Annotated in this window: 53 protein-coding genes; 17 read left to right on the forward strand and 36 right to left on the reverse strand. The window is 59.8% G+C overall.

The genetic code is table 11. The features are described 5' to 3' along the window. Positions 1–210 precede the first annotated feature (210 nt). From SFU85_13565 to SFU85_13575, 3 genes are read left to right on the forward strand one after another with little or no spacing between them, the layout of a single operon-like run. Positions 211–1,239, forward strand: a complete 1,029-nt coding sequence (locus SFU85_13565) for a serine/threonine protein kinase (protein ID MDX6767804.1) — start codon at positions 211–213, stop codon at positions 1,237–1,239. Further along, the gene (locus SFU85_13570) at positions 1,236–1,586 is read left to right on the forward strand and encodes a ferredoxin (protein MDX6767805.1); all 351 of its coding nucleotides are present in this window, start codon (positions 1,236–1,238) and stop codon (positions 1,584–1,586) included. Before SFU85_13565 ends, SFU85_13570 begins: the two co-directional genes overlap by 4 nt. Next, positions 1,583–1,966: a hypothetical protein gene (locus SFU85_13575; protein ID MDX6767806.1), complete on the forward strand. Its 384-nt coding sequence runs from the start codon at positions 1,583–1,585 to the stop codon at positions 1,964–1,966. The genes SFU85_13570 and SFU85_13575 overlap by 4 nt, the downstream gene beginning before the upstream one ends. Positions 1,967–1,982: 16 nt before the next feature. On the opposite strand, the gene cysN is transcribed toward SFU85_13575, so the two are convergent. Beyond that, the gene (gene cysN / locus SFU85_13580) at positions 1,983–3,932 is read right to left on the reverse strand and encodes a sulfate adenylyltransferase subunit CysN (GenBank protein MDX6767807.1); all 1,950 of its coding nucleotides are present in this window, start codon (positions 3,930–3,932) and stop codon (positions 1,983–1,985) included. Between the two features lie 41 nt (positions 3,933–3,973). Beyond that, complete coding sequence (cysD, locus tag SFU85_13585) at positions 3,974–4,882, reverse strand: sulfate adenylyltransferase subunit CysD (GenBank protein MDX6767808.1); 909 nt, start codon at positions 4,880–4,882, stop codon at positions 3,974–3,976. 149 nt (positions 4,883–5,031) lie between these two features. Between cysD and SFU85_13590 the strand changes: the two genes are divergently transcribed. Continuing rightward, positions 5,032–5,751: a phosphoadenylyl-sulfate reductase gene (locus SFU85_13590; protein MDX6767809.1), complete on the forward strand. Its 720-nt coding sequence runs from the start codon at positions 5,032–5,034 to the stop codon at positions 5,749–5,751. A gap of 102 nt (positions 5,752–5,853) precedes the next feature. After that, a complete protein-coding gene (recO, locus tag SFU85_13595; protein MDX6767810.1) occupies positions 5,854–6,393 on the forward strand; it encodes a DNA repair protein RecO in 540 nt (179 codons plus the stop codon). 24 nt (positions 6,394–6,417) lie between these two features. On the opposite strand, the gene ispG is transcribed toward recO, so the two are convergent. The 10 genes from ispG to ileS form a co-directional block, all read right to left on the reverse strand. Further along, positions 6,418–8,196, reverse strand: a complete 1,779-nt coding sequence (ispG, locus tag SFU85_13600) for a (E)-4-hydroxy-3-methylbut-2-enyl-diphosphate synthase (protein MDX6767811.1) — start codon at positions 8,194–8,196, stop codon at positions 6,418–6,420. A gap of 19 nt (positions 8,197–8,215) precedes the next feature. Beyond that, positions 8,216–9,631, reverse strand: a complete 1,416-nt coding sequence (gene rseP / locus SFU85_13605) for an RIP metalloprotease RseP (GenBank protein MDX6767812.1) — start codon at positions 9,629–9,631, stop codon at positions 8,216–8,218. Further along, entirely contained in the window at positions 9,628–10,776 is a 1,149-nt protein-coding gene (gene dxr, locus SFU85_13610; protein ID MDX6767813.1) for a 1-deoxy-D-xylulose-5-phosphate reductoisomerase, read from the reverse strand. The genes rseP and dxr overlap by 4 nt, the downstream gene beginning before the upstream one ends. Beyond that, positions 10,773–11,627, reverse strand: coding sequence for a phosphatidate cytidylyltransferase (locus SFU85_13615; GenBank protein ID MDX6767814.1), 855 nt, complete (start codon positions 11,625–11,627; stop codon positions 10,773–10,775). The genes dxr and SFU85_13615 overlap by 4 nt, the downstream gene beginning before the upstream one ends. Next, entirely contained in the window at positions 11,627–12,364 is a 738-nt protein-coding gene (locus SFU85_13620; GenBank protein ID MDX6767815.1) for an isoprenyl transferase, read from the reverse strand. Before SFU85_13620 ends, SFU85_13615 begins: the two co-directional genes overlap by 1 nt. Before the next feature lie 76 nt (positions 12,365–12,440). Further along, positions 12,441–13,733, reverse strand: a complete 1,293-nt coding sequence (locus tag SFU85_13625) for a UDP-glucose/GDP-mannose dehydrogenase family protein (GenBank protein ID MDX6767816.1) — start codon at positions 13,731–13,733, stop codon at positions 12,441–12,443. A gap of 9 nt (positions 13,734–13,742) precedes the next feature. Next, positions 13,743–15,962 carry a hypothetical protein gene (locus SFU85_13630; protein MDX6767817.1) on the reverse strand — a complete coding sequence of 740 codons (2,220 nt, stop codon included), beginning with the start codon at positions 15,960–15,962 and terminating at the stop codon, positions 13,743–13,745. 148 nt (positions 15,963–16,110) lie between these two features. Next, on the reverse strand, positions 16,111–17,031 hold the full coding sequence (gene nadA, locus SFU85_13635; protein ID MDX6767818.1) for a quinolinate synthase NadA: 921 nt from the start codon (positions 17,029–17,031) through the stop codon (positions 16,111–16,113). A 30-nt stretch (positions 17,032–17,061) separates the two neighbouring features. Next, a complete protein-coding gene (gene lspA / locus SFU85_13640; protein MDX6767819.1) occupies positions 17,062–17,553 on the reverse strand; it encodes a signal peptidase II in 492 nt (163 codons plus the stop codon). A gap of 3 nt (positions 17,554–17,556) precedes the next feature. After that, the gene (gene ileS, locus SFU85_13645; GenBank protein ID MDX6767820.1) at positions 17,557–20,304 is read right to left on the reverse strand and encodes an isoleucine--tRNA ligase; all 2,748 of its coding nucleotides are present in this window, start codon (positions 20,302–20,304) and stop codon (positions 17,557–17,559) included. Between the two features lie 97 nt (positions 20,305–20,401). Between ileS and SFU85_13650 the strand changes: the two genes are divergently transcribed. Further along, on the forward strand, positions 20,402–20,680 hold the full coding sequence (locus SFU85_13650) for a hypothetical protein (GenBank protein MDX6767821.1): 279 nt from the start codon (positions 20,402–20,404) through the stop codon (positions 20,678–20,680). A gap of 103 nt (positions 20,681–20,783) precedes the next feature. Here the strand turns inward: SFU85_13650 and SFU85_13655 are convergent, their stop codons facing one another. After that, positions 20,784–21,305 carry a hypothetical protein gene (locus SFU85_13655; GenBank protein ID MDX6767822.1) on the reverse strand — a complete coding sequence of 174 codons (522 nt, stop codon included), beginning with the start codon at positions 21,303–21,305 and terminating at the stop codon, positions 20,784–20,786. A 103-nt stretch (positions 21,306–21,408) separates the two neighbouring features. On the opposite strand from SFU85_13655, the gene SFU85_13660 reads away from it, so the two are divergent. Then, positions 21,409–23,139 (forward strand): DEAD/DEAH box helicase, encoded by a 1,731-nt coding sequence (locus SFU85_13660; GenBank protein ID MDX6767823.1) that lies wholly within the window; start codon positions 21,409–21,411, stop codon positions 23,137–23,139. A gap of 130 nt (positions 23,140–23,269) precedes the next feature. Here the strand turns inward: SFU85_13660 and SFU85_13665 are convergent, their stop codons facing one another. Further along, complete coding sequence (locus SFU85_13665) at positions 23,270–24,106, reverse strand: AraC family transcriptional regulator (GenBank protein MDX6767824.1); 837 nt, start codon at positions 24,104–24,106, stop codon at positions 23,270–23,272. A gap of 62 nt (positions 24,107–24,168) precedes the next feature. Between SFU85_13665 and SFU85_13670 the strand changes: the two genes are divergently transcribed. Then, positions 24,169–24,807 carry a ThuA domain-containing protein gene (locus SFU85_13670; GenBank protein ID MDX6767825.1) on the forward strand — a complete coding sequence of 213 codons (639 nt, stop codon included), beginning with the start codon at positions 24,169–24,171 and terminating at the stop codon, positions 24,805–24,807. A gap of 216 nt (positions 24,808–25,023) precedes the next feature. After that, positions 25,024–26,058 (forward strand): Gfo/Idh/MocA family oxidoreductase, encoded by a 1,035-nt coding sequence (locus SFU85_13675; protein MDX6767826.1) that lies wholly within the window; start codon positions 25,024–25,026, stop codon positions 26,056–26,058. Between the two features lie 71 nt (positions 26,059–26,129). Here the strand turns inward: SFU85_13675 and SFU85_13680 are convergent, their stop codons facing one another. Next, positions 26,130–26,900, reverse strand: a complete 771-nt coding sequence (locus SFU85_13680; GenBank protein ID MDX6767827.1) for an SDR family oxidoreductase — start codon at positions 26,898–26,900, stop codon at positions 26,130–26,132. A gap of 71 nt (positions 26,901–26,971) precedes the next feature. On the opposite strand from SFU85_13680, the gene ispF reads away from it, so the two are divergent. From ispF to thiE, 6 genes are all read left to right on the forward strand, one after another. Then, on the forward strand, positions 26,972–27,454 hold the full coding sequence (ispF, locus tag SFU85_13685) for a 2-C-methyl-D-erythritol 2,4-cyclodiphosphate synthase (GenBank protein ID MDX6767828.1): 483 nt from the start codon (positions 26,972–26,974) through the stop codon (positions 27,452–27,454). A 14-nt stretch (positions 27,455–27,468) separates the two neighbouring features. Continuing rightward, positions 27,469–28,110: a dTMP kinase gene (gene tmk, locus SFU85_13690; GenBank protein MDX6767829.1), complete on the forward strand. Its 642-nt coding sequence runs from the start codon at positions 27,469–27,471 to the stop codon at positions 28,108–28,110. Next, complete coding sequence (locus tag SFU85_13695) at positions 28,085–28,954, forward strand: hypothetical protein (protein ID MDX6767830.1); 870 nt, start codon at positions 28,085–28,087, stop codon at positions 28,952–28,954. Before tmk ends, SFU85_13695 begins: the two co-directional genes overlap by 26 nt. A gap of 97 nt (positions 28,955–29,051) precedes the next feature. After that, positions 29,052–29,516, forward strand: a complete 465-nt coding sequence (gene accB / locus SFU85_13700; protein MDX6767831.1) for an acetyl-CoA carboxylase biotin carboxyl carrier protein — start codon at positions 29,052–29,054, stop codon at positions 29,514–29,516. Between the two features lie 7 nt (positions 29,517–29,523). Further along, entirely contained in the window at positions 29,524–30,897 is a 1,374-nt protein-coding gene (accC, locus tag SFU85_13705; protein ID MDX6767832.1) for an acetyl-CoA carboxylase biotin carboxylase subunit, read from the forward strand. Between the two features lie 69 nt (positions 30,898–30,966). Beyond that, a complete protein-coding gene (thiE, locus tag SFU85_13710) occupies positions 30,967–31,614 on the forward strand; it encodes a thiamine phosphate synthase (protein MDX6767833.1) in 648 nt (215 codons plus the stop codon). A 237-nt stretch (positions 31,615–31,851) separates the two neighbouring features. On the opposite strand, the gene SFU85_13715 is transcribed toward thiE, so the two are convergent. The 13 genes from SFU85_13715 to cpaB all read right to left on the reverse strand — a co-directional run bounded on the left by SFU85_13715 (position 31,852) and on the right by cpaB (position 46,647). Then, on the reverse strand, positions 31,852–33,234 hold the full coding sequence (locus tag SFU85_13715) for a hypothetical protein (protein ID MDX6767834.1): 1,383 nt from the start codon (positions 33,232–33,234) through the stop codon (positions 31,852–31,854). Between the two features lie 77 nt (positions 33,235–33,311). Further along, positions 33,312–33,713 carry a DUF192 domain-containing protein gene (locus SFU85_13720; GenBank protein MDX6767835.1) on the reverse strand — a complete coding sequence of 134 codons (402 nt, stop codon included), beginning with the start codon at positions 33,711–33,713 and terminating at the stop codon, positions 33,312–33,314. A 26-nt stretch (positions 33,714–33,739) separates the two neighbouring features. After that, positions 33,740–36,265, reverse strand: a complete 2,526-nt coding sequence (locus tag SFU85_13725; protein MDX6767836.1) for a pilus assembly protein — start codon at positions 36,263–36,265, stop codon at positions 33,740–33,742. Positions 36,266–36,294: 29 nt separating this feature from the next. Continuing rightward, complete coding sequence (locus SFU85_13730; GenBank protein ID MDX6767837.1) at positions 36,295–36,954, reverse strand: TadE/TadG family type IV pilus assembly protein; 660 nt, start codon at positions 36,952–36,954, stop codon at positions 36,295–36,297. Beyond that, positions 36,951–37,439, reverse strand: a complete 489-nt coding sequence (locus SFU85_13735) for a TadE/TadG family type IV pilus assembly protein (GenBank protein ID MDX6767838.1) — start codon at positions 37,437–37,439, stop codon at positions 36,951–36,953. The genes SFU85_13730 and SFU85_13735 overlap by 4 nt, the downstream gene beginning before the upstream one ends. 67 nt (positions 37,440–37,506) lie before the next feature. Then, positions 37,507–38,196, reverse strand: a complete 690-nt coding sequence (locus SFU85_13740; GenBank protein MDX6767839.1) for a response regulator transcription factor — start codon at positions 38,194–38,196, stop codon at positions 37,507–37,509. Then, the gene (locus SFU85_13745) at positions 38,193–39,290 is read right to left on the reverse strand and encodes a histidine kinase (GenBank protein ID MDX6767840.1); all 1,098 of its coding nucleotides are present in this window, start codon (positions 39,288–39,290) and stop codon (positions 38,193–38,195) included. The genes SFU85_13740 and SFU85_13745 overlap by 4 nt, the downstream gene beginning before the upstream one ends. 9 nt (positions 39,291–39,299) lie before the next feature. Next, positions 39,300–40,253, reverse strand: coding sequence for a type II secretion system F family protein (locus SFU85_13750; GenBank protein ID MDX6767841.1), 954 nt, complete (start codon positions 40,251–40,253; stop codon positions 39,300–39,302). Further along, a complete protein-coding gene (locus SFU85_13755) occupies positions 40,250–41,251 on the reverse strand; it encodes a type II secretion system F family protein (protein ID MDX6767842.1) in 1,002 nt (333 codons plus the stop codon). Before SFU85_13755 ends, SFU85_13750 begins: the two co-directional genes overlap by 4 nt. Next, complete coding sequence (locus SFU85_13760; protein ID MDX6767843.1) at positions 41,248–42,714, reverse strand: CpaF family protein; 1,467 nt, start codon at positions 42,712–42,714, stop codon at positions 41,248–41,250. Before SFU85_13760 ends, SFU85_13755 begins: the two co-directional genes overlap by 4 nt. A gap of 50 nt (positions 42,715–42,764) precedes the next feature. After that, the gene (locus SFU85_13765; GenBank protein MDX6767844.1) at positions 42,765–43,919 is read right to left on the reverse strand and encodes a hypothetical protein; all 1,155 of its coding nucleotides are present in this window, start codon (positions 43,917–43,919) and stop codon (positions 42,765–42,767) included. A gap of 25 nt (positions 43,920–43,944) precedes the next feature. Next, the gene (locus SFU85_13770) at positions 43,945–45,792 is read right to left on the reverse strand and encodes a type II and III secretion system protein (GenBank protein ID MDX6767845.1); all 1,848 of its coding nucleotides are present in this window, start codon (positions 45,790–45,792) and stop codon (positions 43,945–43,947) included. A 3-nt stretch (positions 45,793–45,795) separates the two neighbouring features. Next, positions 45,796–46,647 (reverse strand): Flp pilus assembly protein CpaB, encoded by an 852-nt coding sequence (cpaB, locus tag SFU85_13775; protein MDX6767846.1) that lies wholly within the window; start codon positions 46,645–46,647, stop codon positions 45,796–45,798. A gap of 145 nt (positions 46,648–46,792) precedes the next feature. On the opposite strand from cpaB, the gene SFU85_13780 reads away from it, so the two are divergent. Then, positions 46,793–48,022, forward strand: coding sequence for a C39 family peptidase (locus tag SFU85_13780; protein MDX6767847.1), 1,230 nt, complete (start codon positions 46,793–46,795; stop codon positions 48,020–48,022). A 25-nt stretch (positions 48,023–48,047) separates the two neighbouring features. Here the strand turns inward: SFU85_13780 and SFU85_13785 are convergent, their stop codons facing one another. The 8 genes from SFU85_13785 to SFU85_13820 form a co-directional block, all read right to left on the reverse strand. Next, positions 48,048–48,989, reverse strand: coding sequence for a hypothetical protein (locus SFU85_13785; GenBank protein MDX6767848.1), 942 nt, complete (start codon positions 48,987–48,989; stop codon positions 48,048–48,050). 29 nt (positions 48,990–49,018) lie between these two features. Further along, positions 49,019–50,239 (reverse strand): argininosuccinate synthase, encoded by a 1,221-nt coding sequence (locus SFU85_13790; protein MDX6767849.1) that lies wholly within the window; start codon positions 50,237–50,239, stop codon positions 49,019–49,021. A gap of 109 nt (positions 50,240–50,348) precedes the next feature. After that, positions 50,349–52,253 carry a 1-deoxy-D-xylulose-5-phosphate synthase gene (gene dxs, locus SFU85_13795; protein ID MDX6767850.1) on the reverse strand — a complete coding sequence of 635 codons (1,905 nt, stop codon included), beginning with the start codon at positions 52,251–52,253 and terminating at the stop codon, positions 50,349–50,351. A 36-nt stretch (positions 52,254–52,289) separates the two neighbouring features. Continuing rightward, positions 52,290–52,607 (reverse strand): exodeoxyribonuclease VII small subunit, encoded by a 318-nt coding sequence (gene xseB, locus SFU85_13800; GenBank protein MDX6767851.1) that lies wholly within the window; start codon positions 52,605–52,607, stop codon positions 52,290–52,292. A 61-nt stretch (positions 52,608–52,668) separates the two neighbouring features. Continuing rightward, complete coding sequence (locus tag SFU85_13805; protein ID MDX6767852.1) at positions 52,669–53,529, reverse strand: metal ABC transporter permease; 861 nt, start codon at positions 53,527–53,529, stop codon at positions 52,669–52,671. Next, on the reverse strand, positions 53,526–54,362 hold the full coding sequence (locus SFU85_13810) for a metal ABC transporter permease (GenBank protein MDX6767853.1): 837 nt from the start codon (positions 54,360–54,362) through the stop codon (positions 53,526–53,528). The genes SFU85_13805 and SFU85_13810 overlap by 4 nt, the downstream gene beginning before the upstream one ends. Beyond that, entirely contained in the window at positions 54,359–55,192 is an 834-nt protein-coding gene (locus SFU85_13815; GenBank protein MDX6767854.1) for a manganese/iron ABC transporter ATP-binding protein, read from the reverse strand. The genes SFU85_13810 and SFU85_13815 overlap by 4 nt, the downstream gene beginning before the upstream one ends. Next, a complete protein-coding gene (locus tag SFU85_13820; GenBank protein MDX6767855.1) occupies positions 55,189–56,091 on the reverse strand; it encodes a metal ABC transporter substrate-binding protein in 903 nt (300 codons plus the stop codon). Before SFU85_13820 ends, SFU85_13815 begins: the two co-directional genes overlap by 4 nt. Before the next feature lie 94 nt (positions 56,092–56,185). On the opposite strand from SFU85_13820, the gene mntR reads away from it, so the two are divergent. Continuing rightward, positions 56,186–56,626 (forward strand): transcriptional regulator MntR, encoded by a 441-nt coding sequence (mntR, locus tag SFU85_13825; protein ID MDX6767856.1) that lies wholly within the window; start codon positions 56,186–56,188, stop codon positions 56,624–56,626. Positions 56,627–56,769: the final 143 nt, after the last annotated feature.

Raw genomic sequence — 56,769 nt, forward strand, 5'->3', positions numbered from 1 at the left:
AGGGTTGCGGCGGCACCGACCCGCTCCCTTCGTCGTCACTTCCTCACGTATATACTTCATATATGCTCGGTCGTTCCTCCTCGGGTTCGGGCCGGTGGCACTCGCAACGCGGACTTGCCCTATTTTTGAGATGACTTCTAAGGCAAGTCCGGCGGGGATTGGGATGTATTAACCCTGTCCGCCGGGCCCGCGCCAGACTATAAATACCGGGTGGCCCGCCGCACTCCATCCCATGGTTCCTCCCCCGCCTGGGGCAAGGACACCCAATTTTTCTACGACTTGACCCCGGAAAGGACTCTGGCTGCGATCGAATCCACCGGTCTGCATTGTACCGGCCGGGTCCACTTCCTCAACAGCATGGAAAACCGGGTCGTCGCCGCCGAATTGGAGTCGCCCCTGCCCGGGACCTCCATCACCTACGTGGTGGCCAAGTTTTATCGCCCAGGCCGCTGGACGCGGGAACAGATCCTGGAGGAACACGATTTCCTCTACGACCTGGCCGAGGCCGAAATTCCCATCTGCGCCCCGTTGGGCGGGCGAGGACGCAGCCTGCATGTTTTGGATGACACCGGCATCCGCTTCAGTCTCTTCCCCCGCATCGGCGGGAGGACCCCGGACGAACTCGATGAGGAACAACTGGTGCGCGTGGGACGGCTCATGGGCCGCGTCCATGCTGTGGGGGCCTCGGGCAACGCCAGCCACCGTATCACCCTCGGGCCCTCCACCTATGGCCGGGCCAGCCTCGATGTACTTCTGGGGGAAGGCCACATTCCCGATCCCTTTGCCGGGCAGGTGGAGCGCTTGGCCGGGGAAATGCTCGATCGTTCGAACGAGTGGTTCGCGGAAACCCGCAACCAACGCATCCACGGAGATGCCCACTTGGGCAACCTGCTCTGGACCCCGGAAGGGGCCATGTGGGTGGACTTCGACGACATGGTGATCGGACCACCCGTGCAGGACCTGTGGCTGCTGGCGGCAGGGCGGGAACCTTCGGATGCCGGGCGTCGCGACTGCCTGCTTTCAGGCTATCAGGAGTTTCATGACTTCGACCACCGTTCCTGGCGATTGATCGAACCCCTGCGCGCCCTGCGCTACCTGCATTTTGCCGCCTGGATCAGCAAGCGCTGGCAAGATCCGGCCTTCCCCCGGGCCTTCCCCTTCTACGGCACCCCGGCCTATTGGGGCCAGTTGGCGGATGACCTGCGGGAATGTTGCGATATGCTGGAGGCGGGCGATTGAAAACCATGCACCCGGAATTGGAAAAAATTGGAGCCGATCGTGCACAACGCCATGTGTTCCTTTGTCTAGGACCGGATTGTTGTGCCAAGGCAACCGGTGAGGCCGCATGGGAACGGCTGAAGACCTCGCTTCGTGCACACGACCATCCGGTCCTCAGGACCAGGGCGGCCTGCCTTCGCGTGTGCCAAGGGGGACCGGTGATGGTGGTTTACCCGGAGGGCGTATGGTATGCCGGAATCACCCCTGACCGGATCGACCGCCTGGTCCAAGAGCACCTCATCGGAGGCAACCCGGTGGAGGAATGGGTCATCGGCCGCCATCCATTATCCGGAGGACAGAATCCATGAGCGGCACCCTCAATCGCACCCTTTACGCCGTGGTCAATGCCGCCGGATTGCCGGGGGTCGGCACCCTCCTTTCCGGTCGGAAGCGCCTTGGCTGGGTGCAGATCGGCCTTTCCCTCGTCTTCATGGCCTTGTCCGCGCTGCCACTGGTGGCGATGGCGATGGAAATGGCCGCCCGCGGCATGACCGTGAAGCGTCTCGTCGACCTCTTTTTGTTCCAGGACACCTGGATTTTCAGCAACCGGGAAAGCACCCTGTTTTTTTTCGCCCTGGCCGGTTTGCTGGGGTACATGACCAACCTGCTCTGGTCACTCACGACCACCCGGCCGAAACGCCAATCATCCCCACCTCCCCTGCCCCATCCCCCACGGCCGCCTTCCTGAGCCAGCCGATCAGGCCTCAGGAAAAACGGCAAACTTGGATGGCGTGGGCCAGCAGCTTATCCACCGATGACTGCACGTCCATCTCGGCCGTGGCCAGACGCAACTCCGGTTTCTCCGGTGCTTCATAGGGATCGCTGATCCCGGTGAACTGGGGAATCTCTCCAGCACGGGCCTTGCGGTACAGACCTTTGGGATCCCGGCTCTCGCAGACCGCAATGGGGGTATCGACATGGACCTCGACAAAGGCATCCTCCCCGATGATCTCACGCGCCGCGGCGCGGTCGCGCTGGTAGGGGGAAATGAAGGCGGTGATGACAATCAAGCCGGCTTGATTGAACAATCGGGCCACTTCGCTGATGCGGCGGATGTTTTCCGTGCGGTCCTCCATGCTGAAACCAAGGTCACGATTGAGCCCGTGGCGGATGTTATCTCCATCGAGGATATAGCACGGCCGGCCAAGGGAAACCAACTTTTGTTCGAAAGCCTTGGCGATGGTGGACTTGCCCGATCCGCTCAGGCCGGTGAGCCAGAAGGTGACCCCGCGTTGGCGCAGCATCGTCTCCCGGTCGGATGACGTGACCAAGTGGTCCTCACGGGTGATGTTCTGGCTGACCGGGGTGTCGGAGGCCGGGGTCCCGGGCGCGGCCACAGGACGGTCGATGATCATTCCCGCCGCGACGGTGGCGTTGGTCAGGCGGTCGATGAGGATGAAGCTACCCGTTTCGCGGTTGGCGCTGTAGGCATCATAGGCGACGGGACGGTGAAGGGTCAGGTGTACCCGTCCGATTTCGTTCAAGGCCAGTGAAACCGGCTCGTTTTCATTGTCCTGCCGCAGTTTGCGCATGGAGTTGACGTCCACCCGGTAACGGACGGCACTGAGCACACCGGGCACCATTTGGGTGGTGTGTTTGACCAGATAGGTGGTGCCGGGAACCGCGGGCGACTCATGCATCCAGACCAGCATGGCATCGAATTCATGGCCCACATGCGGCACATTGTTCGGGTGAACCAGCATATTGCCGCGGGAGGCATCGATCTCATCCTCTAGCGTCAAGGTCACCGACATCGGGGGGTAGGCCTCGGGAATCGGTCCGTTGTACGTTTCGATCGACTTGACCCTCGAACGGCGGCCGGATGGTAGTGAGGCCACCTCGTCACCCACCCGGATCACGCCCGAGGCGACCGTACCGGCAAAGCCGCGGTAGTTGAGGTTCGGCCGGAGGACATATTGGACGGGAAAACGGAAGTCGATGAGATTGCGGTCGGCCACGATGTTGACGTTCTCGAGGTGGTGCAGAAGGGTCGGGCCGTCATACCAGGGTGTATTGACACTGCGATCGACCACGTTGTCCCCATTCAGAGCGGACAACGGGATGAAATGGACGTCGTGGAACGACATGCGGGCGGCAAATTCGTTGAAATCCTGCCGGATCTTGTTGAAGACGTCTTTCGACCAATCCTTGAGGTCCATTTTGTTGACGGCTACGACCACGTGCTTGATGCCCAGCAGCGAGACGATGAAGCTGTGACGCTTGGTCTGGACAACGACCCCGTGCCGTGCATCGACGAGAATGATGGCCAGGTTGCAGGTCGAGGCCCCGGTGGCCATGTTGCGGGTGTATTGCTCATGGCCGGGGGTGTCGGCGATGATGAACTTGCGCTTATCGGTGGAAAAGTAGCGATAGGCCACGTCGATGGTGATGCCCTGCTCGCGTTCCGCCTTGAGTCCATCGGTGAGCAGTGCGGGGTCGAAGTCGGTGCCGGTGGTGCCATGGACCTTGGAATCCTTCATGACGGCGGCCAGCTGGTCTTCGTAGATCATCTTGCTGTCGTATAGGAGGCGCCCGATGAGGGTGGATTTGCCGTCATCCACACTGCCGCAGGTCAGGAAGCGGAGAAGATCCTTTTCCTCGTGCAGTTTGAGGTAGGCTTTGATGTCAGTGGCGGCAAGGTCGTGGGAATGCATGGCGGATTTCCGTGGTCGGGTGTTCGCTGTTCGGAGGCAGGTTAAAAGTAACCATCTTTCTTTTTTTCTTCCATCGAGGCGGCGCCATCGTAGTCGATGACACGGCCCTGGCGTTCCGAGTTGGTGGCCAGAAGCATTTCCTGGACGATTTTCTCCAGGGTATCGGCCTCGGATTCGACCGCACCCGTGAGAGGGTAGCAGCCGAGGGTACGGAAACGGACGCGCTTCATTTCTGGTTGTTCGCCAGGCTCGAGAGGAAGGCGTTCGTCGTCACGCATGATGAGGGTGCCGCTCCGTCTCACCACGGGTCGTTCCTTGGCGAAATAGAGGGGCACGATGGGGATGTCCTCGCGCATGAGGTAAAGCCAGATATCGAGTTCGGTCCAATTGGAGAGGGGGAAAACCCGGATGGATTCGCCCTTGTTGACCCGGCTGTTGTAGAGGCTCCAGAGTTCCGGACGCTGGTTCTTGGGATCCCATTGGTGGAAGGCATTGCGGAAACTGTAGACCCGCTCTTTGGCCCGTGATTTTTCTTCATCGCGCCGGGCTCCACCAAAGGCCGCATCAAAACCGTAGTGATTGAGGGCCTGCTTCAAGGCCTCGGTTTTCATGATGTGGGTGTGTTTCTCAGAACCATGGGTGATCGGATTAACTCCCAGATTGACCCCCTCTTGGTTGGTCCAGACCAACACTTCGGATATCTCCCGGCTGACCCGGTCTCGCAGCTCATACATTTCCTTGAACTTCCATAACGTGTCGACGTGCAGAAGCGGGAAAGGCAATTTGCCCGGGGCGAAGGCTTTTTGGGCCAGTCGGAGCATCACGGCCGAATCCTTGCCGATAGAATAAAGCATGACCGGCTTTTGGAACTCAGCCGCCACCTCGCGGATGATCTGGATGCTTTCTGCCTCAAGTTGGCGAAGATGGGATAGCTGATAGGTGGGTGACATATGACTGGACTCGATCGGGTTATAATATATAAAGCATATAGAGATAGTCGTCTTTTTAAGGGTGACAAGAGAAAAAAGATATCTACAGTAAAAAAATGAGTGCTAGCCAGGCAACTACAGTTTCCTCTGCCCCGACGCCTCTCTGGCCCGTGAAAGACTTGGCCCACTGGAACCAAATACTCCTCGCCCAGAATGCACAGGAACGGGTCGCTTGGGCCTTGAAAAACTATCGGGGTCATATCGTTCTTTCTTCCAGTTTCGGCGCGCAGGCGGCAGTGATGCTTCACTTGGTCACGACCCAAGAGCCTTCGATTCCGGTGGTGGTCGTCGATACCGGCTATCTCTTCCCCGAAACCTACCAATTCATCGATACCCTGACCGAGCGCCTGAAGCTGAATCTCCATGTCGCACGGCCTGCCATTAGTGCGGCTTGGCAAGAAGCCCGTCATGGCAAACTGTGGGATGGAGGACTGGAGGGCCTCGAAAAATACAACCAACTGAACAAGGTCGAACCCCTGGAGGCCGCCCTGCATCATCTCCATGCCCGGGCCTGGTTGACCGGCATCCGTGCACAGCAATCCCTCACCCGGGAAAAGCTTGGAGTACTGGCCCTGAAAAACGGACGGGTCAAAGTCCACCCCATCCTTGATTGGACGGACCGCGATGTCTTCCAATACCTGAAGAATCACAACCTCCCGTATCACCCACTTTGGGACCAGGGTTATGTCTCGATTGGCGACACCCATTCCACCCGACAATTGACCGAGGGCCTGTCCGAGGCGGAGACGCGCTTCATGGGGTTGAAGCGCGAATGCGGCCTGCACGAAAACTCCTCCTCCGAGGGCCAGTTGCCAGAGTATTCCATCTGACCCGGAAACTCGGCCTCCCGGGGAATCAGCAATCCGTTGGCCAAGATCCGCTGCGCCACTATAATCCATGACCAGCGGGAGCATGCACAAAGGAGGGCAGCGTTGAATACCCGGGACTCTGGGGTCATAGTCCACTGCCTTCCCTATTCCGAGACCAGCGTCATCGCGGTTTGGATGTCGGAAAATCACGGCATCCTACGCACCCTGGCCAAGGGAGCGCGGCGTCCCAAGCAACCTTTGTTCGGCCTCGTGGATGCGTACCGCGCGGGGTCGTTCGGTTTCCGCGCCAGCCGCACCTCGCAATTGCACACGCTGGTCGACTTTGCCCCTGAACGCTACTACCCGGGATTGGCCTCGGATTATGCCCGCGGACTGTGCGCATCCTATTTCTACGAAGTCATCGCACGGTTGAGTGAACCCCAGCACCCGCAACCGGAGATACACCAATTGTATCTCAAAGCGCTGGATTACCTAGATCACCGAGCTCCGACCCCGACGCTGGTCGGGCGATTTGAGAAGCGGCTTTTTGAATTACTGGGCCTGCATGACCCGGGTTGCACCCACCGGGTATTACGCCAACGTTTGCTCCACCCCCTGCCCAAAACGTGGCAGCGGCTGGCAACGGTCCTGGGCGAATCGTAAAACAACCTCTGCCGACAACCGGCTTCAGGCTGTTGCGGATTCGGCCACGGGTTGGGGATCGACCCACTTTCCGTTTTCCTTGATCAGGTCCACCAAACGCTCGACCGCCTCATCCTCGGGGATGTTGAACTTGACCGGTTTCTTGCCGATGTAGAGGTTGATCTTGCCGGGAGCCCCGCCGACATAGCCAAAATCGGCGTCGGCCATTTCCCCGGGACCGTTGACGATGCAGCCCATGACCGCGATCTTGACCCCTTTGAGGTGGAGGGTGGCCGCCTTGATCCTGGCCGTGGTCGATTGGAGATCGAAGAGCGTCCGCCCACAGGACGGGCAGGCGACGTAATCCGTCTTGAAGATCCGGTTGCCTGCGGCCTGGAGGATATTGAACCCGAGGCGGATGCTCGCTCCCGGGGCCTTTTCCTGCCGGATGAGGATGGCATCGCCGATCCCATCACACAGAAGCGCCCCGATGTGGATCGCCGATCCTAACAAGCTCTGGAGGATGTCGGGATTCTCCCCGGGATGGAAGGTGTCCTTGAGCAGGATTGGATGGCGCGGGTGGATGCGTGAAGCCAGAATGCGGGTGGCCACAATCGGGTTGAGCAGGCAACCGTCCTTGACCGTGACCATGACCGGTGCCTCCATCTCGTTGACCGCCCGGATCACCGTTTCATCCTCCAAGTCGACCTCGATCACTCCGGAGGTTTCATAAACCACTTCCGGAGCGGTATCGCCGAGGGCGGCAAAGCGGGGTTTGAGGGCCTGGTAATTGTCCTCGGTGGCAAAAACGCGGGCGGGTTCCCCGGCCCCGGCCTTGATGCCTCCAAAGTCCACCGTGAAGCTGTTGCGCCGGGCGTAGACAAAGGGATCAAAGCTGAGGGCGAAATCCCCTTTCGGCTCTGCGCCTCCATTGAGGGATTCCGCATAGGCCGCGAGACCACGGGCCACCGGAATTTCATGCACGCTGTCCTCGGTCAATGAAACCCGGATCGTATCACCCAGCCCGTCGCGGAGAAGGGAACCGATGCCGATGGCGCTCTTGATGCGTCCATCCTCGCCCTCCCCGGCCTCGGTCACTCCGAGGTGGAGCGGGTAATTCCAATCCGGCCCCAGCTCGTTGAGCTTGGCCACCAGGAGGCGGTAGGCGTTGATCATCACCTTGGGATTGGAGGACTTCATCGAGAAGACGAAGTTGTGGAACTGGTACTTGCGGGCGATGCGGGCGAATTCCAACGCACTCTCCACCATGCCGAGGGGAGTGTCGCCATAGCGGTTCATGATGCGGTCGGAGAGCGAGCCGTGGTTGGTACCGATGCGCAGGGCCAACTTGCGTTGGTGGCAAAGGTCGATCAGGGGCTTGAAGGTTTCCTCGATCCGTCCCAGTTCCTCGAAATATTCCTGGTCGGTGTATTCACGGACGGCGAACTTCTTTTTGTCGGCGAAATTACCCGGATTGATGCGGACCTTGTCGACCCACTGGGCCGCCTCGAGGGCGGCATCGGGCTTGAAGTGGATGTCGGCCACGATCGGGACATGGCAGCCCTGGGCCGCGAGTTCCGCCTTGATGTTCTTGAGATTGGCGGCGTCTTTGACCGTGGGCGCTGTGATGCGGACCAACTGGCATCCGACCTTGACCAAGTCGAGGGTCTGCTTGACGCAGGCCGCCGTGTCCATGGTGTCGCAGGTGAGCATGGACTGGACAACAATGGGGTGGTGTCCACCGATGATCACGTCACCCACCCGGACCTCACGGGTCAGGCGGCGGTGGTATTGGAAGGGATTGGCGCAGTATTGGAGGGACATAAGCCGGAAGGATTGCGGGTCAGGGTTTGGCGGGTTCGAATTGGTATTCCGCGGCAGGTTTGCCGTCCTTTGTTTGTTCGAAAAAGGTCCTGACCTTGCGGGCGGAGCGGTTGAGGTCGAAAAAGCTGACGTAGAGGAAGAAGCAAAGGATGACCGCCAACGAGGCCAGGTGCATCATTTCCACGAAGCGGATTTCCGCCGGCTTGCGGCGGATCCATTCGGCCAGCGAGAGCACAATGTGGCCGCCGTCGAGGACCGGAATGGGCAGCAGGTTCATGATGGCCAGGTTGACATTGAGGACGACGGAAAAATACAGGACGAGGCGCCAGTCCACAGTGAGGAGATTGACCAGGTTGTCGAAGATGCCGACCGGCCCGCTGAGGTGGCGGACCCCCACCCCGGACTTCGGGCTGACCAAGGCTTCCATGGTGCGCTTGATGGTGAAGATCCCGTTGGTGATCTGCTCTGCCGGGGGGATATGGACGACTTTGCGATCGACCATGTTCCAACCGACCCCGATGAGACGCCGCTTGGTGGTGGTTTCGAGAAGCGGAGTGACCGTTACGGCAAAGGAGTCGTGGCCACGCAGGACTTGGAGCGCAACCGGTCCCGCGGCCTTGCCGACCAAGTAACCCACCAGGCCGGGGCTGGTGACGACCGTTCCGTTGACTTGGGTGATGACATCGCCCTTGCGGAGTCCCGCGCCCTCGGCAGGTGACCCCTTGATGACTTGGCCGACTGTGGCAGGCCGGGAGGGATAATCCTCAATCCCGATCATGCGCAGGTTTTCCATCTCAGGATTCTTGACCGGTAAGACGGAAAAGGACAATGGCTGCCCTGCTCGCAACACTTCCACCGAAACCCTTTCGTTCTTTGAAAGCATGAGTGACTCGACAACCCCATCAAAGCGACCCTGCCAGCGGCTGACCCGGTGGCCGTCGATGCGTTCAATGACATCGCCCGGCTGGATTCCGGCCTGGTCGGCCGCGCTTCCCGGCTCGACGTATCCGACCGTGCGGGTGAGCAGGCCCTGGTTCTGCGGGACCCCGGTGACAAAGCAAAGTACGGCGAAGACCACGGCGAGGAGGAAACTGAAAAGAGGGCCGGCGAAGGCAGTCAGGATTTTGGACCAGGGTGAAGCCGGGGGCAGATCCTTGGCCTGCTGTTCGCTTTTGCCCTCGACGGCCTCCATGGCCACCATTTGGGGGAGTTTAACGAATCCACCGAAGGGGAACAACCGGAGGGTATACTCCACACCGCGCCAACGGAATCCAAAGACCTTCTGGCCCATGCCGATGGCAAATTCTTCCACCACCAGCCCACGCCAACGGGCAGCCAGGAAATGGCCCAGTTCATGAACGAAGACGGTGATGCTGAAAAGCAGGAAGGCCGCCAAAAAAGCGGCCAGCATGGTGAAAACGATTCCGAAGGTCATAAATGGAGGTGAAGGCGGGCTTCTTTCCGGGCCCAACCGTCCGCAGAAACTATAGCATCCAGGCTGGGTGAGGCAATGTTGTCGTGCCGCTGCATGACCCTCTCCACCGTTTCCCAGATGCCCGGGAACGGGCAGCGTCCGCCGAGAAAGGCCTCGACCGCCACCTCATTGGCCGCATTGAAAACTGCCGGCAACGTGCCCCCTGCCGTGCCGGCCTCACGGGCCAGGCGCAGGGCGGGAAAACGAACCGGGTCGGGGGCCTCGAAGAGCAACTGGCCCAGTTTGGCCAGATCGAGCACGGGCAGATTGTTCGGGAGCCGCTTCGGATAGGTGACGGCATACTGGATCGGAAAACACATGTCCGAGTGGCTCAGCTGGGCGATGACCGAGTGGTCGACGAATTCGACCAAGGAATGGACGATGCTCTGCGGGTGGACCACCACATCAATGCGGTCCATGCCAGCACCGAAAAGCCAGCGGGCTTCGATCATTTCCAGGCCCTTGTTGAAGAGGGTGGCGGAATCAATGGTGATCTTGCGTCCCATGTCCCAGGTCGGGTGTTTGAGGGCCTGGGCCACGGTCACGTGGGCCAGCTCCGCGGCCGGGGTGGTGCGGAATGGTCCACCGGATGCGGTCAGGATGAGGCGGCGGATCTCGGGGTTGGGGGCATTTTGCAGGCACTGGAAAATGGCATTGTGCTCGCTGTCGACCGGCAGGACCTTGCGCCCAAGCGCGGCAGCGGTGCCCATGACTTCCTCGCCGGCCATGACGAGGATTTCTTTGCTGGCCACGGCCAGGTCCTTGCCGGAACGGAGTGCCGCCAGGGCCGGACGCAGACCGGCCGTGCCGACGATCGCCACCAAGACCATGTCCGCCTCCACTTCCTCGACCAGCCGGACGAGACCTTCCTCACCGGAAAAGCAACGGCACCCCGAAGGCAACAGCGACGGCATACCGGCCGCGGCGTCGGGGTCGGTGACGGCGACCGTGCCGACACCGAATTCACGCACCTGTTCGGCCAGCTTCTCCGTGCTGCGCTGCACGGCCAATCCGACCAACTTCATCCCGTCAGGGAATTCGCGGGCGACTTTGCAGGCGCTCATGCCGATTGAGCCGCTGGAACCTAGGAGGATGACACGTTTCATGGGATGATGAAGAAAAGGAGGTACGAGAAAAACAGGGGTGCGGTGAAGAGGATGCTGTCGATGAGGTCCAGGCAGCCGCCGATTCCAGGGATGATCCCGCCGGAATCCTTGATCCGGGCGTCCCTTTTGATGACCGATTCAGCCAGATCGCCAACGACACTGATCAGGGAAAGCAGGACACCAAGGCACCAGGGGTGGAAGCTGTGGAAGACCGGGCTGATGGGGTCGAAAAGCCGGGACAACGCCAAGCTGACCACGAGGGCCAGAACCAAGCCGCCGACGAAGCCTTCCCAGGTTTTCTTGGGACTGATTGTCGGACTCATCTTATGCCGCCCGAGGGTGGTGCCAACGATGAAGGCGCCGATGTCGGTGGCCTTGGTGACCGCCACGACATAAGCGGCGAGCAGTACGCCCTGGGATGGGGGGTAGCCCGCCTGGAAGAGTATTTTGATGATGAAGGAAAAGAGAAAGGGAATGTAGAAAAACCCGAAAAGGGTCAGGGCCACTGTGGCCATGGGACTGGCTTGGTTGGTTTCGAAAACCTGACGGCTCAACAGGCCGATGATGACCAGCAGGATGGCCAGGGTGTCGGCCCCGCCCCACCAAGTACCGGCCTGGGCCATGGGCAACGACGGCAGCGAACAGACCAGAAGGTACACGGCCCCGCAAAAGACCCCGGCTTTCTTGAAAACTTTCAACCCCTTGGATTCCTGCAGGGTATAAAATTCCCATTGGGCCAACAATCCGGTCACCGCCACCAGGATACAAACGCCCCAGTAGTGCCCGGAATGGGAGAGATAGAACAGAAGTCCGATCAACAAGGCACTGGAAAAAATTCGCTTGGCCAGCATCACACCCCCCCGAAGCGCCTCTGGCGCTTGTTGTATTCAGCCACCGCTTCCTGGAGGTGTTTCTTGCGGAAGTCGGGCCAAAGTACCGGTGTGATGAACAATTCGGTGTAGGAAGCCTGCCAGAGCAGGAAGTTGCTCAGACGCATCTCCCCACTGGTGCGGATGAGCAGGTCGGGATCAGGGAACCCGGCCGTGTAGAGGTGCGAAGAAATCATGCCCTCGTCGATGTCCTCCGGGCGGATACTCCCGGCCACGGCCTTGCGGGCCAGTTCACGGCAGGCTTCGGTGATTTCCACCCGGCCGCCATAACTGAGCGCCAACAGCACCGTGAGTCGTTTGTTGTGCACGGTGGCGCGGGCGGTGCGCTCCAGCTGGGAGGCCACCTCAGGGGGAAGGTCGGCCAGCCGCCCGATGGGAACCACACGGATGGATTCTTTTTCCATCGTCTTCTCATAGTCGCGCAGCACCTTGAGGAGGAGTCCCATCAATCCCTTGATCTCACTGCGCGGCCGGGACCAATTTTCCACGGAAAAGGCGTAGAGGGTGAGGAACTCGATGCCCAAGTCGGCGGCGGCCCGGATGGTGGCCTCGACGGATTTTGCTCCCTCACGGTGGCCGGCCAGCCGCGGTTGCTTACGCTTGGCGGCCCAGCGTCCATTGCCGTCCATAATCACGGCCACATGTCGGGGCACCTTGATATTCTCCTCACCGACCGCTTTGCGCCGGACATCGCTCATATCGTGCTCAACCTGAGGATGGGTTTTGGAGACATGACAGCGTTACGGAAAAAAAGCGGATGGCCCTCGCCGGACGTCATCCGCGCCCCACGCTGTGGTACTCGAAGCCGAGGGCCCGCATTTCTTGCGGCACCAGCAGGTTGCGCCCGTCAAAAAGAACGGGTGTGCGCATGGCTTCCCGTATCTTGACCCAATCGAGCACCTTGAAATCCTGCCACTCCGTGGCAATGACCAGGGCATCGGCGTCCCGGGCGGCCTCGTAGGCGTCCTCCGCCAGGGGAATCTGGGGGTAGGCCTCGCGGCATTTTTCCATGCCCTTGGGGTCGAAAGCCCGGATCTTGGCCCCTTCTCCTAGCAGTCTCTTGGAGAGTTCGATGGCCACGCTGGAACGGATGTCATCTGTGTTGCCTTTGAAAGCCAGGCCCAGTTGCCCGATCCTCTTCTCGTTCAGAACCCAGAGCACGGAACGCATTTTTTTGAGGAAGCGCTCCAGTTGGTCCCGGTTGATGCCCTCCACCACTTTGAGCAGTTGGAAATCGTAGCCCAGTTCCTCGGCGATCTTGATGAAGGCGGAAAGATCCTTGGGAAAACAGGAACCCCCATAGCCGAGGCCGGGATTGAGGAAAGCCTTGCCGATGCGGTGGTCGGCCCCCATGCCTTCGGCCACCTTGGTGACGTCCGCTCCGGAGGCCTCGCATATCGCGGCCACCGCGTTGATGTAGCTGATCTTGAGGGCGAGGAAGCTGTTGGAAGCGTGCTTGATCAATTCCGCGCTGTTCAGGTCCGTGACCATGATCGGAGCGCGGAAGGGCTGGTAAATCGCTTCCATCAGCGGAGTGGCACGCTCTCCGCTGACTCCGAAGACAATGCGGTCCGGATTCATCAAGTCGGCCACCGCGCTGCCCTCCCGCAGGAACTCGGGATTGCTTACGACGTCAAAATCCACTCCCTTGCGCCCGTAACGGCGGATGGTGTCGGCCACGCGTTCCCCTGTTTTCACCGGGACGGTGCTTTTATCGACAATCACCCGATAGGAAGTCATCACCTCGGCGATGCTGCGCGCCACTTTTTCGATGTAGCTAAGGTCGACACTGCCGTCGGGTTGCGGGGGGGTGGGGACGGCGATGAAAACCACCTGGGATTTGTCCACGCCCTCGGCGATGGAATCCGTGAATTGCAGCCGCTTGAGCTGGACGTTTTTGCGCACCAGATCTTCAAGGCCGGGTTCGTAAATGGGAATTTGTCCTGCGCGGAGTCGTTCGATTTTTTTGACGTCGTTGTCAACGCATATGACCTGGTGGCCGACTTCGGCGAAACAGGTCCCAGTCACCAATCCGACATAGCCGGATCCGATTATCGAGATGTTCATGAGAGGGGATCAACGGTCGACCGTGAGGGAGGCCTCGGGGAAGGCCTTCAGCGTCAGGGTGAAAAAGGCCAGGAATTCCTCATCGCCCTCGCGGTTGTCTCGCATGGCCGCGCCCAGACCCAGTTCCCAGGCCCGCAGGTCGCGGTAGAGTTCGTAGCGTTGTTCTTCAAGAGTCCCGTCATCGGCTTCAAAAACCAGGGACTGTGATACCTTCCAGTCATCACTCAAACGCCAGAAGGAGGAGAATTTGATCAGGTTGCTCTCGTCCAGGAAATAGCGTCCGGAAAGAACACTGGGGGCGGCATAAGCAGGGTCGGTGTAATCGACATTGTCGAGGTAGATGTGGCCCAGGCTGAATTCGACGGACGGGTTGACCTGCCAAGTGAGGGTGTTGTCCCATTCGTTGAATTCATCCCCGGCCAACCCGACGGCGAAGTAGGAATTGAAGCGCAACCACGGAACCGGATTGATTTCCATATCGCTGTAAATGTGCGAATAAACCCGGTCTGAAAGTTGGCCCATGGAGGCACTCCGGGTGATGTCGGCCTGGGAGTAGAGGTCCCAAGTCATCAAATCAACATTCAAACCGTCGCGGCGGGTCTGGATACGGTTGCGGATGCCGTGGCGGATGGCGGTCTGTTCATCGATGGAGTCGATGGAATTGAAGGAGGAAAAGCCGAGGGGGGATATGCGGGTGTTGGGAATGCGACTGTCAAAGCCCCGGAACTGGTCGGGAGTCTCGTTGGGCTCTGGGATGTAGTTCGCCTGGAGATAGGGCTGAAAAACATGGCGCAGGCCGTCCAGTCCCCAGTTCGCATTCTGCACGTCCTGCCAGACGCGCGAAATCTTGAAGGAAGATTCCAGACCGAGATTGAAGGCCAGCCGGCCCACTTCCGGATTGGGGCTCTGGTCGATCACGGGCGTGTTGGACTTGGTGTATGCCGTACCCCGGACTCCGGCGCTCGGGGTTACGGAAAGCCAACCGAAATACTGCTTGGGGAAAAGAAGCTCGTGGTAGCTGTCGTAACGCACCGCGGAATAACGCTTGCCCGGTCGGTACTTCTCGAATTGCTTCTCAAAATTGACCACGGAGCTTTCCCCTTCGTAAAACAGTCCCCAACCGACCGGCTGGCGTTTGAATTCGAGGCTGAACTCCGGTTTGCGCTCGGTGACGGTGAAAAGGTCGTTGACCTGGGTGCGGGCGAGCAAGGTGGCGGTGAAATTGGGGTCGTAGTAAACGAGGTCGGCAAAGTTATCCGGCTGGCGTTCGTTGCGGTACTCCGGGGTGAAGAAATCCTCGGTGACAAAGCGGTCGCTCCAAACGTTGATATCGGCGGTGGTGTCGAACTCAGGGGAAAGTTTGTATTTGTGCTGATAACTCACCCGGTAGCGGCTTTCTTCCGGTGTGATGATCCGGTCCGGTTCATCTGAATTGATGGTATTGCCATCGTCGTTGATATAGAAAGCCTTGAGGTTGCCTTGGTCGCCGGGTCGGGGGTGGAAATCAAACTCAAGCCGGGCTGGCACCCCGCGGCGTGAGTAGTAACCCGTGCCAGCGGTCACACTGAGGCGTTTGTCGATTGCGGCCGTGTAGGCACCGAGGGCGTAGAAACCCAAATCCGAGGTTGATCCGACCGTGAACTCCAGGTTCTCCAAGTCGTCGCCGAGGGGAATGGCGGCGTAGGGCAGCCACATCACCGGGACGTCCCCGATTTTGACCAGGACGTTCTTCATCACCACCAGTTCATCCGGATAAAGTTCGATCGTCGAGGCCTTGAGGCTGTAGGAGGGGTTTTCCCGGTTTTCCGTGGTGAGGACGGCATCCTTGGCGATGAATTTGTCCGGGCGTGGATTCTGCAGTTCCTTGCCCATCAAATAGGCCCGCTCTTGAACGGTGCGGAAGTCGAGTGACTTGACCAACTTGGAATCCACGTTGTATTCAAAAAAATCACCCCGGTAGATTTTGCCCGGAACATAGATGCTGACATGGCCCTTGGCAGTGATCAGGCGGGTTTTCTGGTCAAACGTGATGGAGTCGGCATAAAGCACATCGTCGCCATAACGCACAATGACGTTGCCCTCGGCATAGGCCACACCGGCCTCGAATCGGTTGTCCCCATCGGCCGTGATCTCGACCGGTTTTTTCTGAACCTCGCTCTTGGCATCAGCCGCCTCAAGGGTCACAGAAAGACCCAGAGTCAGCCATAAAATGGAAAGTAAACCTTTCAAGCGGAGCAATCTATTAACATTCGCCAACCTGCCTGCCAACAGGAATTAAAGAATTAGAACGGGTTTTTAATGCAAAAACCAGTAAAAAACAGGTCAAGCCACTGAAGTTTCGCTGGATAAGTCACATAATCGCCCAGAAGGCCCTTGTTCAACAACTCCAATCAAGCATGCGTTCGATCGGGATTCTGGCCCGTTCGGCCAAACCAGAGTCGAACTCGATCCGCGGTTCGAGGGTTTCCAGGGCACGCACCATTTTCTCGAGCGTGTTCATTTTCATGAAACGGCAATCGGCACAGGCACAATGGTCGGTGGGGCCGGGGATGAAGGTCTTGCCGGGCAACTCCCGGTGTAAACGATGCAACATTCCGGACTCGGTCACGATGATGAAGGCGGAGGCCGGTGACTTGCGGCAATACTCCACCATTTTTTCCGTCGAACAAACCTCGTCGGCCAGCAACCGCACCGCGCGGGTGCATTCGGGATGGGCCACCACCGGGGCATCGGGATGCTGGTGCCGGATTCGGACAATGCTCTGGTGGGTGAATTCCATGTGGACATAACAATTCCCTTCCCAAAGACGCATCTCGCGACCGGTCTTCTGTCTCACCCACTCGCCCAGGTTCTGGTCGGGAACAAAAAGAATTTCGCGGTCGGAAGGGACCTTCTGCACGATCCGTTGGGCATTGCCCGAGGTGCAGATGACATCGCTCAAAGCCTTGACCCCGGCGGAACAGTTGATGTAGGCCACGACGTACAATCCGGGATGTTTGTCCAGGTAGGCCTTCAACTCCGGAGCCGGACAGGAATCGGAAAGGGAACATCCCGCATCGAGGTCGGGCAGGATGACGGTCTTGCCCGGGTTGACCAGTTTGGCCGTCTCGGCCATGAAGTGCACCCCGCAGAACAAGATGACATCGGCGGTGGTTTCCTTGGCGTGATAGGCCAGCCCGAGGGAATCCCCGACGTAATCGGCCACCTCCTGGATTTCGGCGGTCTGGTAATTGTGGGCCAGGATGACGGCATTGCGTTCCTTCTTCAGAGCGAGGACGCGTTGGCGGAGGTCGGACATGACGGAAGGATAAGGCCTGTGGGCGGGGAATCAATCCACCGCTTGGCGTGGACGGATTTCCTGCACAAGGATACGGCACAAGATCCAAACCACGGAACAGGAAATGGCGGCATCGGCGATGTTGAAGGCCGGCCAGCGCATGAACCCGAGGTTGAAGTCGAGGAAATCCACCACATAACCGAAGCGCAGCCGGTCCACCAGATTGCCCACGGCACCGCCCAGTACGCAGCCGGCCAGCAGGTTGACTTCGAGCTTCCTCCAGTCCAACTCCCGCGCCATCCAGAAGGCCAGTCCCAGGATCAGCATCACCACCAAAGCGAGCAAACCATTCCGCCCCTGGAAGAGACCGAAGGCGATCCCGGTGTTGGTGACAAAAGTCAGATCAAAGAAGCCCGGTACCACCGCCCATCCGTCACCCGGATGCGACAACCGGCCAAGTATCCAAGCCTTGGTCGCCTGGTCGGAACCCAGGATGGCGGCAGCCACCGCATAGAACAACGGTCTGGGCCTGGGCAATTCCATGGCTCAACCCACCACCGCCCCGGTGCAACGGGGACAAAGTTCCGGATGCTCCGGATGTGAGCCCAACTCCGGGAAGAATTTCCAACAACGAACACATTTCCGGCCCGGATGCCTCATGGCCACCACTTCCATCGTCCCCTGCCCCTGCTCTTTCTCCTTCGCCTCCCCTGCCAAGAGATTCACTTCGGAAACCAGGCAAACCTCGGCCAGCAAAGCAGCGTCTGACGGCGAAAAACCAGAGGCGCTGACCTCCAAGGCCGCCTCCAGATTCTTTCCGATGATTTTTTCACGCCGCAGGGCTTCCAACTTTTCATTCGCGGCCGACCGCAATGCCAGGATTTTCTCCCAACGAGCGACAAAACCCTCCGGCAGCACCGGCTTGTGGGCCACCGGGAAATCCTGGAGGTGCACCGAATCACGCACTAACCCGGCGGTCTGCCACTCGCCCGACCGGTTCGATGCCATGAACTGCCAGGCCTCTTCGGCCGTGAACGGGGTGATCGGCGCCAGCAACCGGCATAAAGTGTCCAACACCGCATGCATCACTGTCTGCGAGGACCGGCGGCGAGCGCCACCGTCCGGATCACAATACATGCGGTCCTTCAGGACATCGACGTAGAAGGCCGAGAGATCGACCGCGCAGAAGCGGTTGATGGCCTGGTAGGCCTGGTAGAACTCATAGTCGTCGTAGGCCTTCCGCACCGCGGCAACAACTTCCTGCAGGCGGTCGAACAGGTAGAGGTCGATCTCGTCCAGATCCTTCACGGCAATGGAATGCAGCGCGGGGTCGAATCCATCGAGGTTGGCCAGCAGGATGCGCAGGGTGTTGCGGACGGACCGGTAAGTGTCCGCCACACGCGAAAGGATGTTCTTCGAAAAAGGCACGTCGTTGGTGTAGTCCTGGCTGGCCACCCACAGGCGGAGCACATCGGCCCCATACTCACCCACCAGAGTGGTCGAATCCGTGGCCCCGCTGGATTTGGAATACTTTTTGCCCTGTTCATCCACGATGAACCCGTGGGTCAGGACGCTGCGGTAGGGCGCACATCCGTTCGTCATGACCGAAAGGCACAGCGATGAGTTGAACCACCCCCGGTGTTGGTCGCTGCCCTCGAGATAAAGGTCGGCCGGAAAGGAAAGGCGCTTCTTCACCACCGCGGCCTGGCTGGAACCGGAATCGATCCAGACATCGAGCGTGTCCCGGCCTTTGGTGAGTCCAGCGGGCAGTCCGAGCCGGGCTGCCAACGCATCGGCACCGGTCTTGAACCAGACGTCGGTCCCTTCCTTCTCCACCAGATCCGCGAAAGCGCGCACGGATGCTTCGGTCATCACGGGTTGGCCTGCCTGATCAAAAAACGCAGGGATCGGGATGCCCCAGGAACGCTGCCGGGAAATGCACCAGTCCGGACGCGAGGAAACGGCCCCATGAATGCGGTTGCGGCCCCAAGCGGGTATCCAGCGCACCCGGTCGATTTCCTCCAAGGCCGTGGCCCGGAAGGCGTCCACCTTGATGAACCATTGCGGCACCGAGCGGAAAACGATGGGCGTCTTTGAACGCCAACAATGCGGGTAGTCATGCACGTAATCTTCCCTCGCCCAAAGACGGTCCTTCACCTCCAAAAGGCCGATGACCAGGGGATTGGCCTTGAATACGTACTGGCCGACCAACTCCGGCACGCCGCAGGCCTCGGTCAGACACCCCCGGTCATCCACGGGCGAAAACGCCTCCAGCCCGTGCTGTTTTCCGAGGAAATAGTCGTCCGCACCATGTCCGGGAGCGATGTGGACGATGCCCGTTCCCGCATCGGCGGTGACAAAATCCGCCGGATAAACATTCCCGGTCCGTTCCAAGAAGGGATGGTGATAGGTCGCTCCGACCAATTTGGTCCCGGCAAAGGATGTACCCAAAAGCCGGCACCCCTCAAATCCCGGCGCTTTGCCCGCGAGATCGGTCTGCACCACCATCTTGACGCCATTGACTTCGTAGACCCCGTAGGAAAGCTTCTCCGAGACAGCCACCGCCAGGTTGGCCGGCAGCGTCCACGGCGTGGTCGTCCATACCAAAAGCGATGTCTTTTCGGGAACGCCAAGTTTTTGCGCGCTCTCCATCGTAAGAGGAAATTTCACAAAAATCGCCGGATCGGTCTTCTCCACGTATTCCACTTCGGCCTCGGCCAGTGCGGTCTGGCAGCCGGTGCTCCACGAGACCGGTCGCAACCCCTGATAAACAAGATCCCGGCCAACGATGGAGGCAAATCCGCGCAGCACTTCCGCCTCATAGCCCGGGTCCATGGTGATGTAGGGATTTTCCCAGTCGGCCAGCATGCCCAGTCGGCGGAACTGCCCGCGTTGGATGTCGATGAACTTGCGCGCCATTTCCGCGCTTTTCTCCCGGATCTTCACCGGATCACCGCCCTGGTCGCCCAGTTCCTTGACCACCTTGTGCTCGATGGGCAACCCATGGCAGTCCCATCCCGGGATCATCGGGACACGGAACCCGGCCATGTTGCGGGTCTTGGCCACCAGATCCTTGAGGGTGAAACTGAGCACATGCCCGATGTGCGCATCCCCGTTGGCAAACGGTGGTCCCAGATGGAAGATGAACGGCGGCGACCCGGCCCGCTTCTCCTGGATCTTTGCATACAAGCCGCTGCGTTCCCACAGGGCCAGCAGGTGGGGTTCACGCTTGGCCAGGTCCGCCTTCATGGGAAAGGCCGTTTCGGGAAGTTGCAGGGTGCTCTTGTAGTCCATGAAAGCCGCAAAGGGTAGGTTCCCCCGTTGCAAAGGTCAATCGCCCGGCTGAAAGGAAAAGATGCACCCTCCCGGGGCTTTTGCTAAACTCCCCCACATGAAATCCGCCCTCGATATCGCCATGGAACGCTTCGCCGGGGGAAACCCCACCCCGAAACTCACCGACGAACAGAAGCAAAAAATTCAGGAATTGAACAACTTCTACCAGGCCAAGATCGCCGAACGCGAAACCTTCCTCACCTCGCGCATCAAGGCGGCCGCCCAGGACGGCAACGCCAAGGAAGTGGAGGAACTCCAGGACCAACTTCGCCGCGACCTGGCCAATTTCCATGAGGAGCTCGAGGCCAAGAAGAAAAAAGTTTGGGACGGGGCTTGATCCAGCACAGCAAAGGGCGAAAAAGTTTCCAGTTCCTCCGTCCTCTGTCCTCTGCCCCACCCCCTGCCTTGCTCTGCTAACTTCGTTACCTTCTGTTTAAAAATCAACCCTGCTTCGACTTCACGAAATCGATCAACACGCGGTCATTGTCGCCTGCCGACCAGGCCAATCGGAGAAAATCCGCCAGATGAATCCCGTGCTGGCGGGCGAAAGCGCGGTCACCCCCGCAGCCATACATCAGGTCGGGGTTCATCTCACCGCGCAATTTGGCCCGCGCCTTGGCCATCAATCGTGGCAACCATTCGATCCCTTCCACCGCGTCGGTCTTGGCGGGCAGTTCCTCCATCCGGACCATGCCCCCGGTCTGTCGTCCTTTCAATTCCTGTAAAAAATAATCCCGCCGCACCGCCGTGATCAGCAGGCAGGTGGCAAAATCAGGTTCGTGGTATTTGACCGCATCCTCGACAAAGTCATAAAGCTCCTGGGCCGAACAGCCGATGCTTTCCAAAAACCGCACCTGTTCCCCACGGAAAATCTCCGGGGCCCCGCGCCTACCGGCAGCGTAGTGCTTCAATCCCTCCTCATAAATCTCCCGGAAAATCCTCGTCCAATCTGTGTCGCTCATCCCCTCATCCTACCCTTATCCCGCCCCCCATCAACCCCTCTGAACAAAATGCCTCCCCCCGCTTATTTCATGGGCAAAGCCGCTCCTTCCCCTAGGATGTCTCATGGACAAGAAACCTTTTTCCGAACTCGGGCTCTCGCCTGAAACCCTCAAAGCCGTCGAGAAAATGGGGTTCGAGGAGGCTTCCCCCATCCAGACCCTCACCATCCCGGTCCTGCTCTCCGGTTCCGACGTCGTCGGCCAATCCCAGACCGGCTCGGGCAAGACCGCCGCCTTCGCACTCCCCGCGATCGAATGCGTTGACCCCGCCATCCGCGCCCCCCAGGTCCTCATCCTCTGCCCCACCCGCGAACTGGCCGTCCAGGTCGCCGAGGAAGTGGCCAAACTCGCGATCTTCAAAAAAGACATCCGCGAACTCCCCATCTACGGTGGCCAGTCCTACGACCGACAGTTCCGCGGCCTCGAACAGGGAGCCCAGATCATCATCGGCACCCCCGGCCGTGTCATGGACCACCTCGAACGCAAATCCCTCAAGCTCGACCAGATCCGCATGGTCATCCTCGACGAGGCCGACCGCATGCTCGACATGGGCTTCGTCGACGACATCCGCACCGTCCTCAGCAAGGCCCCGCCCCAACGCCAGACCGTCTTCTTCTCCGCCACCCTCCCCCGCCCGATCCAGGAACTGATCAAAACATTCACCCGCAACCCCCAAACCCTGCGCATCGAGTCCCAGGCCCTCACCATTCCCTCGATCGATCAGGTCTATTACGAGGTCGACCGCCGGGCCAAAGTCGACGTCCTCTGCCGTCTCATCGACCTGCACGACATCAAATTCGGCATCATCTTCTGCGCCACCAAGATGATGGTCGACGAACTCACCGAACATCTCCTGGCCCGCGGCTACGGCGCCGACAAGATGCACGGCGACATGACCCAGGCCATGCGCGAGCGCACCATGAACCGCTTCCGCAAACGCTCGATCGAATTCCTCGTCGCCACCGACGTCGCCGCCCGCGGGCTTGATGTCGACGACATCGAAGTCGTCTTCAACTACGACCTGCCCAATGACGGCGAGGACTACATCCACCGCATCGGCCGCACCGGCCGTGCCGGACGCCACGGCAAGGCCATCACCTTCGTGGCCGGCCGGGAAATCCACAAACTCCAGTTCATCATCCGCACCACCAAGAGCCGGATCAAACGCGAACGCATCCCCACCGCCGAGGAAGTGGAACAGAAACGCCGCGACGTCTTCTTCGACAACATCCGCGAAACGCTCGAAAAAGGCACCTACACCCGTCACGACGATCTGGTCGACCGCCTGCTCGAACAGGGCCATGCACCGACCGACATCGCTTCCGCCCTCATCGATCTCTTGGCCGGAGGCCAACCCGCTCCGGCCCCCGAGCCCGTCGCCGTCGAGCGCCCCTTGCGTCATGGAAAAGAACGTCCCGATAAACCCGTACGCGCGGAACGCACGGCAACGCACGACCGTGAACGTCCACAGCGGCGGGAAGAAAGACCTGAACCCCGTCCGGCCCCTGCGGAAACGCGCGAAGTCCATGCCGTCTCACACGAGGCAGGCATGGTCCGCGTGGTCCTCAACGTCGGCCGCGACCACCGTGTCATGCCGGGCGACATCGTCGGTGTCATCTGCGGAGCCAGCCGCATCCCCAAGCAGGCCGTGGGTGCCATCTTCCTCAAGACCAAACGCAGCTATGTCGACATCGCCGAATCGGAGGTCAAACAGGTCCTGAAAAAACTCAACGGCATCGAATTCAAAGGACGGAAGCTGAGCTGCGACATCAGCCGCGATGAATCCGCGATATAATTCTTATCCAAACGGATGCTGCTCTTTTTAACATGAAGCGCGCGAAGGCCACGAAGACAGACAGGTATTGGCGGGCAAAACTCCATTCAGCGATCAGGAGTTTGTGCTTCGTGCTTTGCGGTGAACAGCCTTACGGCTCCGGCTGCCGGTGCACCTTCCGGTAATCCCGCGGGGTGACCCCCGTTTCCTTGCGGAAGGCCCGCGAAAAATACAGCGGGTCCCCGTAACCACAGGCGGCGGCGACTTCCGCCACCGCCTTGCGTGTCTCCACCAGCAGGCGTTTGGCCTCGCGGATGCGCAGGCTTTGCAAGTACTGTCCCGGGGCCACCCGCACCACCTGCTTCCATCGCCTCCGGAACGTGGCCGGTGACAAGCCCTGCCTCGCCGCGACCTCGTCCCAGTCCACTTCCTGGGATAAGCGCCGCCGGACTTGTTGCCGGATGGCCGCGACCGCCCGCTCCGCCGGATCGGGTTCGGGATGGGACTGCCCCAAAAGACTGTCCAAGATCATCGATTCGCAGATCCGGTCCACCCGGTCGGCCGATCCTTCGACGGCCCCATCCCCCATGGCCTGCTGCAATTCCTCGCATCTTTCCAACAAACGCCTGACATCCTGGATACGCCAAATGGGTTTGTCCGTGTGGACAAACCCCATCTTCCGGAAGGCCCCCACCAGCCGTCCCGGGTAAACCACGTAGAGTTCCTCCCAGCTCTCATGACCATCGGCCGGGCCGTAGGCCACCGGATCACCCGGCCACTGCATCAACACCGCCGGCGCGGCAAACTTCCACCTTCTCCCTCCCCTCCGGTATTCCCCTCCGCCCGAAAGGATGAAAGAGTAGTTGCAGGTCGGAAAGGTCGTACGGACCCACTCCGTCTTTCGGCCGATGTAGCCTATGGTGGAAACCGGGAAAGGGGACGGATAACGGCGCAACAACGGGGCCCAATGTCTGATCAAAAAGTCCATATTTTCGATTAAAGCCTCCATTCCCCTCTGACAATATCTATCTACGATGAACGGATTACTCCATGAAGCGCAAAGCCCTCATCCTGGCCGGCGGGTGGCCCGGCCACCATCCGGAAAGCATCGCCGACCTCTTCCAAGCAGACTTGGCCACCGCCGGATTCAATGTTCAGGTGGAAAAATCCCTCGATCCCCTGGCCGATGCCTCCCTGCCTACCTATGACCTCATCTTCCCCTGTTGGACCATGGGTCAGTTGACCGACGTACAAAGCAAGGGTCTCCAAGCCGCCGTTCGCAGCGGCTCCGGCCTCGGCGGCATCCACGGGGGCATGGGCGATGCTTTCCGCGGAAACCTCGACTACGAATGGATGGTCGGCGGACACTTCGTCGGCCACCCGCACGTCGGCGATTACACCGTCCGCCTCAGGGTCATCGGTGATGAAATCACCGAAGGCATGCCGGAAGAATTTCCCTACCGATCCGAGCAATACTACATGATGGTCGACCCCGGCATACGCGTCCTGGCAGAGACCGTCTACACCTACGAAGGCCACACCTGTGCCATGCCCGTCGTCTGGACCAAACAATGGGGCGCGGGCCGCGTCTTTTACAATGCCCTCGGCCATGATCCCAAAGAATTCCTCGACCATCCCCACGTCCGCCAGATGACTGTCCGCGGCCTCCTCTGGGCCGCACGTTCCTGAATTGGCACAAGGCAGTTCACCGCGAAGCAGAACCACATGATTGGAAATACCTTTTTTAGTACTCCAACCCCGATGTATAAGGATCGGGGTTGGATTCATGCTCATCGATCGGTGAATGAAGTTTTGCCAGCCAATACCCGTATGCCTTCGCGAACTTCGTGTTCTTCGTGGTAAAACAACCTCATCTAAGCGGCTGAGAACCACCCAACGATTTTTATGAAAACCTACGCCAAAGCCAAAGACATCAAGGTCGGCGTCGTCGGATACGGCGGCGCCTTCAACATGGGACGCCAGCACCTCAAGGAAATGCAGGCCGCCGGCATGACCCCGGTCGCCGTGGCTGAAGTCGACCCCGCACGGCTCGCCGTGGCCACACAGGATTTTCCCGGCATCCAGACCTACGCAACCGTCGCGGAAATGCTGAAGAAGTCCGATGTCGAGTTGATCGTGCTCATCACCCCGCACAACACCCACGCCCCCCTCGCCCTCCAGTGCCTGAAGGCCGGACGCCATGTCGTTAGCGAAAAACCCCTCGCCATCACCACCGTCGAGGTCGATGCCATGATCACCGCGGCCAAAAAATCCGGCGTCATGCTCTCCACCTACCACAACCGCCATTGGGATGGCCGCATCCTCCAGGCGGTCGAACTGGTCAAAAAGAAAAAAACCATCGGCGACATCCTCCGCATCGAATGCCACATGGGCGGCTACAACAAGCCCGGGGATTGGTGGCGCAGCAGCCGCAGCATTTCCGGCGGCATCCTTTACGATTGGGGGGTCCATCTTTTGGAATACTCCTTGCAACTCATCGACGCTCCCGTGACCGAAGTCAGCGGCTTCGCCCACCAGGGCTTCTGGGGCCCCAAGACCCCCTGGGGCAAGGACGCCAATGAAGACGAGGGTTTCGCCGTGGTTCGTTTCCAAAGCGGCCAGTGGCTGACCCTCTGCATCACCCAGATCGATTCCAAGGGCAAGGATGGCTGGGTGGAAATCACCGGCACGAAGGGGACCCTGCTCCTGGACGGCCCGCACTCCACCCTCTACCAACACGCCGACGGAAAATCCCTCACCACCCGCCTGCCCAATCCGAAGGATGAGGGCGCGAGATACTACCAAAACGTGGCCCGCCACTTGGTGAAGGGGGAGAAGCTCGTCATCACCGGCGAATGGTCCCGCCGCCCGATCCACATCCTGGACTTGGCCGCCCAAAGCGCCAAGAAAGGCAAATCCCTCCCGGCCAAATACGGCTGACGCACCTAGATGGAGTCCTCAGAGCGCCAGCGGCTGCGAACTCAGAATACCCAAAGCCTGAAGCAATCCCCTCACTCCGCCCCGGAGGCCTTCATGAGGCGGGCAGCGATGCGCCGCACCCAGCAGCGCGGGACAAATCGAACACTGAAGGAAAAGAGTTCCTGGAAAGCCGAGGTCCAGGCCACGGCGGCTTGGCCCTCCAATTGTCCCATGCCCGCACGCACCACCTCGCCGACCGACTGGCTGCGGGCAAAGAAACGGGGGTTCATCCCGGCCACTTGCTGGAACTCGGTGTCAACCGGGCCCGGACACAGGCAGCCCACATGCACCCCGAATCCGCGCGCTTCCTCGTGAACCGCCTCGGAAAAGGAAACCACGAAGGCCTTGCTGGCGGCATAGACGGCAAAGTACGGCACGGGTTGGAAGGCCGCGGTGGAGGCGATGTTGAGGATGAATCCCGAACGACGTTCGCACATACCGGGGAGAAAGAGTCGGGTCAGGCGCACCAGACTCTCGACGTTGACCCGCAGCATGGCCGTGATGTCGTCCTCGGACATTCGCACCAGCCCGGCCTGTTTGCCCAGGCCGGCATTGTTGACCAATCCACCCGGTGTCGCCCCCAGTGCGGCCACCCGGGCCAAAATCCGGGCCGGTGCATCAGGGTCGGCCACATCTTCGACGAAGATCTCCGCCAAGGGTCCGAGTTCCCGGGCCAGGGACTCCAACCTTTCGTGACGTCGCGCCACCAACAGCACCCGATGGCCACGGGCGACAAAAGCGCGGGCAAAGCCCTCACCGATCCCGCTGCTCGCCCCGGTCACGACCACGATCGATGGTTTCATGCCATTATTCTATCCCGGGGTGGCCAAAAGAAAAGCATTGGCGGGCGCGGAGGCGTTTCTATCCTCCCCCCATGCAACGCGTTGGTCTGGGTTATGATGTCCACCGCCTGGTCACCGGGCGCCCCCTTTTCCTCGGCGGGATCGAGATCCCCCACAGCCATGGTCTCGACGGCCATTCCGACGCCGACGTGCTCATCCACGCCATCGCCGACGCCCTTCTCGGCGCCATCGGCTCGGGCGACATCGGCTTCCATTTCCCCAACAACGACCCCCGCTGGAAGGGTGCTCCCAGCCGGATCTTCCTCGAGGAAATCCGCCGCATGATCGATGCCCAGGGCGGGAAAATCATCAACATCGACGCCTCCCTCATCGCCGAAGCCCCGAAAATTGTCCCGCATCTGGCCGCCATGAAAGCCGCCCTCGGCAGCGCACTCGGACTCGACCCCAAGCGCATCGGCATCAAGGCCACCACCAACGAAGGCATGGGCTTCGTCGGCCGCCAGGAAGGCATGGGGGCCTTCGCCGTCGCCCTCGTCGACCTGCCCGAGGGTTGAGAATGATGAGTGGCATGAGACCGCGTCTGATCAGTTTCGAGGGGGGCGAGGGTTGCGGCAAATCGACCCAACTCGGCCTGTTGGTGCAACGCCTGCAATCCGCCGGACAAACCGTGGTCACCCTGCGCGAACCGGGTGGCACGGAAGTGGGTGAAGTCATCCGCGACCTGCTCAAGCACCACCCTGCCGGCCACGGCATGAGTGCCGAAACCGAATTGTTGCTCTTCGCCGCCAGCCGGGCCGAACTGGTGCGCAAACGCATCGTCCCCGCCCTCGAAGCCGGACAATGGGTGGTCTGCGACCGTTTCCTCGATTCCACCACTGTATATCAAGGCATCGCCCGCGGGTTGGAGGCGGAGTCCGTGGCCGCGATCAACCGTTTTGCCATCGCCGGGCACACGCCCGGCCTGACCCTGGTGCTGGACACCGATCCTGCCGAAGCCCGCGAGCGGATGCGCCTGCGCGACGGCGAGAAAGCGGACCGGATGGAAAGCGAACCGATGGATTTCTACCACCGGGTGGCCGGTGGCTTCCGCAATCTGGCCGCGCAAAACCCCGACCGTATCCGCCTGGTCCCGGCCTCGGGCCCGGTCGGGGAAGTGGCCCAATCCGTCCTCAAGGAGTTCCGTCATGCCTTTCCCGGCGTCCTGGATTAAGGAACGATTGGTCCAGAGCCGCGATGCCGGCCGGCTGGCGCATGCCTACCTCCTGACGGGGTCGTCGATGGACGACTTGGAACGCCTTTTCCGGGAGTTGGCCGGGGCCCTGCTGAATTCCTCCGCGTCGGAACAACGGGAGCACGAAGACCTGCATGTGATCCGGCCCGAATCGAAATCGCGCCGATTGGGCATCGACCAAGTGCGCTCCCTGGAAAAAGAACTGCGCCTCAAATCATACCGGGGCGGGTTGAAAGTGGCGGGGATAGTCGCCGCCGATCAACTATGCCAGGGGCGGGCCGAAGCGGCCAACGCCTTCCTCAAGACCCTGGAAGAACCCCCCGACCACAGCGTGCTCTTTCTCTTGAGCGACCGGCCGGAACAGTTGTTGCCCACCATCCGTTCCCGTTGCCTGACCCTGCCATTGCAAAAAGAAGGGCAAGAAGCACCGACAGCCATCCTGCCCCCCGACTGGTTGGAAGCCTGGCACCAGGCGGGACACGACTCGGCCGATGCCGCCTACCGACGGGCCTCCCTGCTGCAGGAATTGTTTCGCGCCCTGCGCGAAGCGGCCGAAAGCAAGTTCTCCGACCATCCTGACGGCAGCAAAGAAGAAAAAGATGCCTTGGCCGCTTTGATCGAAAGCGAGTTCATTCCCCTGCGGGATCGGGCCTTGTCGGAAATCATCAGCTCTACTTGGTCGGTCACCCCGCGTGAATTTGCCCTTTTCCACGGAGGGCGGATCTGCTTAGCTCTGGATGATTTGAGGTATGCCCTCAGCCGCAACATCGATCAAAGCTTGGCCATCGACCGGGCCTGCCTGAAGATCAGCGGCCTCATTTAGGGTTGTTTAGCCCTATTTATTGATTCTTTATCTATAAAGTCGTTTTATTTTGACGTTCACGTGAATTTTCATAGTCTCCGTCTCTCGGAGGAAAACTATGGAACTCAAAGAAATCAAATCGGTGATCGACCTCATGGCCCGGAACGGGCTGACAGAGTTCGAATTGGAGCGAGACAATTTCAAGATTCGTATCTGTAAGGGGGCGTCCGGCGCCTACCAAGTGGCCGCCCCGGTGCCGATGATGGCCCCGGCCCCACTCCACCATCTGCCCCCTGCCCACCCAGCGGCCCACCCCGCTCCTCCAGCAGCCCCGGCTTCCGTCGGCGCCGCCATCCACTCCCCCATGGTCGGCACCTTCTACCGCTCCCCCTCCCCCGACTCCCCCTCCTACGTCGAGGTCGGAACCGAAGTCACGGAAGAAACCGTGGTCTGCATCATCGAAGCCATGAAGGTGATGAACGAAATCAAGGCCGAGGTCAAAGGCGTCATCACCGAGATCGTGGCCGAAAACGGCAAACCGGTCGAATTCGGCGCCCCGCTCTTCAAGATCCAACCGCGCTGAAGACCCCATGTTTGACAAAGTCCTGATCGCCAACCGGGGTGAAATCGCACTCCGGGTCATCCGCGCCTGCAAAGAACTGGGCGTCCATTCCGTGGCTGTCTACTCCGAGGCAGACGCCGACTCCCTCCACGTTCAATTGGCCGACGAGGCCATCTGCATCGGCAAGGGCCCGAGCAGTGAAAGCTATCTCAAGATCGACCGCATCATTTCTGCGGCCGAGATCGCCGACGTCGATGCCATCCATCCCGGTTACGGCTTCCTCTCGGAAAAGGCCCACTTCGCCGAAGTCTGCCGCAGTTGCAACATCAAGTTCATCGGACCGCCCCCCGAGGCCATCACCCTGATGGGCGACAAAGCCACGGCGCGCGACACCGCCCGCAAGGCCGGGGTGCCCATCACCCCGGGCAGCGAGGGCCTGATCGAGACCGAACAGGAAGCACTCAAGATCGCCAAAAAAATCGGCTACCCGGTCATGATCAAGGCCGTGGCCGGCGGCGGTGGCAAGGGCATGCGCCCGGCCCACAACGACAATTCCCTCATCCAGGGTTTCCACGCCGCCCGCATGGAAGCGGAGAAGGCCTTCGGCAATCCCGCCATTTACATCGAAAAGCTCATCGAGAACCCCCACCACATCGAATTCCAGATCATGGCCGATTCCAAGGGGAAGATCGTCCACGTGGGCGAGCGCGATTGCTCCATCCAGCGTCGCAACCAGAAACTGGTGGAAGAGTGCCCCTCACCCATGCTCACGCCCGAGCTGCGCAAGAAGATGGGCAAGGCCGCGATCAAGCTGGCCGAAGCGGTGAATTACGAAAATGCCGGAACGATGGAGTTCCTTGTCGACGACGACGGCAATTTTTACTTCATGGAGATGAACACCCGCATCCAGGTGGAGCACCCCATCACGGAGGAAGTTTACGGCGTCGACCTGGTGCGCGAGCAGATCCGTATCGCCGCGGGCGAACCCTTGGGCAAGGAATTCGACGACCTCAAGCCGTTGCGCCACGCCATTGAGTTCCGCATCAACGCCGAGGACCCGTTCAACGACTTCCGTCCCTCCCCCGGCAAGATCGACCTCTACTACGCCCCGGGAGGAAACGGCATCCGCGTTGATTCCCATGTCTACGGCGGCTACTCCATCCCGCCCTACTATGATTCGATGGTGGGCAAGCTCATCGCCATGGGCCCTGACCGGCAGACGGCCATCCTGCGCATGACCCGGGCACTGGATGAAATCATCATCCGCGGAATCAAAACGACCGTGCCGCTCGGACAGTTGATTTTGAAAGACATCGAGTTCCGTCGCGGTCGCTACAGCACCCATTTCGTGCAAGCCCTGATGGAACAGCGCGCCCAGATGATGCCGAAATACGAAGCCTGAGGGCTTCGTATTTCTCGAAGACGGAAGACGGAGGGCGGACGGCAGACGACGGCCGTGGGATTCAACAGCATGAGCTCGACCGAAAAGAAAAACGCACTCTCGCGCGCCCGCCTCTATGCCATCCTCGACACAGGCTACAGCGATCCGGGGAACTGGGCGCAATTGGCAGGGCAATTGATCCGGGGCGGCGCGGGCATTCTTCAGATCCGGGCCAAACACGCCCCGGAAAAAGACATTGTGGCTTGGACGGCCCCTGTTCTCGCGGTCACCCGGTCTGCGGGCATCCCGCTCATCCTCAACGACCATCCCCACTTGGTTCCAGTGACGGGAGCGGACGGCTGCCATATCGGACAGGAGGACGGCACGGTGGCCGCGGCCCGGAAATTGGCCGGACCGGATGCCCTGGTCGGCAAATCCACCCACTCACTGGACCAGGCGCGAGCTGCGGAACAGGAAGCACCGGATTACATCGGCTTCGGCCCGATATTTGCCACCGCCACCAAGCCTGATTACGTGCCCATCGGTACGGAGGCCATCCAGGCCATGGCGAGGGAAATCACCCTGCCCGCCTTTTGTATCGGGGGGATCAAGCGGGAGAACGCGGCCGGGCTGGTGGCGATGGGAGCCCGTCGGCTGGTCATTGTTTCCGGACTGCTGCAGGCTCCCGACCCCGAGGCTTATGCGCGGGAAGTCTTGAACGATTTGCAAAAGCTGTAGAGTGTTTTCTGTTTTATCAGCGAATCGTTCTCGTTCCTCGGGGATGGAGAGAACAAGCACGAGAGCGAGTAATACCAAATCCTACTATGTGGGCGAAAAAGTGCCTTACGGGAGGGCGAAGCTCCTGCTGAGCAGCGTCTGGCATGATGACTTGAAACCGGCTCGGAGGGAGCCTTGCCGTCCCAAAAACCCCGTCGCCAAGTCAATGTAACTTGGTGTAAACAGGCGCAAAGCTCCCTAGCGTGTGACAGTGATATTTCCAGAGGACACCGACAGGCGCCAGAAGCGGCGGCTGGTGTTGTTGGTGTCGATGACCTGGACCCCGCTGGCGGTGGCGTTGACCGTGATGCCGTTGGGTTCCCCGCCCATGATTTCCGTCCAGGCACCGCCCAGGGTCTTCCGGGCCACCACGCCGCCGGTGGTAGCGGTTCCGCTGGCATTGGTCCAGACAGTGGCGTTGAGGGAACTGGATGTCGACAACTGCACCTCATAGGTCAGGTCGGGACGTTGGGTGGCATTGGCGGAGAACGTGTAGTTGCCGGGGGTTCCCGTCAAAACGGGAAGCAGGCTGCGGGCCGAAACGGTGGTGTTGCCAGCACCCAAGGCATAGGCCATCAGGTTGGTGATCCCATCGTTGTTGGCATCGGCGGTGGCGTTGGCTCCACTGGCCCAGGAAGAATAGCCACCCCCCGTGATGGCCACGACCAGATTGTTGCCGACAACTTGGGGCGTGGAAGCAAAGACCCCTTCGGGCAGGCTGACCGAGCCAAGGGTGGCATTGCCGGTGATGGATCCAGCCTGAATGAGGGTGTAAGTGCCCGCTGAGGGGCTGCCGCCATTGGAAGTGATATTGACCGGGGTGGTGTCCAGGCTGAGGCTCCCAAGTACTTTCAAAGGCACATGGCTGCCGGCTACGTTGATCAAGTTGGCGTTGAACTCGCCTCCGGTGTTGAAGGTCAGATTGCCGCTGATGGTGCCATTCCCCTGGATTTGGGAAGATTCCCCGATGATGACTTCTCCTGATCCGGTAGCCGAGCCCGTGGTATTGGTAATCGAAAGTACTCCGCTGCCCAGAACCTGGGTTCCCCCAGTATGGCTACTGGAACTACTCAAAAGCACACGCGCTGTCCTAATGTCCAGCAACCCATCCCCCGCCAGTCCGGCACTAAAGGCAATTGTGCCCGCGGGATTGAGCAGGCCGGTGCTGACGTTGAAGGTGTCGCCATCGGCAATGGTCACTTGTTGGGTGAAGGTGGCGTTCTGAGTGGCTTGGTGGTTGAAAAACCCTCCTGAGGTGAAAGTAATGGGAAGGTGCGCGGTGAACTCTCCGGATATAATGTCAATCGAGTCCAAGGTCAAGCCGGCGCCTGACAGCGTAAGGGAAAAATTTCCCTGATTGGAATAAAGGGAGGCTACCGTGCCGGAGACCCCCGTGATGGAAACGGAGGAACCAAAGTCATCCACATTGACCGCGTTGCCGTTGGGAACGCCACCGTCGTCCCAATTGGCGGCATTACTCCAGGAAGTATTGCCGCCACCGCCGCCAGTCCACGTCGATTGCGCCAGGCAGAATGTGCTGGGCAGCACGGTCACAATCAGAAGAACGATGGTTTTGTTCATTTTATTCTCCGCTGTAATTTGATAGTTTTCCTAACATATTAGTTGACGAGTGGACGGCTCTGCATTCAAGCCGAATGCTACACCTTGGAAGAAACCCTGTCGCAGGCCGGCACCTGGCGAACCTGCAATTCCATTCCAGGAGCAAGCCCGACCGCCTCCCCGGCGGGAATCTCCAGACAAGAATAAGCCCCCCGAACCGGCCAAACCAAGGACCAGGGCCCGATGTGATGCACCACATGGACTATTCGTTGGTTCCGGTCGAGGAAGATGGCATCAATGGGAAATTGCATGAAAAACATGTGGATGGAATCACAGGGAAGGAGCCAGATGCCGGTGCCGGATGCCAGCGCCCTGCGTCCGAGAAGGCCACGCAGGCGGAACCACGGACCGGGTCGGTACTCGACGTGAGACAAGACCCTGCCGCCTGGCGCGAGGGAAAACTCATATTCACCAGGAAGAATCGTTTTTTTCACATCCATGGGATCATCGTATTGGGTTGAAGGCCTTACTGAACCAGCTTGAGGGAAATGCGCTTGGCGATTTCCTGGAAGGAGGCCACCAAGGCGGTGTTCCCGGCCGTCACATCGTAGTAATTGCCGTTGCGCTGGTTGCTGTATTGGGGAAAGGTGGCGTCGTTGTTGTCGTTGGCCATGCGTTTCATGGCGTCGGCGTAGGTGCCGGAATAGTCCACGGTGTAGATGGTGGCTTTCTGCTGCTCCCGCAGCAGCCAGCATTGGGCTTCAACCAACCAATAGCCGTTGGTGTTGTCCGGATTGGAGGTCTCCCATTGGTTGTTCCTCACCGACCACCAGTCCTTCCAATTCATGCGGTTGTTGGTGTCGTCGATTTCATCACGCACCGGACTCCAGTTGTATCGGGGTGGAACGGCCGTGGCGTTGGTGGTCCAGGAACCCAACTGGGTCAGGTCAGTGATGGCGCTGTAGGTGGCGTTTTCGGAAGAATTGGTGCCTACCGGGTTGGTGAACTGATCAAGTCCCCCGGCGCAAGTGAAATTCGGGTAAAAGTCGGAGATGGCCATGGTCCCAATACCATACAAGTCTCTAGGAGGCAATGTGGAGGAGGAGACCGAGGCTTTGACCCAGTTGACCGGGTTGGAGCTGCTGGAATAACCGCTGTAAGTATCGCGAAAGAAAACGCCGTAACTGTTGGCGTAGCGCCGGGTGCCCGGGAAAAAGCCGACATAGTCATTGGTCATGACGCCATCGGGATCGTGACGGTTTTTGGTGCCGTCCCAGGAGTAACGGGGAGACGAGGTGTTTTTAAACGGATTCATGGCATCGGCAATGACCGCCCCGGGAAACCCAACCAGGTTGATGTTGAAAAGCTTGGCCTTTTCGTAAACCATCCGGTAGCGGGTGGCATTGGTGCTGAGGGCGGTGGCATCGGCCAGATTCCAATAGGGGGAATTGTTCAAAGCCGGATTGGTGGTGCCATTTTTAAAGAAAAAATTGGCCGGATACGACCAATCCTTCCACTTGGAAGAGGAACTGGGAATGCTGAAGGAAACCGGGTAGAGCACCAAGTTGGCATTGCTGGTCCCCCCATTGTTGTTGATTCCGTTGGCGTTGACCCCGCGCCCGCGCGGGTAAACCGAGTCTGAAAGGCTGGAGCCGGGATAAGCGGCGGTGAGGTCGGCCAAATAAGTGGAGGGAGGACTGCCGCTGGTGGTGCTGCCCGAATGGCTGGCGAAACTGGCTTTCCAAACCACGGTCGAGTTATCGGTGAACGTGTTGATGGGGTCATCGATGATGCCGCGCACCCCCCGGGCAAGGGTGGCATTGCCCACTGTGCCAAACAAAGCCGTGGGGGCAGCGCGGGTGGCCAGGTTGTAAGAGGTGAAGCCGGAGGTGGCAGAAGAATCGAACGCAGGAATGGGGACATCCGTGGCCGAGGTCATGTTTCCAACCAGCAAAGGATCCAAATGGAAATCATACTTGGCCGGCAGCCAAGTGGGCCGGGCACTGGGATCCGTGGCCGTGCCGTTCGCGTCGTTCCAAGGGTAGCCGAAGCCGGGGCCACGGGCGTAGGAAGACAGGGTGTTGAATTGACCGTCGGTCATCAGCACGTAATTGACCTGGATCTGGTCCCGGATGGCCTGGGGATAGGTGTCCAACATCGCCTTGACGTTCTTGGCCGCAATGCGCATGCCCTCATATGCGTTGGTGCTCCCATACCACTTCAGGTTGCTGTTGAGCCAATTGGAGACATTTTTTGAGGAAACTCCGCCAATGCCGGTGTTGAAACCCCGGGCCGGGAAGAAATAGCCGTCGCTGGTCTCACCGTCGTCATCTTCATTCGGCGGCCAGACCACGGCGGCATTTCGGCTGTAGGCGACCACAAGCATGAAATCGCGGGTGTCGTCGAAGAACGGGCAAAAGGCCTCGACGGCATCGAGCAATCCATCAGCGCGGGTGCCGGAGGTGGGAAAATTACCGGAATTGCCCTGCTCCAACATCGAACCGGATATGTCCAGGACGAGGGCGATGACGGCGGGGAACCTTTTGGCCACGGCCTTGCGTTTCATCTCGACATAATTCGAGCCGATGATGCGCATGAAATAGGTCGGCTGGCGGACCTGGGCTTCCACGGTGGTGAAAATCACGTCCACCGGCTTGTAATCGTAGGTGGTGTTGCCGCTCCCGACCGTCGTGACCCGGGCCCACTCGCCCACATTGTTGGAAATGTACATCTGCTCCCCACCAGTGGCGTTGATGGTCCCGTTGACCGTCCAATCGTTGACGGTTTTTCCAGAAAGGAAATCGGGGTAGTTGGCCTTGAGGGTGGTCAAAGCGACGGCCTTGCGGCGATCCAGGCTCATTTTGGGGTTTTCCCCGATGCGCAGGGCGGTGGAATCCAGGGCACGGGAGATACGCGCGTCGGCACGATACATCAGACCGACGTCGACGGTCAGGCCGGTCATGAGGATGACGATGGGGAGCACCAGGGCAAATATGATGAGGATCTGGCCTTTTTTATCACGGCGGAGGAAGTGCCAGGGGAATGCTTTCATAGTCATGGATTCATGGGTTCGGTTGGATGTCAAAAGAAGCACCGGTCATAGAGGGTACCGGGTATGAGACCGGAGACGATTTTTCCAAGAGGAGTCACGGTGGTGTAGGTGCGGAAGATTTCCACACAGACGGATTTTTCACCAGCGGCGAGGTAGTCAATGGTGAGCAGTTTCGAGGTGTCGGGGTTGCCGTTGGGCAGGTTCTGGGCCAGGACCGTATCGACCGCACCGATGCGCGAGTAGGAACCGCTGCTGGCATTGCCGCCGGAGTAATAAAATTGTTTATCGATGATGATGACGTCGTCGGTGGTCGAATTGGCGGTGTGGGTGCTGCGGTTGGGCCCATCGAGACGGATGAGGGAGGAAACGACCACTTGGTAGATACTGGAAGATTCACCGGACTGGACCACGCTGCTCATCATGGGAGTGACGACCTTGGTCTGGATTTCCGAAGAGGCACCGGTGGCGGTGGCATCGATGCTCCAGCGCATGTACATGCGGGCCCCTTCGCGGTCGGCTGCGGCCATGCGGTTGAGGCTGCCGATCAGAATCCCGAGTTCGATGGCACCGAAAACCAGGACCATCATAACCGGGACGGCAACGACGACGAATTCAATCAGGGCCTGGCCTCTGCGGTGGGGGTGCCGGGCACCGGGACTGAGTGAGACCATTTCGGTTTTCAGGTTCATGGTTCGTTGGTGGATTGGATGGTGACCTGGATATCCAAGCTTTTGGAAGAGCTGGCCGCCCCCACCATCTTGATCAGCGGGGTGACATAGGTGAAGGGGAGCTTCAATTGGGCAACCACCGAACTGCCGTAGGTGCCCGCATCGGACGGAGTGAGGACAAGGGCATCACTGGAGGTCTGGTTGGCAGACACAGTGGGGAGGGAAACCCCCCGCAGCAGGAAATTGCCGTCCGCGCTCTTGAGGGCATTCACAAAGACTTCGCGCCGGGTCAAGGTGTTGCCAGCTTGGAGGGGGTCGTAGACGGTGGAGGCGCGAATGCCCGCCCGCAGCATGTGGGCCATGCGTTGTTTGGTGTAAAGGTAACGTCCGAGATCCAACAGGCCCATGAGGCAGATGGTGAAGACGACAAAGACGAGGGCGAACTCGACCAGGGTTGATCCTTTGGAGCAGCGCGGAGACCGCAGGCTGGGTGAAACAAGCCGCATGGTCGGGAAAATATCCGATCTGGGGCCGTTCGGCAACGGCGCATTAGCCCCATAGTGTATAGGGCCTTTAGTCCCTATCGGCGCCGGGCGCTTCTGTGGATCTGCCCGGCTGGCATTCCATGTAAAGGACCGCCACTTGGGAACGCCGGGCTGCGCCCAGTTTGATAAAGATGCGTCCGAGGTAGTTTTTGACTGTTTTTTCACTCAGGCCCATCTCCTCGGCGATCTCCTTGTTCAGCTTGCCCCCCGCGACCAGAGAGGCGATGCGGCGTTCCTGGGCGGATAACTGGGCCATGCGGGCTTCGATGCGGCGGTGGTCGTTGCGCTCCTGTAGAGCCAGGGCCAGGCTTTGGGCAACTTCGGGGGGGAAGACCCGGCCACCGGCGGCGACATCGGTGATGGCACGTCTGAGTTCGGCGCGGTCGATGTGTTTGAGCAAAAATCCCGAGGCCCCGGCTTCAATGCCCTCCAAAGCAGTGGCATGATCGAGAAACGAAGTCAGGATGAGCACCCGTGCCTCACAACCGGTGGCAATGATCCTCCGGCACACCTCGGCACCCGGAATGTCGGGCAACCGGAGGTCGAGCAAGACCACGTCAGGTTCCAGAGAGGCGGCCAGATCCACCGCAAGGCTTCCGGTTCCGGCCTCCCCGACGATGAGGAGATCGGAAAAGTGCTCCAGAAGGGCCCGCAATCCGGTGCGCACCATCTCATGATCGTCCACCAAGAGGATGCGGATGGGGGTGGGTGGATTCATGCGGCGTCCTCCATCGGTCCCGGGGCGTCCGTGCCCAGGGGCATGTCCAATTCGACCCTTGTTCCTCCACGGGCGCCGTCCATCCAGCGAATTTTGGCGCCGATGGAGCGGGCACGGCGGGACATGCTGTTGAGCCCGAGTCCGCCGAGGGCAGAGGGATTCATGCCCATGCCGTCGTCTTCGACCGACAGTCGAAGCTGTGCCTGACCGGTCCACAGCTGGACCCGCACCCGACGGGCCCGGGCATGGCGAACAACATTCATCAGTGCTTCCGAGGTGATGGCATAGAGTTCCTGGGACTGGCCGGGGGTGAGCAACTGGTCGACTTGGGAAGGGCAATCCAATTCGACCGAGACCCCACCGCTCATACTGGCGGTGAGGTCGGACAAAGCCCGGGAAAGAGAACGGATGCGGTGGAGCAGGCCTGCCGACCCCTGCAGACTGCCCCGCAGGTTGGTCAGCAATTGATTGATCTGGCCGGTGGCCGTGGAAAGATCGGCAGCCTGGGGCAGGCCGGGATCCAAAGAGGAACGGATCAATTCCAACTTGAGACCGATGGCATATAGGCTCTGGATCAATCCGTCGTGCAGATCGTGGATCAATCTTTCCCGGTCCCGTGTCAATTCGGTCAATTGGGCTTCCCGCTCGCGCACCCGGTCTTCGGCCAGACGGCGGACGGCGATTTCCGATTCCAAAAGATCGCGCTGCTCGAATGAGCGCTTCATCAGACGGGCGAGTTCACCCATCTCAGTGGGTTCCCTGACGAGGCGGGCCAGGGGCATCGGGCTCCCCTCATGCAAGCTGGAGGTGATCAGATGGAGCGGGCGGATGACGCCGAAAATCATGACGATGGTGAAGATCAAGCCCGTGGCGATGATCAGCCAAAAAGTCACCTGCCAGGTCAAGCCAAGCCCGGGACCCGCAGGAAAAGGACCTTCCCCGCCCCGGCCCAGCCAGGAGAGCATGAAGAGCAGGACCACCAGTCCGAAATTAAGAAAAATCAAAAAGAGACAGAGCCCGAGGGTGAGCCGGTGCCGCCCTCGCCCAAAGCTGCTGCCGGTCTTCATGCGAAGGTAAAGGCAGGAGCCGGACATTTTGCGACTTCAGAGCGCAAATTTGCCATTGACCAGTTGCAGGGCGGCCGGCCCGAGAATGACAATGAAAAGACAGGGAAGAATGAAGAGGACGAGCGGGATCATGATCTTGACCGGGGCCTGGTTGGCTTTGGTTTCCGCGCGCTGGCGGCGTTTGAGACGCATGGCCTCGGTTTGAATCTCAATGACCCCGGTGAGGCTGCCGCCCAGTTTGGCGATGTAATTGACCGCTGCGATGAACGTGCGCAGGTCCTCGACCCCGGTTCGTTTGACCAGGTTGTTGAGAGCGACCGACCGTGCAATACCGAGGTTGATTTCGCGCAGGGTGCGGCGCATTTCCTCGGCCAGGGGGCCCTTGGTACGTTCCGCGACGATCTGCATGGCACCGTCGAATGCCATACCGGCGGAAACACTGATGCTGATGAGGTCGAAAGTGAAGGGCAGGGCGAGCGAGATCTCGTGTTTGCGTTTGTTGGCACGCCCGCGGATGATGCCCACCGGCAGACGTTGGCCGAGAAGCGCGCCTATCCCGCAGACCGCCAGCAACAAGATCGGCGCCACGGTGCCCTGGAGCACGGCCGGAGTGAAGAGAAACGCAAAAAGCAAGGGGATGGCCGCGGCCAACATCCAGGAAAGGGTGGTCAACTGGGCTCCGGTCAACTGCCCGATCATGCCGGCCTCGGCGATGGCCTGGTCGGCGTCGGCCACCATTTTGGCCGGGGTGAATCCGGCAAATTTCTTCGACCACTTGTTCGACAAAGGCAGAAAGACACGGGCGACGATACCCTTGTTCATCTGCTCGGCGTCACGCAGGCCGCCCTGGGATGCGGCCTCGCCCTGTTGGCCCTTTTGCAGACGTGCGGTCAGGCTGACCGGCTTGGATTCCCCGGTGGTGAAAGCGGCCGCGATGCAGATGAAAGCACCGGTCAGGAGAAAAAACGTGATGATCAACAACGGGCTCATATTTCGATATCGACGATGCGCCAGATGATAAAAGCGCCGAGAAGCTGCATGCTGAGGGCGAAGCCGATGAGAAAATAGCCGGGCACAGTGGAAATCAGGGGTTTGATGTAATCCGGGTTGATGACCGCCACCGCGCCGCCGATGACGAAAGGCATACTGGCCACCAGCACGCCGGAGAGTTTTCCCTGTGTGGTGAGGACATTGATCTGTCCCTGGATCTTGAGCCGATCACGGATGGTGGCGGCGGTTTTCTCAAGGATTTCCGCAAGATTGCCCCCCACCTTGCGCTGGATGATGTATCCACTGACGACAATCTTGAGTTCCTCACTGGGAACACGCAAAAGCATGTTCTCCAGGGATTCCTGCTCGGGCATGCCGAGGTTGGTTTCCTTGATGACCTGGCGGAACTCCGAGGCGATGGGTTCGGGAGACTCGGCCACGGCGACGTTGCAGCCCTGCAGGAAGGACTGGCCGGCCCTGAGAGAGTTGACCACCAAAATCAGGAAGTCGGCCAACTGGGTGGTGAATTTGTTGACCCTCATGCCCTTGCGCATGTGGATGATGGGGACATGCAGAAAGGAAAAAACCAGAAATGCCAAAACGCCCAGAACCAGGTTGCGCGAGATGAGGGCAACACCCAGGGCTCCGATACACGCGAAGGCCCCCCGAAGGATGAGGAACTCGGAAACGCGGAGCGGAATGTCGGCGCGGGCCAGATCCTGTTCGATGGTGTTGAAAAAGGCCTCACCGGTAAATCGCCCCAAAACCGGCTTGAGGTCGACGTTGGAAAGCAGGCTTCTTTTCTTCTCATCGGCCAGACCCGCGGCGAACTCCGCCTTCAACTCCTCGGGAACGGCGGTGAGTTTGCTGATACGGGACTTGACCTTGCTCTCGGTTTTCTCGCCTCCAAGGAGCGAACCGAAGGCCATGGCCAGGGCAATGAAGGTGAAGAGTGTGCAGAAAACAACGGCAAGAAAGAGCAGGGTATCCTGGCTCATGGGACCTCCACCACGGTTTGAAAGACCTCGACTGGCAGGTTTTCCCCGTGCGCCCTGAGCTTGTCCATGCATTTGGGAATAATGCCATTGCCGCGCAGGACGCCTTTGACCTTGCCTTCCGGAGTCAGCCCCGTTTGCTCGAAAACGAACAAATCCTGCAGGGTGATGGTTTGTCCCTCCATGCCCTGCACCTCGGTGATATGGGTGATACGGCGAGATCCGTCCTGCAGACGCGACGTCTGGACAAACAAATGGACGGCACTGGCCAACTGTTCCCGGATGGCCTTTTCCGGCAGGTCCACCCCGGCCATCAGCACCAGGGTGGAGATGCGGGATAACGCGTCACGCGGGGTGTTGGCATGCGTGGTGGTCAACGAACCATCGTGGCCGGTGTTCATGGCCTGGATCATGTCGAGGGCCTCGCCCCCACGGCACTCGCCGATGACGATGCGGTCCGGGCGCATCCGCAACGAGCTTTTCACCAGATCGCGGATCGAAACCTCGCCTTTGCCTTCGATGTTGGCGGGCTTGGCCTCGAGGCGGACGACGTGGGGCTGCATGAGGGCAAGCTCGGCGGCGTCTTCGATGGTGAGAATGCGGTCGCCTTCGGGAATGAATCCGGAAAGGGCGTTGAGCAGGGTGGTTTTGCCGGAACCCGTGCCACCGGAGACCACGATGTTGAGGGCACCGCGCACGCAGGCTTGGAGGAACATGGCCATGCCCTTGGATAGGGCCTTGAACTCGATCAGACGGTCGATGGTGAGTTTGTTCTTGCTGAATTTGCGGATGGTGATGGTCGGGCCATTGAGGGCGCAGGGAGGTACAACCACGTTGACACGGGAACCATCGGGCAAACGGGCATCGCAGATCGGGCTCGATTCATCGACCCGGCGCCCGAGCGGCGAGAGGATCTTGTCGATGACCCGGCGGCAGCTGGCATCATCGACAAATTTGATCGGGGAAAGAGTGATACGGCCCTTCTGTTCGATGTAAATGGTCTGGGGGCCATTGACCATGATTTCTGTCACGGTTTCATCGTTGAGCAGGTCTTCAAGAGGCCCGAAGCCGACCATCTCGTTGACCACATCGGCCATGAGCTTGTCGCGCAACTGGCGTCCGATGGGGACCTTGTCGGCCGAAAGTTTTTCATCGATCAACTGCTCGATGGTCTGCCGCAGCATCTGCTGGTTGCCGCTATTGAGGAGCTGGGGATTGATCTTCTGGATCAGGTAGGGCAGGAGGGAACGCTTGAATTGGAGGATGAATTCGGCGGCGGCATTGGTGGCGGAAGTCGGCGCGGATGGGATGGCGCCGGAAGGGGCGGAAGCCGGGACGGGGCCGGCCGGCCGGGCTTGGGGCGGGGTCAAGCTGGGCTTGGAAATACCCGGGCTCATGGTGCCGGGTGGACGGCTGAAGCCCGGTCTGGAACCCGGACCGCCGTAGCCTGGGGGAATGGGTCTCATGGCATCAGTCTAGAAGGATTGCCGGCATCGTTCAACCGGAAACCATGCCACTAGGCGGAGGGTTTATCGTCCCAACGTTGGGCGGTGTATTCGGCCAGCTTGGAAACGACGGCGGAGAAGGGATGGTCCGCGTGTGACTGCATCAGGGGTTTGCCGCTATTGATGCTGAAGGTGGTTTCGGCGGCCACGCTGGGCAGGTAAGCCGTGACCTGGTGCGCCAGAACTTCCTCGATTTCGGCCTCGCTGATTTCCGAGCCCACCTCGGCATTGTTGATGATGATTTTGATTTTCTCGGCGGGGATCCCACGGGCGGTGAAAGATTTGATCTGTCGTTGCATGGCCATCAACCGGGCCAGGTCCCTGGTGCCGAGGAGGAAAATCAAGTCGGCCTCATCCACTGCGGCCGCAGTCATGGGCAGATCATAGGCACCGGTATCGATCACGCTGAAATCGGCAACTTCCCGCACCGCCTTGACCATGTTCTTGGCTTGCTCGTAATCAAAGCCATAGAAGTCAAATTCGTCATTGGGGCAGGCCAGGAAGCGGAAGCCAAGGGCATGTTCCGCAAGGAGGTTGCGCAAAAGGCCGCTGTCCAAACCCATTCCCTGGCCGATGGCATCGGCCATGGTGTGACGGGGGACCTGGTCGAGCATGGTGAAGAAGTCGCCGGCGGACATGCTGAAGTCGAGCAACGTGGCCGGTGCGCCGTGGCGGCACAAACCAAGGGTGAGGTTGACGGCAAAAACCGTTTTGCCGACACCGCCACGTGGACTGGCGACCGCCACCACATAACCGGAGGCATCTCCGGTTTCCGAACCGCTGACAATCTGCTGGCTTCGATTGCTTTCCGCCTGTTTGTAGGTGTTTTGGATGGTTTGGGGGGAGAGCGGAGGGACCAGCACGTCGCGCAAGCCTGCTTGGAGGATTCTTTGCCAAACTTCCCCACCTTCACCGCCTTGGAGGATGGGGACGAAGTAAGCGTCGCGCAGTTTTTTGCGCAAGGCAGTGATGAGCTCCATGCCCTCCATGTCGGGCAGGGCCAATTGGACAAAAACCAGTTCAGGCCGGAGACCGGGACCGGCGGTGAGGGCTTGGTTGCCGGTGAGTCCCTGGCCAAGCATTTTGAAGCCTGGCAGAGAACCGAGCGCCTCCTGGAACGCCTTGGATACTTGGGGGTCCTGGTGGACAAGATAGAGGCCAGGCATGGAATGAGTCGGGTGGGTTCTGGAACTACGGCTTGACGGTTCCGTTCCCGCTGTTGTTGGGCAGGCCGGGCATTTTGGCCTCTTCCGGGACCACGGCCGCCCCGGCATTGGAGGTTGCCGGAGCGACGTTGGCATTGGCATCCAGGGGCCTCACGCCGACTTCGTTAAAATTTCCCGGAGTGGAGGGAACCGTGCGGGCGGGTTCACGCACAAAGACCTCCCGCGCGCTGATGCGCACCGGCTTCGAGTTGATCCCGACGGTCTGCATTTCCCGGCGCATGGGTGCCCCCTGGACGGAACGGTCGTTGACCTCGCTGAAATCGGAGAGCCCGGTGATGCAGGGTGTCAGGGTGAAGACCAGTTCGTTGCGGTTGTCGGTGTTGTTCCGGTTTTTGAACAATTCGCCAAGAATCGGGATTTTCTCGATGAAAGGAATGGCTTCCATGTTTTTGCGGTCCTCGCTGGTGAAGAGGCCCCCGATGACCAAAGTCGACCTGTCTTTGAGGGCGACGCGGGTTTCCATCTGGTTGGTGTTGACCGGAATGACGCCGTTGACCGCGGTGGCACCCAACGAGCTGACCGAAGGTTGGATGAGAAGTCGGACGACGCCATTCTCATCAATCGAATTGACCACCTGTTCCCGGGCCGCTCCGGTGTCAGACTCGGCGCGAGTGATCCTGCGGTCCTGGGTGGAAATGGTGGAGAAGGGAATGGTGCCGTCCGTGCGCGTGCGGAAAACGGCTTCTTCCCGGGTGATCGGGCTGATGCGCAAGGTGACCCCGACGGCCTGCTGGCTGAATTCCTGGGTGGTCACACCGTTATCGATGGTAACACTGGTGGGAATGGAGACAATGCTGCCGGCGATGAACTCGGCCGGCTGGCCGTTCATCACCGTGATGGTTGGGGATTGCAGAACCTTGACGTCGCCGCGGGTGATGGCGGCATTGAGCTGGGCTTGGAAATCCCCCACGGCGTTGGTGTTGATCACGTTAAAGAAAGGTGCGCCGGCGCTGAAAGCTTCCTGCACATTCAGCGGCAGGGTCAATCCGGAGGTGAACACACCGGCCGCGGAGCGTGTTCCATAGCGCATCCCGATGTTCGAGGTTTTGCTGACCTGAACACTGAGTACGTTGACCTTGATTTGAACCTGGATGATGTTCCTGGCACTCATCAGGTTGATGACATTTTCGGTGTAAGCATGGGCCACATTGATGGCCTTGATGATACGCAGGTCGTTCAGCAGCTCGCCCTCCAAGACAATCACAGGGCGGTAGTCGGACGCAGAGGTGACGGTCCCGGTGCTGGAGCCGGCAGCCTGTCCGCGGGGAGCGACAATTTCGCTGGCGGTTTCGTCGCCGAAGGCACGTCGCATGTTGGCGCCAACCAGCGAGGATTGCGGGGGAAGGACGGTGACTTTGAGGCCGGGATCCCCGACGAATTGGAGGATGGCGGTTTCCAGTTCTTTTTCGATTTCATTTTCCCGGAACCGGCTTTTGACCGAGATTTTGTACACCTTGGTTTCACCGTCTTCGGTCACACTGATGTTGGCTGTTCCCGGGGAACGCAGGGCCAGGACCACCTTGTCGGTCAGGTCGGCAGGCTGGCTCAAAATTTTGGGTTTTTCCAGAACCTCGCCGGCCGAATCCTTGAACTCCCAAAAGCCGTCGATGACAACCGACTTGTTGTCGATTTTGATGACCGCATTTTCGAAGTTCTTCACCGGGATGGTGATGTTTTCCTCAACAAATCCCGTGATGCCAGCGGCACCGGTTTCTTCTGCGGCGATGACCGTCGATGGGCAGAATGACAGCCACGGGCATATGGCGGCCAGCAGCACCAAGGGGACGTTAAGGGCGAATGGCTTCGTGATCATGGCTCAAAAAACGGTTTTTCTCGACGGCAATGCGGTTTTGGGTGGCGGAGCTTTGACTTCCGCAGCGGAATTATTGGCGCGAAGGAGGTTGGCGATGATGTTTTTCTCCAATTCCGATTGCGGCTCCTGGATGGCGGTGTCGTCGAAACGGCGCAAGACCAACCAAATTGAAGTGGCTACGGATTCGGCATTGGTGATGATTTCCGCCTCGCGCTGGGTGACTTCGAAGGTGGCATTGGTACCCATGGCCAACCGGCCTTTACCGCCCTCGGCCGTTTCTTCACCGCCCGCCACCTGGCTGCCGTGGATGATATCGAAGATTTTGACCCGCTGCAGGAATGTGATGGTGATCTTTTTTCCCATGGGGACATTTTTGGTCGGGAGCATGTCGTCTTCGAGTTCGAAGGACCCCACCAAATCGACAAAGTCACCGTTTTTGACGAGGAAGCTGTTGGCCTTCACCTCGTCCACCCGCACGGAAATCAATCTTTTACCCGGCTCGATGACCATGGAAGGCTTGGGCAGGCTTTCCCGTGTGCGGGCCTTAGGCTGGAGGAGCCACTCATTTTTGAACAGACTCTGGTAGGCAAAGAGATCCTTGACTTGGTCGAGGCTGCGCAAGGCGTTGTCGGGGATGACAGTGACAGGCACTTTCAGAACGCCCACGTTCATGTCGTTGAGCGGCGTGCCGGTTTCCAAGTCTTCTTTTACGAAAAGAACATCGCCCATCTCGATTTTGACTTCCGGTGCGGCTTCTATGACCGGTTTGGATGCGAGTGCTTTTTGGCGTTCCACATCGATCATTTTCTTGATCAAAAAGATGCTGCCAGCGCCAAGTACAAGCGCCAAAACCACTAGTATGGTAAATGATTTGTTCAAAACAGGCCTTTAATTACGCTTTTTATAGTAAAAAAGGGGGTATGCGTCAACAAATTGATTCAATCCGGGTCCGGGCTCGACCTGAGCGCGGGGCCCCTTAACTTGACAACGGAGAACGGCCATGCCCCTGCGACTTTCCAGAATTCCCCGATGCGCTCGCGTCCTGTTTGCTGCTGCCCTGCTCCTGATCCCTGCCGTGGTCCAAGCGACCAATTTGAACGATCTTTTCCATTTGCCGGTTTGGAAAGACAGCAACTTGTGGGACGACGAGGCCGAGGGTGTGGCGTGGCGGATGAAATTGAAGGGAACCAGCAACGCCGGAACAGAAATTTACCGCAACAGTTTTTACGGGAGCATGGAAGTGTTGGGGGAACCGCTTTTCTCCCTTGACCTGTACTGCTCCGAGCACAAGCCGCAGCGGGTGGTCTTTGGATTCATCAACCAGGCCGATCTCAACGCCGTGGGAACCCAGCTGGCCGAACCGGAGTTCCGCAAGAAACGCGATGAAGCCATGGGCAGAATCAGTGCCCAATTGAGCGAGCGTCTCGGCGCCCCGGCCGGGAGCGGACCATGGACATGGTCCTGGGTCGGGCACCAGATCCAAATGCAGGCCACTTCTTCGGCCCTGATCGTCACCCTCGAGAAAGGGAACTACGTGCCGAACGAAAGCGAAGCCCAGAAGATGGTGGAAAAGGACCACCGGGCCTTCGATCCGGCCGAACGGGTCAAGCGACGGTCCAACGGCGATGTGGTCATCACCGGGCTGCCTCCCATCTCACAGGGAAACCGCGGTTTCTGCGTTCCGGCCGCGTGGGAAAAGGTACTGCGCTACTACGGGGTATCCTTGAATGTTTATGAGTTGGCGGAGGCGGGAGGCACCACCGTCAACGGCAGTTCCTTCCGTGGTTTTGCCGGCAGTGTCAGCCGGGACCTGTCCCCCTTGGGCTTCAAGCTCGATTACCTGCGGGAAACGGCAGACGATCTGGCCGGAATCCAGGGCTATCTCGACCGCGGCCTGCCCTTGGTCTGGGGGATCGACGCCCAGTTGTTGCCTTTGTGGGTCGAGCAGACGGGCCGCCGGCGGGACGGACTCGAGGCCAGCGACAAGGTGGTTAGGAAACTCACCGGACCCCCGGGCTACCACGCGCTCCTGATCATCGGATACAACCTGGCCAAAGAGGAAATCGCGCTCTCCGATTCGACCGAACTCGGCCACAGCCATCCGGAAATCTGGATCACGCGGAAAGAGGCCGGGTTGGTGGCCATCCCCTCCGCTCCGCTCATCGCCATCCTTCCCCCGAATGCCCTGACCGTCCCGACGCGTGCCTTCAAAAAAGCCCGCTGGTATTGAACACCCGGTGAGGGCGGGGCTTGGCTTACTTCGCGCGGGTCTTCCCCCGCGACTGGAGCCATGCCTCGGCCGCGGCCCGTGAGGGAAACCAGAAACTGGACGCGGTCTCGGCCCGGGAAAGTTCCGCCGCACTCACAATCGCATCATCGCCGTCCCGCAACACCCAGCCATCGAGTTGCGAGATGTTCTCCAGCCGGGTGCCCGGGTAGGTTTCGGGCTTCTGGCGCAGATTGAGGGAATCGGCCAAGAATTGTTTGGCCAATGACGCCACCCGTTCAGGTGTTCCCTTGGTTTGATCAAGCTCCAACAGCGCCCAATTGGCGCCCAAGGTCCGGTTCTCCAAGTAAAGCTTGCGGGTCTTCTCCGCCGCGCCATCGGGCTGGTCGGTGGCCGAGACAAACAAACCCGGCACCCGGCGGGACGAGGCATAAGGAGGCGTCCACCATGCGCCAAGAACGCTCACGAAAGCCATCATCTTGTCCGCCTTGTAGAGGGTCATGGAAGCCGCGAATTGCGCCCCGGAGGAAATACCCCAAACCATGAAATTGGACTGACCGAGGTCGCGCCGTCCTGTCAGACGATCAAAGTCACGCAACGCCTGGGTGACGGCCAGTCCGGAGCCGCGCATGGCATTGGAGTAGTCACGGCGGTCATCGTCCTCAAACTGGCATCCCAGCAAAGCCAGTTGGTGTTCTGAGGCAAAGGCGGGCCAGCCGTCTTTATCCACCAGCGGCCGGCCGTCTTCATTGTGCCCCGGAACCAACACCAACACCCCCCGCACCGTCTCCAGGCCGGCAGGGATCAGGCAACGGAAACGGGCCACAGTGAAGTTATCGGCCGGACGGGCCGGGATTTCACAATCGAACGTCTGCGCTGACGCAGTCGGTTCCGCTAAAATGACGGCCGCGCACAGGGCGAAAATCATCCACAGTCCGCACCTTGAATGATCCCGCAAAGATAGGTTCATGGCGAAAGTCTGCGGGCCGGTTCGGCGGTTCAGGAAGGACGTCCCCTGCCCTTGCGGGCCGGGCCGGCCACTCGGGACCAGGATTTGAGACGTAGGGCGTTGAGATTGATGAAACCGGTGGCATCGCCCTGGTTGTAGGCCCCGGCGTCGGCCTCCATCGTGGCGACGTGCGGGTTATAAAGGGAAACCTTGCTGCGCCGTCCGGCGGTGATGATGTTTCCCTTGTAGAGCTTGATCCGGACCGAACCGGTGACGTTTTCCTGGCTCTGGTCAACGGCGGCCTGGAGAAAATTCCGCTCGGGGGCGAACCAGAAACCGTTGTACACCAGCTCGGAATACTTCGGGATCATCCCGTCGCGCAGATGCATGACCTCGCGGTCCATGGTCAGGGTTTCCATCTGGCGGTGGGCGAAGTGGAGGATGGAGCCTCCCGGGGTTTCATAGACGCCACGCGATTTCATGCCGACGAAGCGGTTCTCCACCAAGTCGACCCGGCCGACTCCGTGTTTGCCGCCGAGCTTGTTGAGGGCTTTCATGACCCCGGCCGGGGTGAGTCGCTTGCCATTGACCGCGACACAGTTCCCACGCTCGAAATCCAATTCGACGTATTCTGCCTTGTTGGGGGCATCCTCGGGAGCCACGCTGAGAACGAACATATCCTTGGTCGGCTCGCGCCATGGATCTTCCAAGATACCACTTTCAAAGCTGATGTGGAGGAGGTTCCGGTCCATGGAGTAGGGCTTCTTGGCCGTCACGGGGACGGGAATGCCCTTGGACTTGGCGTAAGCGATGAGATCGCTGCGGCCCTTGAAATTCCAGGTGCGCCAGGGCGCGATGACTTTCAGTTCGGGAGCGAGGGCGGCGAAGGTGAGCTCGAAACGCACTTGGTCATTGCCCTTGCCGGTGGCGCCGTGGGCCACCGCTTCGGCTTTCTCCAAACGGGCGATGTCGACCTGCCGCTTGGCGATGAGGGGGCGGGCGATGCTGGTGCCGAGGAAATACTGGTTCTCGTACAGTGCCCCGGCCCTGACCATCGGGTAGATGAAATCACGGGCAAATTCCTCGGTCAGGTCGTCGATGTAGCACTTGGAGGCCCCGGTGCGGACGGCTTTTTTGTCGAGGCCCTTGAGTTCCTCTTCCTGGCCGATGTCGGCGCAGAAGGCGATGATTTCGGCCCCGTATTCTTCCTGGAGCCAGCGGAGAAGGATGGAGGTGTCGAGACCCCCGGAATAGGCGACAACGATTTTCATAAATGACTGGTTGATGGGGCAGGCAAAGAGCGAAGCAGGGTGGTTTTTCGCAGGGGTGATGCCGCGTTGTCTCCAACGCGGTTTGGATCATTTCCCTTGCTGATCCACCTCAGGCCACGGCGGGTTTGGCGGCGGCGGGTTTGAGTTTCTTGAGGAAAGGCTGCAGTTTTTCCAATGCCCCTTCCACGCTCAGGCCGTGGAGCGCGCGCAGCTGGTCGACCTTGCCGTGGTCGATGAACTGGTCGGGCCAGCCGATGCGGACGACCGGGGTGTTGAGGCCGAGATCGCTCAGTTCCTCGATGACCCCGGCACCGAAGCCCCCCTTGATGACATGGTCCTCGAAAGTGACAATAACCTCGCAACTGCGGGCAAAGAATTCGAGGGTGCCGCGGTCGAGGGGTTTGGCGAAACGGGCATTGATGATGGCGGTGGAAACGCCCTGGGCCTCGAGCTTGGCCGCGAGTTCCTGCCCCATGGGGAGCATGTGACCGTAGCTCCAAACAGCGACTTGGGTTCCGTGTTTGATGACCTCGGCCTTGCCGATGGGAAGGAGCTGGGGGTTTTCCTTGACCTTCGCGCCCACACCCGCGCCACGCGGATAACGCAGGGCCACAGGCCCCGCATACTGGGTGGCGGTGTAGAGCATATCCGCCATCTCATCTTCATCCTTGGGCGACATGTGGACCATGTTGGGCACGCAGCGGAGGTAGGAGATGTCAAAAAGGCCGTGGTGGGTCGGACCGTCATCGCCGGAAAGACTGCCGCGGTCCATGGCGAACACGACGGGGAGGTTCTGGAGGGCCACATCATGAATGATCATGTCGTAGGCACGCTGAAGGAACGTGGAGTAGATGGCGCAGACCGGTTTGTAGCCTTTGGTGGCCAGTCCTGCGGCAAAGAGCACTGCATGTTCCTCGGCGATGCCGACATCGAAGTACTTGTCCGGGTGTTTGGGCTGGAAGCGGTCGAGGGCGGTGCCGTTGGGCATGGCGCCGGTGATGGCGACGATTTTGTTGTTGGTGTTGGCCAGCTTGACCAAGGTGTCGGCGAAAACCTGGGAAAAGGTGGCGGGTCCGCTGGCGTCACTTTCGCCGTCGGTCGGGTGGTAGGTGCCGGGGCCGACACCGTGGTATTTCTTCTGTTTGGACATGGCCAGCTCGAAGCCCTTGCCCTTCTGGGTGAGAACGTGGAGCAGGACGGGATGATCCTGGTCCTTGAGGAAGTTCAACATCTTGATCAGGCTGTCGGTGTCGTGGCCGTCAACCGGGCCGTAATAGGTCAGTCCCATTTCCTCGAAAATGACGCTGGGAAGAAGGAGGCTTTTGGCGGCTTCCTCGGCCTTTTTGGCGTATTTGAGGGCGGTCTGTCCACCGAGGCGCTCGATAACCTGGCTGGCCTTGTCGTGGAGGTAGCTGAACTGCGGGTTGGTGGAGATTTTATTGAAGTAGCTGGCAATGGCACCGACGTTCTTGTCGATGGACCACTCGTTGTCGTTGAGGATGACGATGAGCTTCTTGGTGTGTTGGGTGATATTGTTCAGGGCCTCGAAGGTGACCCCGCAGGTGAAGGCGGCATCACCGCAAAGGGCGACCACATGTTCATCGCTTTTGCGCAGGTCACGGGCCGTGGCCATGCCGACGGCGGCGGAAAGCGCGGTGCCGGCGTGGCCCGCACCGTAGCAATCGTGCGGGCTTTCGGTGCGGAGCATGAAGCCATTGAGCCCTCCGGCTTGGCGGATGGTGGGGAACTGTTTGCGGCGCCCGGAGAGGATCTTGTGGACGTAGGCCTGGTGGCTGACATCGAAAACAAAGTTGTCTTTGGGGGTTTCGAAGACGTGGTGCAGGGCGATGGTCAGCTCGACCAGGCCGAGGTTGGGGCCGAGATGCCCCCCGTTTTTGCTGCAAACCTGGATCAGTTCATCCCGGATTTCCTGCGCCAGGACGGCCATCTCTTCCGTATTGAGTTTTTTGACATCAGCCGGTCCATTGATCCGGTCCAGTATTTTTGCAGCCATGTGGTTCTCTTTCCTTTGCCCCATCGTGGGGGTATTTCAAAACAGACGGGCCTCGCCGGCAGAATCCTCTTCTGCCGGGGCAGGCTGGTCTTCCCCCTGGATGGCCGGGAGACCGCCCGGGGAAGCGGTAAATGTCCCCGACTTTTGCCGGGTTAACAATTCAATTTTTTGCTCTGCCGCCGCCAGCTTCTCGCTGCAAAGGCCCAGAAGCTTCATTCCTTCCTCGTAACGCCCGATCAGATCCTCCAAGGGCAGCTCGGGCGACTGCATCAGACCGACGAGTTCGTCGAGGCGGGCGACGGCCTGTTCAAAGGTGATATCAGCGGACTTGTCCTTGGCAGGGGGCTTGGGCATCGGGGAGTCAGACTCTGGCCGGGGCAGCGGTGAGATCAATCCCGAAAAGCAGGCGGCTGGATCAGGGGGTCAGCTGACCATTGCGCCGGGGGAAACGCATCCGGTGGGCCAACCAACCATGTTTGGGGGCAAAGAGGAGGGCCACGATGAACAAACCCGCCTGGGCCAGTACGATACAGGCCGCGGTGGACCCATCGATGCGGAAGCTGAACCAAATTCCGGCGGCACAGGCCAGCCAGGCACTGCCCACCGACCAGGCCATCATGCCCTCGAAACGGTCGCTCATGAGATAACCAATGCAGCCGGGTGTGATCAACATCGCCACCACCAGGATGATCCCCACCGCCTGCAAGGATACCACCACGGTAGCCGCCAGCAGGCAGAGCAAAAGGTAGTGAAGAAAGACCGTGTTCAAACCGATGGTCCTGGCCTGGAGGGGGTCGAAGCAAAAGAGCATCAGGTCCTTCCGGAGCACCAGGATCACCGCCAGGGTCACTCCCCCGATGGCCAAGACCTGCCGGAGCGTCTCCGGCTCAATGCCCAGAATATTGCCGAAGAGGATGTGGTCGAGGTGAAGATCGCTTTCGGTTTTGGAAAAGAGCACCAGTCCGAAGGCGAAGAGACCGGTGAAGACGATACCCAGGACAGTGTCCTCCTTCAGACGGCTGTTGGCCTTGAGAAACCCGCTGGCCGCGCCACAGAAGACCCCGCTGGCGAAGGCCCCTGCGGCCAGAGGCAACCCAAACAGGTAGGCCAGAACGATCCCGGGCAGTACGGCATGCGAGACCGCATCGCCCAGGAGGGACCAGCCCTTGAGCACCAGATAACAGGAAAGGACCGCACAAACCGTTCCCACCAACAACCCCGCGAGCAGGGCGTCCTGCATGAACGGGTGGGAAAAGGGTTCCCAGAGGCCGTTCATGGGGTGGCCCCCCGTGCGCGGGTGCAGAGGCCGCACTTCGGCGAAAACAAAAACGCGGCCAGAAAGACCAGGGTTTGCAGCACGACGATGCAGCCTCCCACTTCGCCATTGAGAAAGTAACCCGTGTAGGCCCCGGCACCCGAAACGACCGCCCCCATCAGGCCGGCTATCAACAACATGCGGTCAAACCGGTCGCTGAGCAGGTAGGCGGTGGCCCCCGGAGTCACCAGCATGGCCACCACCAGGATCGCCCCCACCGCTTGCAAGGCCGCGACGGTGATGAGCGAGAGGAGGGCCAGCAAGGTCAACTGAAGCAGGTGGACCGGAAGACCGAGCGTGCGGGCCTGACCAGGATCGAAACAAAAAAGTACCAGGTCTTTCCACTTCAGTCCCAGGACCAGCAAAGCCGTGGCCGAGATCAGGACCATTTGCACCATGTCCGCGCGGGCGATGCCGAGGATGTTGCCAAAAACAATCGTCCTCAGATTGACCTCGGAGGGATGGAGCGATATGAGAAACAGGCCCAGGGCAAAAAAGGCGGTGAAAACCACCCCGATGACCGCATCCTCGCGCAACCGGGTGCGGGCCTTGACCAACCCCATGCCGAGCGCAGCCAGCATTCCGGTTGAGAATGCCCCCAGGACCATGGGCAATCCCAGGATGTGGGCGATGGCCACTCCTGGCACGACCGAATGGGAAAGGGCATCCCCCATCAACGACCAACCCTTGAGGATGACAAAACAGGAAAGCAAGCCGCAGACCCCGCCGATGAGCGCGCTCATCACCATGGCCCGGACCATAAAATCGTATTGCAAGGGTTCCAACCAGTTCATTCTTCCACCCGGTCCTCGATTTTCCCGCCATGTCCAAGCACCAACGGCCGCTCGTCATCGGTCAACACGATTGGATTATCACCCGGAGCATCGTCCAGGCGGAAATGGCGCAACTTGCCGCCGAAAGCCCGCCCAAGATTCTCGGCGGTGAAGACCTCGACCGTGGGACCATGCGCCAGCACCGTGCGGTTGATCAGCACCACTTGATCACAAAATTCCGGCACCGATCCGAGATTGTGGGTCGAAACCAGGATGATGTGTCCGGAAGCGCGCAGCTCGCGCAACACCTCGATGATGGATATCTCGGTCTTCACATCGACGCCGGTGAAGGGTTCATCCAGGAGAATAACCTTTGCCTCCTGGGCCAGGGCGCGGGCCAGGAAGACGCGCTTCTTCTGTCCGCCGGAAAGCTCCCCGATCTGGCGGTCCTGCAGACCCTCCAGCCCGACACGCTCCAAGCTCCGCCGCACGGCCTCGCGGTCGGCCGCGCGGGGGATGCGCAGGAAGTTCATGTGGCCGTAGCGCCCCATCATGACCACATCCCGGACCAGAACCGGGAAACTCCAGTCGACTTCCTCCGCCTGGGGCACGTAGGCCAGCAGATTCCTGCGGCAGGCTTGGGGCACACTCAGGCCACCGATGGTGACCTCGCCCTCGGTCGGCCGGACAAAACCGACAATGGCTTTGAAGAGGGTCGACTTTCCACTGCCATTGACCCCGACGAGGGCACAGATCACTCCGGTTTCCAAACGGAAGGTGGCATCGTAAAGGGCGGTGTTCCCGTTGCTGTAGGTCACGGTCACCTTGGCCACATCAACAGAAAAACTCATGGACGGTCCTCCGGGGTGAAACCGCGGACAATGGTGTTGGCGTTGGTTTCAAGCAGTTTCAAATAAGTCGGTGCCGGACCATCCGGCCCGGTGAGGGAATCAACATACAAGACGCCGCCGTAGCGTGCCCCGGTTTCCTGGGCGATCTGCCGGGCCGGCTTGTCACTGACCGTACTTTCGGAGAAGACCACCGGGATTTTCTCCCGGCGCACGATATCGATGACTTTGCGCACCTGTTGCGGTGTGCCCTGTTGGTCGGCATTGATCGGCCAGAGATACAATTGCTTCATTCCGTAATCCCGGGCCAGGTAAGAAAAAGCCCCCTCGCTGCTGACCAGCCAACGGCGCTCGGCCGGGATGGAATCCAAAGCTTGGCGGAGCGGAGCGTCCGCCGCACGGATCTGCTCGGTGTAGGCACGGGCATTGGCCGAGTAGACCGCCTCGTTCGCCGGATCCAGTTTCGCAAGGGCCGCGCGCACGTTTTCCACATAAATCAAGGCGTTGGCTGGCGACATCCAGGCATGGGGATTCGGTTTTCCGGTGTAGGGTCCCTCGCTGATGCCCATCGGCTCGATGCCCTCGGTCAACACCACACCCGGCACCCGGCCGAGGCGGCGGAGAAATTTCTCGAACCAACGTTCCAGATTCAGACCGTTCCACAAGATCAAGTCAGCCTGCTGGGCCCGGACCATATCACCCGGCGTCGGCTCATATCCATGGATTTCCGCCCCCGGCTTGGTGATGGAGACCACCTCCGCCGCATCCCCCGCCACATGGGCGGCGATGTCCTGCAGGATGGTGAACGTGGTCAGGACACGTTTCTTGCCCGTCGCAGCCTGTCCGGGCAGGGATGAGGCCATGACCAGCAGCAGAAAAAGCAAAAGGGGCCGGAGCTTCATCGGCCCAACCTAGACTCTCTTGAGTTAGATGCAACTAACTTTTTAAGACCATATTAACATTGCTAGCCGGGCTTATTCCGCTTAGGGTCTCCCCATGGCCCAGCCCGTGGCTCCCCTGCTTTCGCAGAGCATTGAAGACTACCTGGAACGGATCTACGAGTTGATCGAACTCAAGGGCTACGCCCGCGTCTCCGACATTGCCGAGGCCCTGCGTTTCACCCGTCCCAGTGTCTCCATCATGGTCAAGCGCCTGGACAAACTGGGCTTCCTGCGATACGAGAAGTATCGCGGCCTGACCCTGACGGAAAAGGGCCGGGAGGTGGCCCGGCGCATCCAACGCCGGCACGTCATTCTAACCGAGTTCTTCACCCTTCTCGGGCTGGACCGCAACGTCATCGCACGCGACGTCGAAGGCATTGAACACCACGTCAGCTCGGAGAGCCTGGAAAAATTGGAACGGATTGTGGAATACTGGGCCCGCCACCCGGCGGAACTCCGCCGGATCATTCCCGGAGCGGGCAAGAACCGTCCCTGACTGTCCGCTCAAGCCATAACGATGCCGTTGCTCACCGCGAAGATCGCGAAGGACGCGATGTATTTGGGACTTGGATACTGAAAAAATTCAATTCACCAGTCGGTGAGTCTGAATCCGAGGGCAATGAGCTTGAATGGCTCTGT

This window comes from Candidatus Methylacidiphilales bacterium, assembly GCA_033875315.1.
Taxonomy (GTDB): domain Bacteria; phylum Verrucomicrobiota; class Verrucomicrobiia; order Methylacidiphilales; family CAZTYG01; genus JANRJG01.

What these genes read in the sequence shown, in the direction of transcription:
- SFU85_13575 (MDX6767806.1), top strand. Translation starts at nt 1,583, where the DNA reads ATGAGCGGCACCCTCAATCGCACCCTTTACGCCGTGGTCAATGCCGCC.
- cysN (MDX6767807.1), bottom strand. Translation starts at nt 3,932, where the DNA reads ATGCATTCCCACGACCTTGCCGCCACTGACATCAAAGCCTACCTCAAA.
- cysD (MDX6767808.1), bottom strand. Translation starts at nt 4,882, where the DNA reads ATGTCACCCACCTATCAGCTATCCCATCTTCGCCAACTTGAGGCAGAA.
- ispG (MDX6767811.1), bottom strand. Translation starts at nt 8,196, where the DNA reads ATGTCCCTCCAATACTGCGCCAATCCCTTCCAATACCACCGCCGCCTG.
- rseP (MDX6767812.1), bottom strand. Translation starts at nt 9,631, where the DNA reads ATGACCTTCGGAATCGTTTTCACCATGCTGGCCGCTTTTTTGGCGGCC.
- dxr (MDX6767813.1), bottom strand. Translation starts at nt 10,776, where the DNA reads ATGAAACGTGTCATCCTCCTAGGTTCCAGCGGCTCAATCGGCATGAGC.
- SFU85_13615 (MDX6767814.1), bottom strand. Translation starts at nt 11,627, where the DNA reads ATGCTGGCCAAGCGAATTTTTTCCAGTGCCTTGTTGATCGGACTTCTG.
- SFU85_13620 (MDX6767815.1), bottom strand. Translation starts at nt 12,364, where the DNA reads ATGAGCGATGTCCGGCGCAAAGCGGTCGGTGAGGAGAATATCAAGGTG.
- SFU85_13625 (MDX6767816.1), bottom strand. Translation starts at nt 13,733, where the DNA reads ATGAACATCTCGATAATCGGATCCGGCTATGTCGGATTGGTGACTGGG.
- nadA (MDX6767818.1), bottom strand. Translation starts at nt 17,031, where the DNA reads ATGTCCGACCTCCGCCAACGCGTCCTCGCTCTGAAGAAGGAACGCAAT.
- lspA (MDX6767819.1), bottom strand. Translation starts at nt 17,553, where the DNA reads ATGGAATTGCCCAGGCCCAGACCGTTGTTCTATGCGGTGGCTGCCGCC.
- ileS (MDX6767820.1), bottom strand. Translation starts at nt 20,304, where the DNA reads ATGGACTACAAGAGCACCCTGCAACTTCCCGAAACGGCCTTTCCCATG.
- SFU85_13650 (MDX6767821.1), top strand. Translation starts at nt 20,402, where the DNA reads ATGAAATCCGCCCTCGATATCGCCATGGAACGCTTCGCCGGGGGAAAC.
- SFU85_13655 (MDX6767822.1), bottom strand. Translation starts at nt 21,305, where the DNA reads ATGAGCGACACAGATTGGACGAGGATTTTCCGGGAGATTTATGAGGAG.
- SFU85_13660 (MDX6767823.1), top strand. Translation starts at nt 21,409, where the DNA reads ATGGACAAGAAACCTTTTTCCGAACTCGGGCTCTCGCCTGAAACCCTC.
- SFU85_13665 (MDX6767824.1), bottom strand. Translation starts at nt 24,106, where the DNA reads ATGGACTTTTTGATCAGACATTGGGCCCCGTTGTTGCGCCGTTATCCG.
- SFU85_13670 (MDX6767825.1), top strand. Translation starts at nt 24,169, where the DNA reads ATGAAGCGCAAAGCCCTCATCCTGGCCGGCGGGTGGCCCGGCCACCAT.
- SFU85_13675 (MDX6767826.1), top strand. Translation starts at nt 25,024, where the DNA reads ATGAAAACCTACGCCAAAGCCAAAGACATCAAGGTCGGCGTCGTCGGA.
- SFU85_13680 (MDX6767827.1), bottom strand. Translation starts at nt 26,900, where the DNA reads ATGAAACCATCGATCGTGGTCGTGACCGGGGCGAGCAGCGGGATCGGT.
- ispF (MDX6767828.1), top strand. Translation starts at nt 26,972, where the DNA reads ATGCAACGCGTTGGTCTGGGTTATGATGTCCACCGCCTGGTCACCGGG.
- tmk (MDX6767829.1), top strand. Translation starts at nt 27,469, where the DNA reads ATGAGACCGCGTCTGATCAGTTTCGAGGGGGGCGAGGGTTGCGGCAAA.
- SFU85_13695 (MDX6767830.1), top strand. Translation starts at nt 28,085, where the DNA reads ATGCCTTTCCCGGCGTCCTGGATTAAGGAACGATTGGTCCAGAGCCGC.
- accB (MDX6767831.1), top strand. Translation starts at nt 29,052, where the DNA reads ATGGAACTCAAAGAAATCAAATCGGTGATCGACCTCATGGCCCGGAAC.
- accC (MDX6767832.1), top strand. Translation starts at nt 29,524, where the DNA reads ATGTTTGACAAAGTCCTGATCGCCAACCGGGGTGAAATCGCACTCCGG.
- thiE (MDX6767833.1), top strand. Translation starts at nt 30,967, where the DNA reads ATGAGCTCGACCGAAAAGAAAAACGCACTCTCGCGCGCCCGCCTCTAT.
- SFU85_13715 (MDX6767834.1), bottom strand. Translation starts at nt 33,234, where the DNA reads ATGAACAAAACCATCGTTCTTCTGATTGTGACCGTGCTGCCCAGCACA.
- SFU85_13720 (MDX6767835.1), bottom strand. Translation starts at nt 33,713, where the DNA reads ATGGATGTGAAAAAAACGATTCTTCCTGGTGAATATGAGTTTTCCCTC.
- SFU85_13725 (MDX6767836.1), bottom strand. Translation starts at nt 36,265, where the DNA reads ATGAAAGCATTCCCCTGGCACTTCCTCCGCCGTGATAAAAAAGGCCAG.
- SFU85_13730 (MDX6767837.1), bottom strand. Translation starts at nt 36,954, where the DNA reads ATGAACCTGAAAACCGAAATGGTCTCACTCAGTCCCGGTGCCCGGCAC.
- SFU85_13735 (MDX6767838.1), bottom strand. Translation starts at nt 37,439, where the DNA reads ATGCGGCTTGTTTCACCCAGCCTGCGGTCTCCGCGCTGCTCCAAAGGA.
- SFU85_13740 (MDX6767839.1), bottom strand. Translation starts at nt 38,196, where the DNA reads ATGAATCCACCCACCCCCATCCGCATCCTCTTGGTGGACGATCATGAG.
- SFU85_13745 (MDX6767840.1), bottom strand. Translation starts at nt 39,290, where the DNA reads ATGTCCGGCTCCTGCCTTTACCTTCGCATGAAGACCGGCAGCAGCTTT.
- SFU85_13750 (MDX6767841.1), bottom strand. Translation starts at nt 40,253, where the DNA reads ATGAGCCCGTTGTTGATCATCACGTTTTTTCTCCTGACCGGTGCTTTC.
- SFU85_13755 (MDX6767842.1), bottom strand. Translation starts at nt 41,251, where the DNA reads ATGAGCCAGGATACCCTGCTCTTTCTTGCCGTTGTTTTCTGCACACTC.
- SFU85_13760 (MDX6767843.1), bottom strand. Translation starts at nt 42,714, where the DNA reads ATGAGACCCATTCCCCCAGGCTACGGCGGTCCGGGTTCCAGACCGGGC.
- SFU85_13765 (MDX6767844.1), bottom strand. Translation starts at nt 43,919, where the DNA reads ATGCCTGGCCTCTATCTTGTCCACCAGGACCCCCAAGTATCCAAGGCG.
- SFU85_13770 (MDX6767845.1), bottom strand. Translation starts at nt 45,792, where the DNA reads ATGATCACGAAGCCATTCGCCCTTAACGTCCCCTTGGTGCTGCTGGCC.
- SFU85_13780 (MDX6767847.1), top strand. Translation starts at nt 46,793, where the DNA reads ATGCCCCTGCGACTTTCCAGAATTCCCCGATGCGCTCGCGTCCTGTTT.
- SFU85_13785 (MDX6767848.1), bottom strand. Translation starts at nt 48,989, where the DNA reads ATGAACCTATCTTTGCGGGATCATTCAAGGTGCGGACTGTGGATGATT.
- SFU85_13790 (MDX6767849.1), bottom strand. Translation starts at nt 50,239, where the DNA reads ATGAAAATCGTTGTCGCCTATTCCGGGGGTCTCGACACCTCCATCCTT.
- dxs (MDX6767850.1), bottom strand. Translation starts at nt 52,253, where the DNA reads ATGGCTGCAAAAATACTGGACCGGATCAATGGACCGGCTGATGTCAAA.
- xseB (MDX6767851.1), bottom strand. Translation starts at nt 52,607, where the DNA reads ATGCCCAAGCCCCCTGCCAAGGACAAGTCCGCTGATATCACCTTTGAA.
- SFU85_13805 (MDX6767852.1), bottom strand. Translation starts at nt 53,529, where the DNA reads ATGAACGGCCTCTGGGAACCCTTTTCCCACCCGTTCATGCAGGACGCC.
- SFU85_13810 (MDX6767853.1), bottom strand. Translation starts at nt 54,362, where the DNA reads ATGAACTGGTTGGAACCCTTGCAATACGATTTTATGGTCCGGGCCATG.
- SFU85_13815 (MDX6767854.1), bottom strand. Translation starts at nt 55,192, where the DNA reads ATGAGTTTTTCTGTTGATGTGGCCAAGGTGACCGTGACCTACAGCAAC.
- SFU85_13820 (MDX6767855.1), bottom strand. Translation starts at nt 56,091, where the DNA reads ATGAAGCTCCGGCCCCTTTTGCTTTTTCTGCTGCTGGTCATGGCCTCA.
- mntR (MDX6767856.1), top strand. Translation starts at nt 56,186, where the DNA reads ATGGCCCAGCCCGTGGCTCCCCTGCTTTCGCAGAGCATTGAAGACTAC.